49 protein-coding genes and 2 tRNA genes (2 of these 51 only partly in view) are annotated in these 57044 nt (G+C 70.7%); 15 read left to right on the forward strand and 36 right to left on the reverse strand.

Annotation, left to right across the window (positions count from 1 at the left end; all coding sequences use genetic code 11):
- Positions 1 to 2560 carry the 5' portion of a glycoside hydrolase family 2 TIM barrel-domain containing protein gene (locus tag ACGLYG10_RS01380; protein ID WP_170866425.1) on the reverse strand. Its footprint begins 914 nt before the window's first position, so only the first 2560 of its 3474 coding nucleotides appear in the window; its start codon is at positions 2558 to 2560; its stop codon lies beyond the left edge, outside the window.
- Between the two features lie 791 nt (positions 2561 to 3351).
- Here ACGLYG10_RS01380 and rsmD point away from each other — a divergent pair.
- A complete protein-coding gene (gene rsmD, locus ACGLYG10_RS01385; RefSeq protein WP_073327263.1) occupies positions 3352 to 3966 on the forward strand; it encodes a 16S rRNA (guanine(966)-N(2))-methyltransferase RsmD in 615 nt (204 codons plus the stop codon).
- 70 nt (positions 3967 to 4036) lie between these two features.
- Here the strand turns inward: rsmD and ACGLYG10_RS01390 are convergent, their stop codons facing one another.
- Positions 4037 to 6277, reverse strand: coding sequence for an ATP-dependent DNA helicase RecG (locus tag ACGLYG10_RS01390; protein ID WP_073327805.1), 2241 nt, complete (start codon positions 6275 to 6277; stop codon positions 4037 to 4039).
- Positions 6278 to 6343: 66 nt separating this feature from the next.
- Positions 6344 to 8215, reverse strand: coding sequence for a DAK2 domain-containing protein (locus tag ACGLYG10_RS01395; RefSeq protein ID WP_073327265.1), 1872 nt, complete (start codon positions 8213 to 8215; stop codon positions 6344 to 6346).
- 299 nt (positions 8216 to 8514) lie between these two features.
- On the opposite strand from ACGLYG10_RS01395, the gene rpmB reads away from it, so the two are divergent.
- Positions 8515 to 8706 carry a 50S ribosomal protein L28 gene (gene rpmB, locus ACGLYG10_RS01400; RefSeq protein ID WP_073327266.1) on the forward strand — a complete coding sequence of 64 codons (192 nt, stop codon included), beginning with the start codon at positions 8515 to 8517 and terminating at the stop codon, positions 8704 to 8706.
- A gap of 100 nt (positions 8707 to 8806) precedes the next feature.
- On the opposite strand, the gene ACGLYG10_RS01405 is transcribed toward rpmB, so the two are convergent.
- Both ACGLYG10_RS01405 and ACGLYG10_RS01410 read right to left on the reverse strand, forming a co-directional pair.
- Positions 8807 to 10024 carry a thiamine-phosphate kinase gene (locus ACGLYG10_RS01405; protein ID WP_073327268.1) on the reverse strand — a complete coding sequence of 406 codons (1218 nt, stop codon included), beginning with the start codon at positions 10022 to 10024 and terminating at the stop codon, positions 8807 to 8809.
- Positions 10011 to 11243 carry a D-alanine--D-alanine ligase family protein gene (locus ACGLYG10_RS01410; RefSeq protein ID WP_083565289.1) on the reverse strand — a complete coding sequence of 411 codons (1233 nt, stop codon included), beginning with the start codon at positions 11241 to 11243 and terminating at the stop codon, positions 10011 to 10013. The genes ACGLYG10_RS01405 and ACGLYG10_RS01410 overlap by 14 nt, the downstream gene beginning before the upstream one ends.
- Before the next feature lie 162 nt (positions 11244 to 11405).
- Here ACGLYG10_RS01410 and ACGLYG10_RS01415 point away from each other — a divergent pair, with 162 nt between their 5' ends.
- On the forward strand, positions 11406 to 12158 hold the full coding sequence (locus ACGLYG10_RS01415) for an AMIN-like domain-containing (lipo)protein (RefSeq protein WP_073327269.1): 753 nt from the start codon (positions 11406 to 11408) through the stop codon (positions 12156 to 12158).
- Positions 12159 to 12581: 423 nt separating this feature from the next.
- Here the strand turns inward: ACGLYG10_RS01415 and ACGLYG10_RS01420 are convergent, their stop codons facing one another.
- The 5 genes from ACGLYG10_RS01420 to leuC form a co-directional block, all read right to left on the reverse strand.
- Positions 12582 to 13613 (reverse strand): NAD(P)H-dependent glycerol-3-phosphate dehydrogenase, encoded by a 1032-nt coding sequence (locus ACGLYG10_RS01420; protein ID WP_073327271.1) that lies wholly within the window; start codon positions 13611 to 13613, stop codon positions 12582 to 12584.
- A complete protein-coding gene (locus ACGLYG10_RS01425; protein ID WP_073327273.1) occupies positions 13610 to 14440 on the reverse strand; it encodes a lysophospholipid acyltransferase family protein in 831 nt (276 codons plus the stop codon). The genes ACGLYG10_RS01420 and ACGLYG10_RS01425 overlap by 4 nt, the downstream gene beginning before the upstream one ends.
- A gap of 159 nt (positions 14441 to 14599) precedes the next feature.
- A complete protein-coding gene (gene murA, locus ACGLYG10_RS01430; protein ID WP_073327274.1) occupies positions 14600 to 15922 on the reverse strand; it encodes a UDP-N-acetylglucosamine 1-carboxyvinyltransferase in 1323 nt (440 codons plus the stop codon).
- A 292-nt stretch (positions 15923 to 16214) separates the two neighbouring features.
- Positions 16215 to 16868: a 3-isopropylmalate dehydratase small subunit gene (gene leuD, locus ACGLYG10_RS01435; protein WP_073327276.1), complete on the reverse strand. Its 654-nt coding sequence runs from the start codon at positions 16866 to 16868 to the stop codon at positions 16215 to 16217.
- A 43-nt stretch (positions 16869 to 16911) separates the two neighbouring features.
- Positions 16912 to 18327 carry a 3-isopropylmalate dehydratase large subunit gene (gene leuC / locus ACGLYG10_RS01440; RefSeq protein WP_073327277.1) on the reverse strand — a complete coding sequence of 472 codons (1416 nt, stop codon included), beginning with the start codon at positions 18325 to 18327 and terminating at the stop codon, positions 16912 to 16914.
- Between the two features lie 132 nt (positions 18328 to 18459).
- Here leuC and ACGLYG10_RS01445 point away from each other — a divergent pair, with 132 nt between their 5' ends.
- Together ACGLYG10_RS01445 and ACGLYG10_RS01450 are read left to right on the forward strand one after the other, a co-directional pair.
- Entirely contained in the window at positions 18460 to 19200 is a 741-nt protein-coding gene (locus tag ACGLYG10_RS01445; protein ID WP_073327279.1) for an IclR family transcriptional regulator, read from the forward strand.
- Between the two features lie 32 nt (positions 19201 to 19232).
- Positions 19233 to 20372, forward strand: coding sequence for a glycosyltransferase family 4 protein (locus ACGLYG10_RS01450; RefSeq protein ID WP_073327280.1), 1140 nt, complete (start codon positions 19233 to 19235; stop codon positions 20370 to 20372).
- Positions 20373 to 20383: 11 nt separating this feature from the next.
- On the opposite strand, the gene nrdR is transcribed toward ACGLYG10_RS01450, so the two are convergent.
- Complete coding sequence (nrdR, locus tag ACGLYG10_RS01455) at positions 20384 to 20875, reverse strand: transcriptional regulator NrdR (protein ID WP_073327807.1); 492 nt, start codon at positions 20873 to 20875, stop codon at positions 20384 to 20386.
- 113 nt (positions 20876 to 20988) lie between these two features.
- Positions 20989 to 21807 carry a LysM peptidoglycan-binding domain-containing protein gene (locus ACGLYG10_RS15495; RefSeq protein WP_083565290.1) on the reverse strand — a complete coding sequence of 273 codons (819 nt, stop codon included), beginning with the start codon at positions 21805 to 21807 and terminating at the stop codon, positions 20989 to 20991.
- Positions 21808 to 22027: 220 nt separating this feature from the next.
- Here ACGLYG10_RS15495 and lexA point away from each other — a divergent pair, with 220 nt between their 5' ends.
- Entirely contained in the window at positions 22028 to 22831 is an 804-nt protein-coding gene (lexA, locus tag ACGLYG10_RS01465) for a transcriptional repressor LexA (protein WP_073327282.1), read from the forward strand.
- 136 nt (positions 22832 to 22967) lie between these two features.
- On the opposite strand, the gene ACGLYG10_RS01470 is transcribed toward lexA, so the two are convergent.
- The 3 genes from ACGLYG10_RS01470 to hflX form a co-directional block, all read right to left on the reverse strand.
- Positions 22968 to 23957, reverse strand: a complete 990-nt coding sequence (locus ACGLYG10_RS01470; RefSeq protein ID WP_395994421.1) for an L-lactate dehydrogenase — start codon at positions 23955 to 23957, stop codon at positions 22968 to 22970.
- 125 nt (positions 23958 to 24082) lie between these two features.
- Complete coding sequence (locus ACGLYG10_RS01475; protein ID WP_244542545.1) at positions 24083 to 25999, reverse strand: ATP-dependent DNA helicase; 1917 nt, start codon at positions 25997 to 25999, stop codon at positions 24083 to 24085.
- A gap of 185 nt (positions 26000 to 26184) precedes the next feature.
- A complete protein-coding gene (gene hflX / locus ACGLYG10_RS01480; protein ID WP_073327285.1) occupies positions 26185 to 27834 on the reverse strand; it encodes a GTPase HflX in 1650 nt (549 codons plus the stop codon).
- Between the two features lie 106 nt (positions 27835 to 27940).
- Between hflX and ACGLYG10_RS01485 the strand changes: the two genes are divergently transcribed.
- The 4 genes from ACGLYG10_RS01485 (at position 27941) to ACGLYG10_RS01500 (ending at position 32073) form a co-directional block, all read left to right on the forward strand.
- Positions 27941 to 29434 carry an MFS transporter gene (locus ACGLYG10_RS01485; RefSeq protein ID WP_244542526.1) on the forward strand — a complete coding sequence of 498 codons (1494 nt, stop codon included), beginning with the start codon at positions 27941 to 27943 and terminating at the stop codon, positions 29432 to 29434.
- A gap of 48 nt (positions 29435 to 29482) precedes the next feature.
- Positions 29483 to 30094: a class I SAM-dependent methyltransferase gene (locus ACGLYG10_RS01490; protein ID WP_073327287.1), complete on the forward strand. Its 612-nt coding sequence runs from the start codon at positions 29483 to 29485 to the stop codon at positions 30092 to 30094.
- Between the two features lie 191 nt (positions 30095 to 30285).
- On the forward strand, positions 30286 to 30993 hold the full coding sequence (locus ACGLYG10_RS01495) for a hypothetical protein (RefSeq protein ID WP_073327288.1): 708 nt from the start codon (positions 30286 to 30288) through the stop codon (positions 30991 to 30993).
- A gap of 33 nt (positions 30994 to 31026) precedes the next feature.
- On the forward strand, positions 31027 to 32073 hold the full coding sequence (locus tag ACGLYG10_RS01500; RefSeq protein WP_073327290.1) for an XRE family transcriptional regulator: 1047 nt from the start codon (positions 31027 to 31029) through the stop codon (positions 32071 to 32073).
- A gap of 35 nt (positions 32074 to 32108) precedes the next feature.
- Here ACGLYG10_RS01500 and ACGLYG10_RS01505 read toward each other — a convergent pair whose 3' ends face one another.
- The 4 genes from ACGLYG10_RS01505 to ACGLYG10_RS01520 form a co-directional block, all read right to left on the reverse strand.
- The gene (locus ACGLYG10_RS01505; RefSeq protein WP_073327291.1) at positions 32109 to 32885 is read right to left on the reverse strand and encodes a PhzF family phenazine biosynthesis protein; all 777 of its coding nucleotides are present in this window, start codon (positions 32883 to 32885) and stop codon (positions 32109 to 32111) included.
- A 20-nt stretch (positions 32886 to 32905) separates the two neighbouring features.
- Positions 32906 to 33388: a 2-thiouracil desulfurase family protein gene (locus ACGLYG10_RS01510; protein WP_073327293.1), complete on the reverse strand. Its 483-nt coding sequence runs from the start codon at positions 33386 to 33388 to the stop codon at positions 32906 to 32908.
- 196 nt (positions 33389 to 33584) lie between these two features.
- Entirely contained in the window at positions 33585 to 34280 is a 696-nt protein-coding gene (locus ACGLYG10_RS01515) for an ATP-dependent Clp protease proteolytic subunit (protein ID WP_073327295.1), read from the reverse strand.
- Between the two features lies 1 nt (position 34281).
- Positions 34282 to 34890, reverse strand: a complete 609-nt coding sequence (locus tag ACGLYG10_RS01520; RefSeq protein ID WP_073327296.1) for a ClpP family protease — start codon at positions 34888 to 34890, stop codon at positions 34282 to 34284.
- A 312-nt stretch (positions 34891 to 35202) separates the two neighbouring features.
- On the opposite strand from ACGLYG10_RS01520, the gene ACGLYG10_RS01525 reads away from it, so the two are divergent.
- A complete protein-coding gene (locus tag ACGLYG10_RS01525; RefSeq protein WP_073327298.1) occupies positions 35203 to 35556 on the forward strand; it encodes a cupin domain-containing protein in 354 nt (117 codons plus the stop codon).
- A 122-nt stretch (positions 35557 to 35678) separates the two neighbouring features.
- Here the strand turns inward: ACGLYG10_RS01525 and ACGLYG10_RS15695 are convergent, their stop codons facing one another.
- The 8 genes from ACGLYG10_RS15695 to ACGLYG10_RS01565 form a co-directional block, all read right to left on the reverse strand.
- Positions 35679 to 35885 (reverse strand): hypothetical protein, encoded by a 207-nt coding sequence (locus ACGLYG10_RS15695; protein WP_139240691.1) that lies wholly within the window; start codon positions 35883 to 35885, stop codon positions 35679 to 35681.
- Positions 35886 to 36154: 269 nt separating this feature from the next.
- Positions 36155 to 36946 (reverse strand): hypothetical protein, encoded by a 792-nt coding sequence (locus ACGLYG10_RS01535; protein ID WP_139240693.1) that lies wholly within the window; start codon positions 36944 to 36946, stop codon positions 36155 to 36157.
- Positions 36943 to 37656 carry a fluoroquinolone export ABC transporter permease subunit gene (locus tag ACGLYG10_RS15700; RefSeq protein ID WP_073327302.1) on the reverse strand — a complete coding sequence of 238 codons (714 nt, stop codon included), beginning with the start codon at positions 37654 to 37656 and terminating at the stop codon, positions 36943 to 36945. Before ACGLYG10_RS15700 ends, ACGLYG10_RS01535 begins: the two co-directional genes overlap by 4 nt.
- Complete coding sequence (locus ACGLYG10_RS01545; protein ID WP_073327304.1) at positions 37653 to 38504, reverse strand: ABC transporter ATP-binding protein; 852 nt, start codon at positions 38502 to 38504, stop codon at positions 37653 to 37655. Before ACGLYG10_RS01545 ends, ACGLYG10_RS15700 begins: the two co-directional genes overlap by 4 nt.
- Positions 38497 to 39171, reverse strand: coding sequence for a TetR/AcrR family transcriptional regulator (locus tag ACGLYG10_RS01550; RefSeq protein ID WP_073327305.1), 675 nt, complete (start codon positions 39169 to 39171; stop codon positions 38497 to 38499). Before ACGLYG10_RS01550 ends, ACGLYG10_RS01545 begins: the two co-directional genes overlap by 8 nt.
- 605 nt (positions 39172 to 39776) lie before the next feature.
- Positions 39777 to 41213, reverse strand: a complete 1437-nt coding sequence (gene tig / locus ACGLYG10_RS01555; RefSeq protein WP_073327307.1) for a trigger factor — start codon at positions 41211 to 41213, stop codon at positions 39777 to 39779.
- A 299-nt stretch (positions 41214 to 41512) separates the two neighbouring features.
- Entirely contained in the window at positions 41513 to 41812 is a 300-nt protein-coding gene (locus ACGLYG10_RS01560) for an FMN-dependent dehydrogenase (protein ID WP_073327308.1), read from the reverse strand.
- Between the two features lie 45 nt (positions 41813 to 41857).
- Entirely contained in the window at positions 41858 to 43204 is a 1347-nt protein-coding gene (locus ACGLYG10_RS01565; protein ID WP_211482965.1) for an amino acid permease, read from the reverse strand.
- Positions 43205 to 43369: 165 nt separating this feature from the next.
- On the opposite strand from ACGLYG10_RS01565, the gene mmuM reads away from it, so the two are divergent.
- Positions 43370 to 44407, forward strand: coding sequence for a homocysteine S-methyltransferase (mmuM, locus tag ACGLYG10_RS01570; RefSeq protein WP_244542546.1), 1038 nt, complete (start codon positions 43370 to 43372; stop codon positions 44405 to 44407).
- A 188-nt stretch (positions 44408 to 44595) separates the two neighbouring features.
- Here mmuM and ACGLYG10_RS01575 read toward each other — a convergent pair whose 3' ends face one another.
- The 4 genes from ACGLYG10_RS01575 to rpmF form a co-directional block, all read right to left on the reverse strand.
- Entirely contained in the window at positions 44596 to 45348 is a 753-nt protein-coding gene (locus ACGLYG10_RS01575; RefSeq protein WP_139240697.1) for a hypothetical protein, read from the reverse strand.
- A 380-nt stretch (positions 45349 to 45728) separates the two neighbouring features.
- A tRNA-Pro gene (locus ACGLYG10_RS01580) sits at positions 45729 to 45802 on the reverse strand.
- A 51-nt stretch (positions 45803 to 45853) separates the two neighbouring features.
- Positions 45854 to 45924, reverse strand: a tRNA-Gly gene (locus ACGLYG10_RS01585).
- Positions 45925 to 45989: 65 nt separating this feature from the next.
- The gene (gene rpmF, locus ACGLYG10_RS01590) at positions 45990 to 46154 is read right to left on the reverse strand and encodes a 50S ribosomal protein L32 (RefSeq protein WP_073327314.1); all 165 of its coding nucleotides are present in this window, start codon (positions 46152 to 46154) and stop codon (positions 45990 to 45992) included.
- A gap of 197 nt (positions 46155 to 46351) precedes the next feature.
- Between rpmF and ACGLYG10_RS01595 the strand changes: the two genes are divergently transcribed.
- From ACGLYG10_RS01595 to epsC, 3 genes are all read left to right on the forward strand, one after another.
- The gene (locus ACGLYG10_RS01595) at positions 46352 to 47056 is read left to right on the forward strand and encodes an IMPACT family protein (RefSeq protein WP_170866426.1); all 705 of its coding nucleotides are present in this window, start codon (positions 46352 to 46354) and stop codon (positions 47054 to 47056) included.
- A 531-nt stretch (positions 47057 to 47587) separates the two neighbouring features.
- A complete protein-coding gene (gene cysK, locus ACGLYG10_RS01600; RefSeq protein WP_073327316.1) occupies positions 47588 to 48517 on the forward strand; it encodes a cysteine synthase A in 930 nt (309 codons plus the stop codon).
- Between the two features lie 254 nt (positions 48518 to 48771).
- Positions 48772 to 49347: a serine O-acetyltransferase EpsC gene (gene epsC, locus ACGLYG10_RS01605; RefSeq protein WP_073327318.1), complete on the forward strand. Its 576-nt coding sequence runs from the start codon at positions 48772 to 48774 to the stop codon at positions 49345 to 49347.
- 104 nt (positions 49348 to 49451) lie between these two features.
- Here epsC and ACGLYG10_RS01610 read toward each other — a convergent pair whose 3' ends face one another.
- The 5 genes from ACGLYG10_RS01610 to ACGLYG10_RS01630 all read right to left on the reverse strand — a co-directional run.
- Positions 49452 to 50036, reverse strand: coding sequence for a DJ-1 family glyoxalase III (locus tag ACGLYG10_RS01610; RefSeq protein ID WP_073327319.1), 585 nt, complete (start codon positions 50034 to 50036; stop codon positions 49452 to 49454).
- Positions 50037 to 50088: 52 nt separating this feature from the next.
- Positions 50089 to 51558 carry an alpha-amylase gene (locus ACGLYG10_RS01615; RefSeq protein ID WP_073327815.1) on the reverse strand — a complete coding sequence of 490 codons (1470 nt, stop codon included), beginning with the start codon at positions 51556 to 51558 and terminating at the stop codon, positions 50089 to 50091.
- A gap of 105 nt (positions 51559 to 51663) precedes the next feature.
- Positions 51664 to 55149, reverse strand: a complete 3486-nt coding sequence (locus ACGLYG10_RS01620) for an ABC transporter ATP-binding protein/permease (RefSeq protein WP_073327321.1) — start codon at positions 55147 to 55149, stop codon at positions 51664 to 51666.
- 135 nt (positions 55150 to 55284) lie between these two features.
- A complete protein-coding gene (locus ACGLYG10_RS01625; RefSeq protein ID WP_244542527.1) occupies positions 55285 to 56184 on the reverse strand; it encodes an SIR2 family NAD-dependent protein deacylase in 900 nt (299 codons plus the stop codon).
- A gap of 106 nt (positions 56185 to 56290) precedes the next feature.
- Positions 56291 to 57044 carry the 3' portion of an alpha/beta hydrolase family protein gene (locus ACGLYG10_RS01630; RefSeq protein WP_073327818.1) on the reverse strand. The gene runs 62 nt beyond the window's last position, so only the last 754 of its 816 coding nucleotides appear in the window; its start codon lies off the right edge, out of view; the stop codon is at positions 56291 to 56293.

The following is a 57044-nucleotide window of genomic DNA, read 5'->3' on the forward strand; positions in this document are numbered from 1 at the left end:
CCCGGCCCGGGGCGCTCGCGGCCTCGGCGTGGCCGCCCGCAGGCGCATTCCCGAGTGCCGGCCCGGTCGGAGTGGGCATAACCCATGGGGCCGCAGCCGCCACCTCCCGGGTGGACATGACCCGGCGCCCGGAGGCGTCGGCGCAGGCGACCTGGGGCAGCAGCGGGGCGCCGTCGGCCGGGTTGATCTGGCGGGGGCCGGCGTCGGCCAGTCCGGGGATGAGCGGGTCCAGCACGGCGGTGAGCACGTGGACGGCGCGGCCGGCGGCGCGGGCGCGGGCGACGGCGTCGGCCAGTCCAGGCACGTCGAGCAGGCTCTCCTCCCCCGCGGCGAGCTCGGGCAGCGGGTACTCGCCGGAGTCGGCGGCACCCAGGCGCGTGATCCCAGGCGAGGTAGCGGCGCCAGCGGCTGCGGCGGGGTCGGTCCCGGCGGTGGCCGTATCGCCGTCGGCGGTGGAGGCTTCCAGAGTCACCTGCCAGGCGAGCGTGAGTCCGGCGGTGGTGCGCGTGTGGAAGCGGTTGCGCACCCGCACCGTGCCGTTGCCCCGGCAGGGGCTCGCGGCGTCGCCGACCCAGGTGGCCAGGACCGGGGCGACCGCGTTGGCCCAGGCGGTGGTGCCGGCGCTGGGGGTGGTGTCGGCGGAGACGAGCCCGTCGCACACGAAGTTGCCGTCGTGAACGCTCTCGCCGAAGTCGCCGCCGTAGCGCAGGGCGCCGGCCGCCTCGGGGCGGGGGTCGACCAGGGCATGGTCGCGCCACTCCCAGACGAATCCGCCCAGGTGGCGGGGATCGGGCTCGACCTGCGCGGTGTAGTCCTCGATGCCGCCGGGGCCGGTGCCCATGGCGTGCAGGTACTCGCACATGATGAACGGCAGGGTGCGCACATGCGCGTTCTGGGCGGGGGTGAGCCGGGCGGCGGCGTGCCCGGCCACCGCCACCGGCGTGCTGACGGGAGTGGTAGCGGCAGCGCCGTCGACGGCGGTGGCTTCCGCGCCGCGCCCGACGACGGCCTCGACCTCCTCCAGGGTCGGGTACATGCGTGAGTGGACGTCGGTGTAGGCGCCGGCGAAGTCGGCCTCATAGTGGATCAGGCGGCCGGGGTCGCGGTGCTTGATCCACTGGCTCATGGCGGCCAGGTTGCGGCCGGTGCCGGACTCGTTGCCCAGGGACCAGAAGAGGATCGCCGGGTGGTTCTTGTCGCGCTCGACCATGCGGCGGGCACGATCCACCAGGGCGTCGCGCCAGGCGGGGTCCTCGGTGGGGTTGCCCCGCCAGCCGTGGGCCTCGAAGCCGTGGGTCTCCAGGTCGCACTCGTCCATGACCCACAGGCCGATCTCGTCGGCCAGGTCCAACAGGCGCGGGTGGGGTGGGTAGTGGGAGGTGCGGATGGCATTGACGTTGTGGGCCTTCATGGCGGCCAGGTCGGCGCGGGCCCAGTCCGCGTCGAATACGCGGCCGCGGTGGGCGTTGACCTCGTGACGGTTGACGCCGGCGATGATCAGGCGGGTGCCGTTGACGCGCACCTGACCGTCGACGACCTCCAGGCGGCGGAAGCCGGTGCGCAGGCGCACGGTCTCCTCCCTGGCGGTGACCACGAGTTCGTACAAGCGCGGCACCTCGGCACTCCAGGGCTCGACCGCGGGCGCGGCCAGGCGGGCCGTGCCGGGGCCGGCCAGCTCGGCGCTCAGGCCCAGTTCGGGCAGTTCGACCCGCACTGGGAAGGCGGCGGCCGGCGCGTCCAGGTCGACCTCGAGGGCGCCCGCGCCGGTGGCGGGGTCGTAGTCGGTGCGGGCGAACACGTCGTCGATCCGGCCGGCGGGCCGCTGCAGCAGGGTGATGTCACGGAAGATGCCGGGCAGCCACCACTGGTCCTGGTCCTCCACGTAGGTGCCGGGCGACCACTGGGACACGCGCACGGCCACGGTGTTCTCCCCCACTCGCAGCAGGCCGGTCACGTCCAACTCGGAGGGCAGGCGCGAGCCCTGGGTGGTGCCGATCCAGGTGCCGTTGACCCACACGGAGGCGAAGGACTCCACCCCGTCCAGGCGCAGCACCTGGCGGGCGCCGGCCTGGTCCAGCGGCCAGTCGGTCGGGAGGGTGAAGGTGCGCACGTGGTCCGCGGTGGGGTTCTCGTCGGGCACGTACGGCGGGTCTACGGGGATCGGGTACTGGACGTTGGTGTACCAGGGCAGGCCGCGCCGGCCGTCGCCGGTGAGCACCCAGTGGGCGGGCAGGTCGATCTCGCCCCAGGGGCCGAGGGAGGCGTCGGCGGTGTCGAAGACCGGGGCAATGGGTTCGCCGCACTCATCAAGCCCTTCTGGGTGCGCCTGCGGATGCAGGCGGAAGGCCCAGGTGCCGTTCAGGCTCAGGCTGGGGGCGCTGGTGTTTTCGGGGGCGACCCAGGCGCGCGGTGGCAGGTGGCGCCCACGGCCGGGTCCGGGCGCGGTGGGGAGCAGCCACTCGTAGGAGGGTTCGCGCGTACTGCTTGACTGCCGACTCTGCGCGGGGTTGGGGCCGGGCAGTGGGCCGCGAGGCGCTCCATCCGGCCGTGAGTCCGACACAGCATCTGATTGCGCTCCTGACGCCCCGGCAGTGGTCGCTGACGTATTCGGCATGTGTGTGTCCCTCCCGACCTCGGCTGGCGGCCGCGGTGCCGCGCCGCCGGTCACTCGTTGCTCCCTGGCGTAGCGCCAAGCCTACTGGCAGCGTCATGCAGTGGCGTAGCTGCCCGCCGCCCCTCGTCGAGGCGGGCACCAGTAACGCTTCGAGGTCGGTCGTCACCATTCAGACAGGGCCGATTCGACGCATGTCCGGAATCGGCACAAACGCCGGAGTCGGCGCTCCGGCCCGACAGCACAACCGCGTGATTCCAACGACTGTCGGGACTTGTCTTGGCACGGCAGGTCTGTTGGTGCTGATTCTGGATGCGGAGTCCCGCAACCTCAACCACATCAGATCGACGGAGTACCGATGGCCGCCAAGCCGGCTTCTACGCACTAACGCACGGACTGGAATCAGAAGAGTACCTGCCACTGCTGGAGGCAACATGCCACGACGTCCTTCAGGCCACCTACCGGCCGCCAACGAGGTCCAGTGCGGCCGGGGCACCCACCACTCACCTGAGGCCGCCCAGCAGTCCAGTTCCTCGGCCCAGGAGTGGAAGACCGTGTTCGCCAGCCAAATTTCAGCGGAGAAGTGTCCATCGGTGACCACTTTGACCTTCACCCGCGTATTGTCCGAATCGACGTTGGCGTAGTTGCAAGGGTTTGAGGAAGTTTCTTCTAGATACTAACCACTCCTTTCCGCCAAAGTGGTCACCGATGGACATTCCTCGCCCCTGTAGGCTCGTCCCATGACCAGGATCGTGGCCGGGAGCGCCGGCGGGCGCCGGATCGACGTGCCCGCGGCCGGCACCCGCCCCACCTCCGAGCGGGTGCGTGAAGCCCTGTTCGGCCGGCTCGAGCACTACGGCGTCATCGCCGACGCGCGCGTGCTGGACCTGTGCGCGGGCTCGGGCGCACTCGGTCTGGAGGCGGCCAGCCGCGGCGCCACCGACGTGACCCTGGTGGACGCCTCCCGCCGCGCCACCCGCGTGTGCGATGCCAACATTCGCGCCCTCGGTCTGCGCGGGGTGCGCAGCGCCACCGCGAAGGTGGAAGCCTTCCTGGCCGGGCCGGCGGGTGCGCCCGTGGACCTGGTCATGCTCGATCCGCCCTACGACGTCGACGAGACCACACTGGCGGCCATGCTGGCCCCGCTCCCCCGCCGCCAAGACCCGTGGATGGCGCCGGGCGCGGTGGTCGTGGTCGAGCGCTCTTCGCGCTCCCCCGAGCCGTCCTGGCCCGCGGGCCTGCGCCGGTTCTCCACGCGCAAGTACGGGGAGACCACGCTCTGGTTCGCCGAGCCCGACGACGGCGCGCCCTCCAACGACGGCGCTGCGGCCGACGCAGAACCCGCCGCGCACTGAATCGGCCCTCCCGAGCCGTGGGCCTGGCGGATCCGGCCCGCCCGACCCGCATCGGTGCGCGCCCGACGCGTCATGACCGCTCCAGGTAGGCGCCGGCCTCCTCATCCAGACGGTCGGCGATGGCGGCGGCCAGGTCCCGGTGCTCGGCCAGGGTCGGGTCGGCGGCAATGACCGTCTCCGCCTGCTTCCGCGCCCGGGCGATGAGCGCGCCGTCACGGCTCACGCGCAGCAGATCCAGGTCGCTGCGCCGACCCGACTGGGCGGCGCCGAGCACATTGCCCTCGCTGCGCAGTTCCAGGTCGGCCTCCGCCAGTTTAAAGCCGTCGCTGATATCCCCGAAGGCCTTGAGCCGGTGGTAGGCGGGCGACCCGACCTCCACGCCGGTCACCGCCACGCACACCGACTCCCGCTCACCGCGCCCGACGCGTCCGCGCAGCTGATGCAGCTGGGACAGGCCGAAGCGGTCGGCGTCCAGGATCACCATCATGGAGGCGGACGGCACGTCCACGCCCACCTCCACCACGGTGGTGCACACCAGCACGGGGGTGCGCCCGGAGATGAAGTCCACCATGGCGGCGTCCTTCTCCGCGGCGCTCATCCGGCCGGTCAGGGTGCCGACCCCCACGCCCGCGAGCGCCGGCTCGGCGGCCAGCTGCTGCGCCCAGTCGACGACGGCGGCCGGCGGCCGGGTCGGGGCCGCCTCCTGGGGCAGTTCCCCGCCCTCGTCGAGGAGCGCGCCCGGCAGCTCCGGCTCCTCCTGATCGGCTCCGGCGGCGTCATCGGCGTCAATGCGCGGGCATACCACGTACACGCGTCCGCCGGCGGCCACCTCCTCGGCGGCGCGCTTCCAGATGCGCTCCACCCAGGGCTCGCGCGCCCAGGGCACCAGGCTGGTGGCGACCGGGCGGCGACCGCCGGGCAGCTCGTCGAGCACGGCCGTGTCCAGGTCCCCGAAGATGGTCATGGCAATGGTGCGCGGGATGGGGGTGGCGGTCATGACCAGCAGGTGTGGGGTGCGCTGGGCGCCGGTGGCCGGGTCGGTGACGCCACCGCGCTCGCGCAGAGCGTCGCGCTGGGCGACGCCGAAGCGGTGTTGCTCGTCCACCACGACCAGCCCGAGGAAGGGGATCTGCACGGTCTGGGACAGCAGGGCGTGGGTGCCCACCACGATGGTCGGCTCCCCGGCGGCCAGGTCGGCCAGCAGTTGGCGGCGCTGCGCGGGCGGGGTGGAGCCGGTCAGCAGCCGCACGCGGGTGGCGCGCTGGGCGCCGCCGAGCATGCCCGCGTGCGCGAGCGGACCCAGCAGGGCCTCCAGTGAGGCGCGGTGCTGGGCCGCCAGGATCTCGGTGGGCGCGAGCAGGGCGGCCTGTCCACCGGCATCGACCACCTGCAGCATGGCGCGCAGGGCGACCAGGGTCTTGCCGGAGCCGACGTCGCCTTGGAGCAGCAGCTGCATGGGGACGGTGGAGTTCAGCGCGTCGGCGATCTGGCCGCCCACGCGCACCTGCCCGGCGGTGAGGGGGTACGGCAGGGCGGCGTCCAGGTCCGCCAGGAGGGACTCCTCGCCGGGGATGGGCCAGGCGACGGCGGTGTGCTCGGCGGCGTGCTGGACACGCCGCTGCACCAGGGCGGCCTGCAGCACGAAGGCCTCCTCGTGACGCAGGCGACGGCGGGCCTCACGCCACTGGGTGGCGTCCTCGGGGGTGTGTACCCACCGGTAGGCGGTGTAGGCGTCCACCAGGTGCTCGGTGGTGCGCACCGGCTCTGGCAGCGGCTCGGGGACGTCCGCGGGGCCGATCTGGTCCAGGATGGTGCGCACGGCTCGCCCCACCAGCCAGGAGGGCAGGGACTCGGTGCCCGGATAAATGGGCATGGGGCGGGCCAGCAGCGCCTCGCGCTCGGCGTCGTCGAGTTCGTCGAGGACCTGGAAGCGGGTGCTGGCCAGCTGCAGGCGGCCGTGGCGCAGCCCGACCTTGCCGTACAGCAGCACGGTGGTGCCGGGGGCAAGCTGTTCGGCGTGGTGGTGCATCTGGCCGGGATTGCCGAACATCACCAGGCCCATGGTGGTCACCCCGTCGGTGACGGTCGCCTCCATCAGGGCCGGTGGCCGGCCGGAGCGGGTACGGCGGGCGGCGGCGCGCACCACCTGCGCCTGGATGGTGGCCTGCTCACGATCCTTGAGGGTGCGCAGGTCGGTCAGGTCCCCCCAGGTGTCGTAGCGGCGCGGGAACAGGCGTAGCAGCCCGCGTGGGGTGGTGATGCCCTGCTTGGCGAGCTGGGTGGCGGTCGTCTTGCCGATCAGCCGGTCCAGGGGCCGGTCGAGTAGGGGCACGGCTCCGCGCGGGCGGCGGGCACTACTGGGGGTGGTCATGGGGGCTCACCCGATGGCGAGCAGGACGTCGGGGGTCGGCTGGGCGCCCGCGTGAATGACGACCTCGATGGCGTCGGGGCTGTCGAGTTGCTGCTCGGCGTAGCGGGCGACGGTGGCGGCCGCGACGGCGCCGACGTCGGGCAGGGCGTCGCGGCCGAGGATGACGGTGACGAGTTCGTCGTCGGGGCGCAGCGCGGCGGTCAGGGCGGCGGCGACGGCGTCGGTTTCGGCGTCCGGGCCGGTCAGCGCGGTGGTGCGCACGGCCGCGGCGACACTGCCCGCCCGGGTGGCCAGCTCGCCGAGTTCGGCGTGCTCGCCCTGCCCGGCCACGGCGACGGCGGCCGCCAGGACGCCGGCCTCGTCATCGGTGTCGCATACGAGCAGGCGTACCCCCTCGGGGATGGTGCGCGCGGCCTCGCCGGTCCCGGCGCCGCGCACGGAGGAGACGGCGGAACGGGCGGCGAGGAAGCGGGCGGCCGCGTGGGCGCTGGCGGCGGCCTGTGGGTCACAGGGCAGGACGACGGCCTGGGCGGCGCCGAGGTCGCCGGCGGCGCGGACGATGCCGTCGCGTTCGGGGTCCAGCACCACGACGGCGCCGGTGCGGGCGAACTGCTCGATCAGGCCGGGAGCGCGGGTGCAGGCGATGACGCCGACGCGGCGGGGGGCGGAGTTCGCGGCGGCGTGCGAGCCGTTGCCGGCGGCCGCGGGGGCGGCCTGCGAGTCGTGCTGGGCGCGGCGGGCGGCGAGGCGTTCAAAGGAGACGACGCGGCCGTCGGCGGGGGCGGAGGTGGGCAGCGGCGGCTCGTCGGCCTCCCATGCGGGGGCGAGCGCGAGCGCCGTCGGGTGCAGATGGTGGATGCATACCTGGCGGGCGCGGCCGCTGCGGGGCAGGGCGGCGCGCGGGGTGTCGGTGTGGACGTGGACCTGGAACATGCCCACGCCGAGCGCGTCGGGGGTGCCGACCACACCCACGGAGTCGCCGATCGCCTCCAGATCGCGGCGCAGGGCGGCGGCCTGGGCGGCGGTGGCCTCCAGCAGGTACATGACCTCGAACTCACCGGTGGAGAAGGGGCCGGCGTTCTCGCGCGCGCCGGCGCCGTGGGTGGCGGCGGCGACCAGATCGTCGAGCATCTGCCGCGCGACGTCCGTGCAGGGCAGGGTGGACGGCATCGACGTGGCGGTCACGCTCGGGGAGGCGGGCAGTGCCCCCGGGGCGGCGTCTGCATGACCGGCGTCGATGGTGTCGGACAGGCTGGTGTACATGAGCATGAGGGCGGCCCCGCCGGCGTCGACGGCGCCATGGCCCAGCCCCGCGGTCTCCACCACGGACTCCTGGGCGCCGAAGGCGGCGGAGGCGGCGACGGTGGAGACACTCGGCGGTGCGGAGGCGGTGGATTCCTCGAAGGCGGTGCGCGCGCCGGTGGCGGCGTCCTGGGCGACGGTGAGCAGGGTGCCCGCAACCGGCCGGGAGACGGCGGCCCAGGTGGTGGTGGCGATCCGCTCGTAGGCGTGGACCAGTTCGACCGGCCGCAGCGCCGTGGGGTCGGGAGCCTCGGCGCACACGTCCGCCAGGGCGGCCAACACCTGGGAGATGAGCAGTCCGGAGTTGCCGCGGGCGCCGCGGACGGCCCCGTCGGCGGCGGCACGGGCGGTCTGGGCGAGGTCCGCGCCGGGAGGGAGGAGAGCCAGGGCGTCGCAGGCGGAGCGGACGGTAAGCAGGACGTTGGTGCCGGTGTCGGCGTCGGGGACCGGGAAGACGTTGAGGAAGTTGACCAGCTCGCGGGTGGACTCGGCGACCGCCCGGGCCGCATTCAGCCAGGCGTGCAGCAGCGGGGCGGTGATGACGGGGACGCCGGGGGCGTCTGTGCGATCTGCCACGCCGCTCCCTTCCTGTGCTCGTTGCCTGTGCTCACGCGATGCCGAATCGCGTCGGCGGGCCGCCCGCCGGGGCTGGCGCACCGGCGACTGCGAACTTAACCTCAGACTAGTGGTTTACGGGGTTTTGTGCTGTCGCGGACGGTGCGGCGTGTGCGCGAGCCCATACCCGCTCCACTTGGGGTGGCGGGCCGTTTCCGATAAGGTGCTGGGGTTGCCCGCGACCCGTGTCGCCGGGCGGTAGACCCGGCGCCGGGCAAAAGGCCCGCGCGCTTACACCAAGAAGATTCAGGAGTGGAACCGTGGCTGCTGTGTGCGACGTCTGCGGCAAGGGCCCCGTCTTCGGCAAGAGCGTCTCGCACTCCCATGTGCGGACCAGCCGCCGGTGGAACCCGAACATTCAGCGTGTACGTGCTCTCGTGAACGGCACCCCCAAGCGCCTCAACGTGTGCACGTCCTGCCTCAAGGCCGGCAAGGTGACGCGCAACATCTGAGCGCGTCACGCCCGCCTGCAGGGCACTCAAGGCCGCCGTCCCGCACCCGCGGACGGCGGCCTTTCTCTTTCCCCGCCCTCCCCTCGCCGAGACCAGTCGTCTAGGCGTGGAAGTGGTCCCAGCCGAGACGCTCGGGTACGCGCCCGCCGATCAGTACGGCCGCCGGCTCGCCCACGCGCCTGGCGCGCACGGCTCCGATCACGCGGGACCCCTCCGGCAGCCGTTCGACCGCCGACGGCGGCAGCGTGGCCAGCAGGCCGTGGTCCTCTCCCCCGGTCAACACCCAGGCCCGCGCCAGGTCACGCGCGGCCACGGCGTCGGGGCGAAGCAAGCCGGCGACCGGCGCCAACGCGGCGAGGTCATGCGTCAGCCCGGCCTCCGGGTCGCCGTCCGGGTCGGCGATCTCGACGACGACGCCGCTGGCCCGGGCGATCCGGTCCGCGTCGCGCAGCAGCCCGTCGGAGACGTCCATCATGGCGGTGGCTCCGGCGTCGGCGAGCGCGGGTCCAGCCGCCAGGGGAGGCTCCGGCGCCCGGTAGATGCGCAGGCATTGCGCGGCGGCCGCGGCACCGTCGTTGTTGATCGTCACACCGTCTCCGCCCGCGTCGCCCCGCGCACCGGCGTGGGCGCCAGCGACGGCGTCATCCCACCCGTCCGAGCGGCCATCCAGACCGGCCTGCAGCAGTGCGAGCCCGGCCGCCGAGCGTCCCAGCGTGCCGCAGTGGACGACGATGTCGCCGGGACGCGCGCCCGAGCGCCGCACCGGGCGGCGGCCATCCAGGTCGCCGTGGACGGTGACGGCGATGACCACCCGGTCCCCGACACTCAGATCACCGCCGACCACGCCCGCGTCCGTGCCCGCACATGCGTCGGCGAAGCCGCGAGCCAGGTCCTGCACCCAGGCGACCGAGGTGGTGCGCGGCAGCACCAGGCTGACCACCAGCGCCGTCGGGCGCGCCCCCATGGCGGCGATGTCGGCGAGGTTCTGGGCGGCGGCGCGGGCCCCGACGTCGCGGGCGGTGGACCAGTCGGTGCGGAAGTGCTCGCCCTGGACGAGCACGTCGGTACTCACGCAGTAGCGCCCGTCCGGGGCGGCGACCACGGCGCTGTCGTCCCCACTGGGCACCAGCACGCGGGCCGCCTGCGGCAGCAGCGGGGTGAAGGCGGCCAGCAGCGCCTCCTCCCCCAGGTCGGCGACGGTGGTTGCGGGACCACCACCGGCAACGGAGTCGACGGCGGCAGCACCATAGGAATCGACGGTTTCGGCGCCGCGGCCCGCCGGGGGCGCCCCGGCGTCGTCGGCCTCAGCGGTTGACATCTCTGGGGCGCTCGAGCGCCAGCTCGATCAGCTCGGTGACCAGGTCGCGGTAGGCCAGCCCGGATACCTGCCACATGTAGGGGTACATGGAGAAGGGCGTGAAGCCGGGCATGGTGTTGACCTCGTTGACGATCGCCTCGCCGTCCGGGGTGAGGAAGAAGTCGACGCGGGTCAGGCCCTCCCCGCCGATGGCGATGAAGGCCTCTGCGGCCCGGCGCATGAGCAGTTCGCGTTCGGCCGGGGCGATGTGGGCGGGGCAGACCATGGCGACGGCGTCGTGGGCCAGGTACTTGGTCTCGTAGTCGTAGAACTCGCCGGCGCCGTTTGCGGCGTCCATGACGATCTCGCCGGGCTCGGCCACGCGGGGGGCGGCGTCGCCGTGTCCGGCGAGCACCGCCACCTCGATCTCGCGGCCGACGACGCCGGACTCGACCAGCACCTTCGGATCCACCTCGCGGGCAGCCTCAATGGCCGCGTCCAGGTCGGAAAGATCCTCGACCCGGCTGATGCCCAGGGAGGAGCCGGCGCGGGCGGGCTTGACGAACAGGGGGCGGGCCAGGTCGGCGCACTGGGCGAGGATGGCGGCCTTGTCACGGCGCCAACGGTGCGGCTCGACGAGCACATGCGGGGCGGTGGGAATGCCGGCGGCCTGCAGCAGCACCTTGGTGACCTGCTTGTCCATGCCGGCGGCGGAGGCGAGCACGCCGCAGCCTACGTAGGGCAGGCCCAGCATCTCCAGCATCCCTTGGATGGTGCCGTCCTCGCCGTAGGGCCCGTGCAGCAGCGGCAGAACCACGTCGACGGTGCCGAGAACCTCGGGGCCGGCGGGGGTGATCGCGGTCAGATTCCCGCCCCCCAACCGCATGGCCAGTTCGCCGCGACCGAGCCCGTCGGTGGTGATTTCCACCGGCGGGCGGGCGTCGTCCAGGCGCAGGGCGTCGGGATCGTCGTCCACGAGTACCCACTGGCCCTGGCGGGTGATGCCGATGGGCACGACGTCGTAGCGGTCCCGGTCAATGGCGTCCAACACGCCGGCGGCGGTGGCACAGGAAATGGTGTGCTCGCCGCTGCGGCCCCCGAAGACGACAGCGACCCTGGGCTTGTGCGGCCGCGTGGCGGCCGGGGCCTGCGTTGATGCGGCCGGGGCCGACGAGGCGAAGAGGCTGGAATCCGTGCTTGCGCCGGTGCTTACTGCGTTTGAGGCATGAGGGGCCGACATGGTGGCAACGCTACCGCTACCCGGGCGGATCGAGTATCAAGTCACCGCTCGGCGTCGGGCGCGCCGTCGGCCAGTACCGAAGTATCTGTTCCTATGCACCACCAGCCCCTCCCCCGTATGATTGACGTCACACGCGTGGTTCACTCAAGGTCAGGAGCCGTCATGACACGCCCAAGCCCACTCCCCCGCACACTCGTCCCCGCCCTGGCCCTGCTGCTGACCGGCACGCTCACACTGGGCGCCTGCGGCTCGGGCTCCGGCGGCGGCGCCGCATCCGAGGAGGCGTCTGCGCCGGCCACATCCGCCGAGTCGGCCGACAGCACTGCCTCCGCCGCGTCCACCGATGACGCCTCGGCACCGGAGTCTTCCGATGCCTCGCAGGCACCCACCAGTACCGGCTCGCTCACCCAGGAGGAGACCAACCCGTCCGGGGCGCCCGCCTGGGGCACCGGCGCCGACGGCCAGGCGGCGTCCGACGACTCGGCACTGGTCATCTCCGACGTGCGCATCGGCTCCCACGACGATGAGGACTACTCCCGCTTCGTGGTCGAGTTCTCCGGTGAAGGCACGCCGGGCTGGTCGGCACAGTGGACCGACCAGGCCCACACCCAGGGCAAGGGCGACCCCATCACCGTGGATGGCGACTTCACCCTGGTAGTCATCGGCACCGGCGTGACCATGCCGATCAGCGAGGAGCAGCAGGCCGTGGCCTACACCGAGCCAGTGCGCTTCGACTTCGATGCCGTCGGGCGCGACGACGACGGGGGCATTGAGGAGGCCTACCTGGATCTCGCCTTCGAGGCCCAGTTCCAGGTGGTGCTCGGCACTGACTCTCAGAAGTTCCGGATCTTCACGCTGACCAACCCCACCCGTCTGGTGATCGACGTCGCCGACGATGACGCCAACGACGACTGACGGCGGCTCCGTCGCGTCGCCGAGGTGCCGCAACAGCGAGGCCCGATCGGCCGGCTCGTGGTCGGCAATGAGGGCATATCGCACGAGCGTGTTCAGACGCCACTCCCCCGGTTCGCGGCGAACGACGGTTCGTGCGTTACGACGACGGTTCGTACCTTCGCATCAGGGTTCGTATGTTCTGGTCAGCGATTCGTACCTTCTTGTGACGGTTCGTACCCGTAGGTGCCGAACCGTCGTAAGGAGGTACGAACCGCCGACCGGAAAGTACGAACCGTCGGCGTTGGTGCCGAACCGTCAGGCATCGCATGCCACCTCAGGAGCCACAACCTCCCCTCAGGCACGTTGCTGACAAGGCTGCGCGGCACCTACCGGCCTGAGTGCGTCACTGGCGCCGGTCTCGGCGGAGGGGAGGGTGCGGGCGGCTCAGGTCAACGGCGCGGCGTTAACGCCCTCGGCCTTGCGGGGCCGGGACAGCAGGGCGTCGTTGATCTCCTCCACGGTGGCGGTCCCCTCGACGACGGCGACCACCCCCGCGGTGATGGGCATGTCCACTCCGTGCGCGGCGGCCAGGTCGAGCACGGCGCGCGCGGACTTGGCGCCCTCGGCGACACCACGCGAGGCGGCGGCGGCCTCCGCCACGCTCATGCCCTCACCCAGGCGCCGTCCGAAGGTCTGGTTGCGGGACAGTGGCGAGGAGCAGGTGGCCACCAGGTCACCCATGCCGGCCAGCCCGGCGAAGGTCTCGGGGTTCGCCCCAAGCGCCAGCCCCAGCCGGGTGATCTCCACCAGTCCGCGGGTGATGATGGTGGCCTTGGAGTTGTCCCCGAAGCCGCGTCCGGCGGTGATGCCGACCGCCAGGGCGATCACGTTCTTGACCGCGCCGCACAGCTCCACACCGAGCACATCGGTGTTGGTGTAGGGACGGAAGGTGCCGGTCGCGCACAGGGCGGCCACGCGCGCGGCCACCGCCTCGTCCTGCGCCGCCACTACGGTGGCGGTGGGCTGGCCGGCGGCGATCTCATCGGCCAGGTTCGGGCCGGAGACCACGGCGATGCGCCGGGCGGGCAGGTCGAGCGCCTCGGCGATGACCTGACTCATGCGCAAGCCCGTGCCGGCCTCCACCCCCTTCATCAGGGAGACGACGATGGCGTCGTCGTCGAGGGCGCCGCGCAGCGGGGCGAGCACGCCGCGTGCGGTCTGGGCGGGCACCACCACGACGACGAGCCCCGCCCCGGCGACGGCCTCCCGGATGTCCGTGGTGGCGGTGACGGTCTCGGGCAGGGTGATGCCGGGCAGGTAGCGGTTGTTGGTGCCGGCGTTGATCTCGGCGGCGATCTCCGGGCGGCGCGCCCAGATGACGGCGGGGGTGCCGGCCTGGGCGAGCAGGCGAGCGAAGGTGGTGCCCCAGGCACCGGCGCCGATGACGGCGGCCTTGCCGACGACTGCCGGGCTCATGACTGCTGCTCCGGGGCGGTTTCGGGCTCGTCGTCACCCGGGTTGTCGGGCGGCGTGCCCGGCCCGGAGGGGTGCTCGTACTCCGACGGCGCCGGCGGGTCGGGCCGACGCACGCCGATGTTGCCCTTGCCCGGATCGCCGTCGTACTTCATGTCGAAGGGGCGGGGCGCCTTCTCGCCGCGCAGTTGCTCCACCAGCTCCGTGATGTGCCGCATGATCTCGGCGGTGGCGGCGCGCACGACAGCGTGATCGGAGGTGTCCGTGCCGAATTCGGCCAGGTCGAAGGGCTTCCCGATCAGGACGTCCACGTCCTTGCGGGGGAAGGGGCGGAAACCGCTGCCGTAGGCGCCCAGCACGTTCTGGGCGCCCCACTGGCCGATGGGCAGCAGGGGCGCGCCGGTGCGCATGGCCAGGCGGGCGGCGCCGGTCTTGCCGGTCATGGGCCACTGCAGCGGGTCGCGGGACAGCGTGCCCTCGGGGAAGATCATGATCGGGTCGCCCGCGCGCAGACGCCGCTCGGCCTCCACCAGGGAATCGCCGGCGTGGGTGGAGCCGCGGTAGACGGGGATCTGACCACCGGCGCTGAAGACGTGGCCGAGGATGGGGATTTCGAACAGCTGGGACTTTGCCAGCGAGTAGATGGGCACGTCCGCATCCACGAGCGCGCGCATGGCGGTGAGCGGGTCCAGGTTGGACAGGTGGTTGGCGACGGCGATGAAGCCGCCCTCGCGGGGAATGTTCTCCACGCCGGTCACATGCTGCTTGGAGACCGCCTTGAGGAACGGAATGATCGCCCCCCTGGCCGCGAACCGGTAGAACGGGGTCATGCGTCGTGTGGTCGCCACATCGGCACTCTACCCACTGGCGTGCGCCGCGGGCGCGAAATGACCGCGGGCCGACCCGGGCGCGGGTCCGCGGGCGGCCCGCCGGGACGCTCCGGCGCCGCGGGGCGACCGGCGCCGCGGGGCGACCGGCGCCGGACCGGGTCAGGCCAGGCGGGTGACGTTGGCGTCGAGCGCGGTGAGCTTGCTCATGAAGTGCTCGTACCCGCGGTCGATGAGATTCACGCCCTCCACGCGGCTGGTGCCCTCCGCGGCGAGTGCGGCGATCAGGTGGGAGAAACCACCGCGCAGGTCGGGCACCACGATGTCGGCCCCGTGCAGGGGGGTGGGCCCGGAGATGACGGCGGAGTGGTAGAAGTTGCGCTGTCCGAAGCGGCAGGCGGTGCCGCCCAGGCACTCGCGGTACACCTGGATGGTGGCGCCCATCTTGCGCAGGGCGCCGGTGAAGCCGAAGCGGTTCTCGTACACGGTCTCGTGCACGATGGACAGCCCCTCCGCCTGGGTCAGGGCGACGACGAGCGGCTGCTGCCAGTCGGTCATGAAGCCGGGGTGAACGTTGGTCTCCACCACGATGCTCTTCAGGTCGCCGCCCGGGTGGTAGAAGCGGATGCCGTCGTCGCGCACGTCGAAGGCGCCACCGACCTTGCGGAAGATGTTCAGGAAGGTGGTCATGTCGCTCTGGCGGGCGCCGTGGACGAACACGTCGCCGTGGGTGGCCAGGGCGGCCGCAGCCCAGGAGGCGGTCTCGATGCGGTCGGGCAGGGCGCGGTGGTTGTAACCGACCAGCTCGTCCACGCCCTCGACGTGGATCGTGCGGTCGGTGTCCACGGAGATGATGGCGCCCATCTTCTGCAGCACGTCCACCAAGTCCATGATCTCCGGCTCGACGGCGGCGCCACGCAGCTCCGTCAGGCCCTCGGCGCGCACGGCCGTGAGCAGCGTCTGCTCGGTGGCGCCAACGGAGGGGTAGGGCAGCTCGATGACGGTGCCGTGCAGCCCATCGGGGGCGGTCAGACGGATGCCCTGGGGCTGCTTGTCCACGATCGCGCCGAAGCCGCGCAGGATGTCCAGGTGGAAGTCGATGGGGCGGTCACCGATGCGGCAGCCGCCCAGGTCGGGGATGAAGGCCTCACCGAGTCGGTGCAGCAGCGGCCCGCAGAACAGGATCGGGATGCGGGAGGAGCCGGCGTGGGCGTCGATGTCGGCCATGTGGGCGCTCTCGACGCTGGAGGGGTCCAGGCGCAGGATGCCCTCGGCCTGGTCGTAGTCGACGCTCACCCCGTGCAGGGACAGCAGCCCGGAGACGACGTCGACGTCGCGGATGAGCGGCACGTTGTGCAGCACCGACGGCGTGGTGCCCAGGAGGGCGGCGACCATCGCCTTGGGGACGAGGTTCTTGGCGCCCCGGACGGTGATTTCACCGCTGAGCGGGCGCCCGCCCTCGACCTGAAGCAGACCGTCGACCATGCGTACCTCCGAGTGTTCGCGTGAAGATCGGGCGCCGCGGGGATACGGCGTCACCCGCGCCGGACGCGGGTGACCTCAGCATAGGCGGACCCGGCAGGAACGGAAGATGCCGCGGCCCGCTCACAGCGAACGGTGACGTGTCCTTCAACTCACCGGTGTGGCGGACCGTATGCGGCCCGACGACGACGGGCGCGAGCCCGGCCGACGGCCCGGTTCCCAGCGGGCCGGGGCGGCGACGACGGGGCCGCTCCGCCGCGGGAGGCGGCAGGCGGGCCCAGCGTCGTCCGAGAAGTCAGGGGCGGGGCATGTCCGCGGAGTGGGCGGGCACGACCGTGGCGGGCGGCTCGTGGCGGGCGGGCAGGGTCCGCGGCTTGTAGGCGGGCCGGGCGTCCTCATAGGCGCTGATGGCGTCCTCGTGGGTGAGGGTCAGCGAGATGTCGTCCAGGCCTTCCATGAGAGTCCAGCGCACGTAGTCGTCGATCTGGAAGACGGTGCGGAAGGAGCCCGCCTCGACGGTGCGCTGCTCCAGGTCCACGGTGATCTCGGTGCCGGGCTCGGTCTCCAGGATCTTCCACAGCTGCTCGGCATCCTCCTGGCTGATGACACCGGCCACCAGCCCCTGCTTGCCGGCGTTGCCGCGGAAGATGTCGGCGAAGCGGGGGGCGAGCACCACCTTGAAGCCGTAGTCCTTCAGCGCCCACACCGCGTGCTCGCGGGAGGAGCCGGTGCCGAAGTCGGGGCCGGCCACCAGCACGCTGGCGTGCTTGTAGGCGTCCTGGTTGAGGATGAAGTCGGCCTCATTCGCCCGCCAGGAGGCGAACAGGGCGTCCTCGAAGCCGGTGCGGGTGATGCGCTTGAGGTAGACGGCGGGGATGATCTGGTCGGTGTCGACGGCGCTGCGGCGCAGCGGGGCGCCGATGCCGGTGTGGCGGATGAACTTCTCCATGGGTGGCTTCCTTCTCGGACTGGCGGCGGACGGCGCGGGCGACTCAGGCGGCGAGCACCGGCAGGTCCGCGGGGGTGGACAGGGTGCCGCGCACGGCGGTGGCGGCGGCGACGACGGGCGAGACCAGGTGGGTGCGCCCGCCCTTGCCCTGGCGGCCCTCGAAGTTGCGGTTGGAGGTGGAGGCGGAGCGCTCCCCGGGCGAGAGCTGGTCGGGGTTCATGCCCAGGCACATGGAGCAGCCGGCGTTGCGCCACTCGGCGCCGAAGTCCTTGAACACCTGATCCAGGCCCTCGGCCTCGGCCTGCAACCGAATACGGGCGGAGGCCGGCACCACCAGCATGCGCAGGCCGGGCGCCTTGGTGCGGCCCTTGATGACGGCGGCGGCGGCGCGCAGGTCCTCGATGCGACCGTTGGTGCACGAACCCAGGAAGACGGTGTCGACCTTGATGTCGCGCAGCGGGGTGCCGGGCTTGAGATCCATGTACTCCAGGGCGCGCTCGGCGGCGCGGCGGCCGGTCTCGTCCGCGATGTCCTCGGGGTTGGGGACGGCGCCGGAGATGGGCAGGCCCTGTCCCGGGTTGGTGCCCCAGGTGACGTAGGGCTCGATGTCGGCGGCCTGCAGGACGACCTCGGTGTCGAAGACGGCGTCGTCGTCGGTGCGCAGCGAGCGCCAGTAGGCGACGGCGTCATCCCAGTCCTCGCCCTGGGGGGCGTGCGGGCGACCCTCCAGGTAGGCGAAGGTGGTCTCGTCGGGGGCGATCATGCCGGCGCGGGCGCCGGCCTCGATGCTCATGTTGCAGATGGTCATGCGGGCCTCCATCGACAGCTGCTCGATGGCGCGGCCGCGGTACTCGATGACGTGCCCCTGGGCGCCATTGGTGCCGATCTTGGCGATGATGGCCAGGATGATGTCCTTGGCGCCGCTGCCTGCGGGCAGGTCGCCGTCGATGAGCACGCTCATGGTCTTGAAGGGGGCCACGGGCAGGGTCTGGGTGGCCAGCACGTGCTCGACCTGGCTGGTGCCGATGCCGAAGGCGAGCGCCCCGAAGGCGCCGTGGGTGGAGGTGTGGGAGTCGCCGCATACGACGGTCATGCCCGGCTGGGTCAGGCCCAGCTGCGGGCCGACGGCGTGGACGATGCCCTGGTCGGCATCGCCGAGGGAGTGCAGGCGCACCCCGAACTCGGCGCAGTTGGCGCGCAGGGTCTCGATCTGGGTGCGGGAGGTGACGTCCGCGATGGGCAGGTCGATGTCGAGGGTGGGGGTGTTGTGGTCCTCGGTGGCCAGGGTCAGGTCGGGGCGGCGGACCTTGCGGCCGGCCAGGCGCAGTCCCTCGAAGGCCTGCGGGCTGGTGACCTCGTGGACGAGGTGCAGGTCAATGTAGAGCAGATCCGGGGCTCCGTCGGTGCCGGGGGCGACGACGTGGTCGCGCCACACCTTCTGTGCCAGGGTCATTCCCATCGCTGCACTTCCTTTCCTAAAGGGGCCGTTCGGCCCGGAGCCGCCCGCATTTGCGGAACCGGCAAACTCCGGGCCGTTTTTCTGACTCCACGCTACTTGAAGTCTCACCACTCGGAATGGCAGTATCAGATTATGGACACTCTGGGTGACATCGAAAGCGGCAGCGGGGTTGGCGTCATCGACAAGGCCGCGCTGGTCATGAGCGCCCTCGAGGCGGGCCCGGCCACGCTGGCGCAGCTGGTCACCACCACCCACCTCGCCCGCCCGACGGCGCATCGCATCGCCGTGGCACTGGAGTTCCACCGCCTGCTGGCTCGCGACGCCCAGGGCCGGTTCATTCTGGGGCCGCGCCTGAACGAGCTCGCCTCCGCCGCCGGGGAGGACCACCTGCTGGCCGCCGCCGGCCCGGTGCTGGCGGCCCTGCGGGACAAGACGCACGAGTCCGCACAGCTGTACCGGCGCCAGGGGGACGTGCGCGTGTGCGTGGCCAACGCCGAGCGTCCCATCGGGCTGCGCGACTCGATTCCGGTGGGGGCAACCATGTCCATGCAGGGCGGCTCCGGCGCGCAGGTGCTGCTGGCCTGGGAGGAGCCCGACCGGCTGCACCGCGGCCTGGTGGGCGCCCGCTTCAACGCCACCATGCTGTCCGCGGTTAGGCGGCGCGGATGGGCCCAGTCCGTCGGCGAGCGCGAGCCGGGGGTGGCCAGTGTGTCGGCGCCGGTGCGCGGTGCCAGCGGCAAGGTGGTAGCGGCCGTATCCATCTCGGGGCCGATCGAACGCATGGGCCGTCAGCCCGGGCGCGTGCACGGCCCGGTGGTGGCCGCCGCCGCGCGCCGCCTGTCGGAGGTTCTGCGCAACAACGACGAGGGCTGAACCTCTCCCCCGCTCACCCGTACACTCGCCCCATGCGTCGGACCCTGCTCGTCACCAATGACTTCCCGCCCGTCGTCGGCGGCATCCAGTCCTACCTGGACGACTACACCCGGCGCCTGCCCGCCGCGGACCTGACCGTTCTGGCTTCCACCCCGCCCGAAGGCCCCGACGCCGCCGCGGCCTTCGACCACGAAGCCGCCTTCGACGTCGTGCGCATGCCCACCCACGTGCTGCTGCCGACTCCGGACGTGCGCCGGCGCATGCAACAGCTCATCCGTGAGCGCGACATCGAGACCGTCTGGTTCGGAGCCGCCGCCCCGCTCGGCCTGCTGGGCCGCGCCGCCAAGGAGGCCGGTGCCACCCGGGTCATCGCCACCACCCACGGGCACGAGGTCGGCTGGGGCATGGTGCTCGGGGCCCGCCAGGCCCTGCGCCGCATCTTCCGCGACGCCGACGTCATCACCTACATATCCGACTACACGCTCGGCGAGCTGCGACCGCATATGCCCGCGGATCAGGAGGTGCTGCGCCTGCCCAGCGGCATCGACGTCGACCGCTTCCACCCGGACCCCGAGGCGCGCGCCGCGCTGCGCGCCCGGTACCGGTTGGGCGAGGCACCCACCGCCGTGTGCGTTTCCCGACTGGTCGCCCGCAAGGGGCAGGACGCGTTGATCTCCGCCTGGCCGCGGGTGGTGGAGCAGGTTCCGGACGCCCGGCTCGTCGTCGTCGGTTGGGGGCCTTATGCGAAGAAACTGGCCCTGTTGCGTCGCTCCTCCTCCGTGCGCGAGTCGATCATCCTGACCGGCAAGGTCCCCTATGAGGAGCTGCCCGGACATGTGGCCATGGGCGATGTCTTTGCCATGCCCTGCCGCACACGCGGGGGCGGACTCGATGTCGAGGGGCTCGGAATCGTCTTTCTTGAGGCCTCGGCCGCCGGCCGGCCGGTGATCGCCGGGACCAGCGGCGGGGCGCCCGAGACGGTTGCGGAGGGCGTGACCGGCAACGTCGTCGACGGCCGGGATGAGGATGCGCTTGTGTCCGCCCTGGTGCGCCAGTTGACCGACCCCGAACTGCGCGCGCGCATGGGGGAAGCCGGACGCGCCCTCATGGTCGAGAAATGGACCTGGCCCGGATTGGTCGAGAGCCTCGTGCAGGCGATCGACGCCCGGTAGGGCGTTCGGCCTCAGTGGTTGTCAGGGCCGACCTCGGCGGCCGGGGCGGGAGTGGAGGCGTGGGAGGCGCGCAGGTCGGCGATCGCGGCCTCGAAGTCGTCTAGGGAGTTGAAGTCGGAGTAGACGGAGGCGAAGCGCAGGTAGGCGACCTCGTCGAGTTCACGCAGCGGCTCGAGGATCGCCAGCCCCACCTCGTGGGAGTCGACGATGGCGTGTCCCTTGCCGCGCACCGTCTCCTCAACCCTGTGGGCCAGCAACGCCAGCTGGTCGTCGGAAACCGGACGGCCCTGGCAGGCGCGGCGCACACCGTTGATCACCTTGTCACGCGAGAACGGCTCGGTGGCGCCGGAGCGCTTGCGCACCGACAGGCTGGCCGCCTCGATCGTGGTGAAGCGCCGCCCGCATTTGGTGCACTGGCGGCGACGGCGGATTGAAGTGCCGTCATCCGACGTGCGTGAGTCGACTACGCGCGACCCACTGTGCTGGCAGAAAGGACAGCGCACGCCGACCACCTCCGGTTCTCCGCAATGTGCGTACGGTTCGGAGGTTATGCTTCCGGCGCGCGGATCCGCAAGCGTTTTACCGGGCGCGAGCCCGTCGAACGTGCAGGAGCGGCTCAGCCGGCCGGGACGATGAGCGTCTGTCCGGGCTGCAGGGTGGAACTGGTCAGCCCGTTGAGATCGACGATCTGCGCCATGACCTCGTTGACGTCACCGGCGCCGGTGGCCACGGCGACATCCCACAGGGACTGGCCGGACTGGACGGTGGCGGTGGTGGTCTGCGCCGGGGCGGTGCTGAAGCCGGAGACGACGATGCCGCCGGCCACCACCAGGACCGCCGCCAGCACCAGGGCGCCGACGACGAGCAGGCGACGTACAGCCACGGGCAGGGCCGCGCGCTCGGCCGACCGCTTAGCGGCCACCTGCTGCGCGGGCCGGCGTTCCTCCCCGCGCTGTACCGCCGCAGTCGGCACTGCACGACGCCCGGCCGGAGCCGGTACCACCCGGGTCCGAGCCGGCACCTGCGCCGACGTCGCGCGAGACCGCGCAGCCGGTGCCGGAGCCTGCGACTGTAGGGCATCCGCCTGCGGAGCCGACGCCGCGCGCCCGAGCCGCGCACGGCTGCGCGAGCGCACGGCCGGGTGAGTGGGAGCCAGCTCCTCCAGGGACTGCCGCCGACGCCGCGGAGCAACCGGACGCCGCATCACCTCCGGCGGCGCAGCGACGCGAGGCGACCCCGACGTCGCCTCGGGGTCGGCCTCGACGCCGCCGGTGACCAGACGCAGCCGCGGACGGGGCGCGGGGACGCCTTCGGGTTCGGTGGAACGTGCGGCACTGTCGGTGGCAGCGCCGACCGCAAACAGCCTCGAGCCGTGGTGATCCTCGGCAGAAACCAGCCGGAGACGCGGCGGCACTGGGGCGGCGAGAGCACTCATGGAAGCCTCCTAGAACACACGTTCGACGAACGTCTGTTCGATAGATTACCGGTTCACGTCCGACACGTCCAGAGCGTTTTCGAACACATGTTTGATCGCCCGGACGATCGGCCGTAGTCTTGACGAGACAAGGCCATCACGGGCCACCGACATGAATTCGGGCTCCTTAACCGGCACCCGGCCCCGGGCCGCCGGCAGCCCGGGGAGTGAGGGACAGGCGATGAGCGCAACCACCCGCCGGACGGGCCGCCGCGGCACAGACACGGCCCCCGCCGCGGCGCCACCCGTTTGCGACGCCGATTCCGCGCTCTCCACCGCCGAGGCCCTGGAGTCCCTGGACGCGCGCGCCCGCGCCGTCTACGAGTCGGTATGCGAGGCGGTCGCCGCCCACGGCTACCCGCCCTCCATGCGAGAGATCGGCGCCCGAGTCGGCCTGACCAGTCCCTCCTCGGTCAAGCACCAGCTCGACAAGCTCGAGCGCCTCGGCCTGGTGCGGCGCGACCCCAACCGGCCGCGCGCTCTGGAGGTCGTGGCTCCCGCCGTCGAGCCGGGCTCCGACTCCGGCGCCTCCGCGCCTGCGCACGCCACCCCGGCCCTGGAGCCGTCACTGCCGGTGCTGCCCGGCGTAGCCGATGGGGAGGCCGTGGCCGTGCCGCTAGTGGGACGCATCGCGGCCGGCGCGCCGATCCTGGCCGAGCAGGAGGTCGAGGACGTGCTGGCCCTGCCCCGCCGCCTGACCGGCGACGGCGACCTGTTCATGCTGGAGGTCCACGGCGACTCCATGATCGACGCGGCCATCTGCGACGGCGACTGGGTGGTCGTGCGCGCCCAGCCGGATGCCGACAACGGCGACGTGGTGGCAGCGATGGTCGAGGACGTCGACGGCGCCTCCGCCACCGTGAAGGTGCTCTCCCGCAAGGACGGACACCAGTGGCTGCTTCCCCGCAACTCCGATTACGCCCCCATTCCGGGCGACGAGGCCACGATCATGGGCAAGGTCGTCACCGTCCTGCGGGCCCTCTGAGCGGAAACCCAGGCGGAAACGTGCGCGTGCACGTCGTTCTGATTTGATCCGCGTAAAGCCATGCAGAAGGGGCCGACCCCCGTGGGGCCGGCCCCTTCATGCTTGCAGACGACGCTACGGCCGCCGCGACGGGGACTCAGTAACCGAGCCCGCGAGCCACCTCGCGCAGGCGCTCGGCGGAGGCGGTCAGCCGATCGCGCTCGTCGAGGGTGAGCGGCAGCTCCAGGCGGCGCCCGGCACCCTCACGGCCGACGATGGTCGGCACCGCCATGCACACGTCGGAGATGCCGTGCCAGTTGTTCAGCAGCGGAGAGATGGTGAGCACGCGCTGCTCATCGTTGAGGATGGCCCCGATGATGCGGGAAACCGCCAGGCCGACGGCGTAGTTGGTCGCGCCCTTCCCCTCGATGATGCGGTAGGCGGAACGGACCACGTCGTGGGCGATGCGGTCGCGCTTCTCCTGATCGAACACCCCGCCGTCCAGGGTCTTGCCCCACTGGGTGATCGGCACGCCACCGATCTCGGTGGAGGACCACAGCGCCACCTCGGAGTCGCCGTGCTCGCCGGCGATGTAACCGTGGATGTTCTGGGTGGCGGTGCCGGTCTCAAGGGAGACCAGGTAGCGCATGCGCGCCGTGTCCAGCACGGTGCCGGAGCCGAAGATCTGGTTCTCGGGCAGCCCGGTGATCTTCTTGGAGCAGTAGGTGACAACGTCGACCGGGTTGGCCACCAGCAGGAAGATGGCATTGGGGGCAACCTCGACCAGCTTGGGCAGGATCTTCTCCATGATGCCGACGGTCGCGCCGGCGAGCTCGAGGCGGGACTGGCCGGGCTTCTGCTTAGCACCGGCGGTGATGGCCACGACGTCCGCGTCACGGCAGATCTCCGGGTCGTCCGAACCGGAGACGGCGCCGGCGGAGGTGAACTGAATGCCCTGGGCGATGTCGAGAGCCTCCGCCTCGACCTTCTCCTTGACGATGTCCTGCAGGACGATCTCGCGGGCGACGCCCTTGGTGACACAGGCGTAGGCGAGCGTGGAACCAACCGCGCCGGCACCAATGATGGCGACCTTGGAGGGACGACCGGAGCGGGCCGTCGGGTACGAACCTTGAGCGCTGTTGGTGATGGTGGTGTCTGACACTGTGTTCCTCCGAATCTGGACGGTTGTCAGGTTGGTGAGCTGGCCCACCCACGGCCTAGGGTACGCGGTCGATCTCGGCGCCGCACGGGTACCGGAAAAATCCCCCGGATTCACTTGCCGGCCGCCAGCCGCCCCAGCGCCCCCAGGACGACGTCGCGGTCCCGGGTGGGCCACAGCGGCGGCATGGAGCGGGCCAGGAACGCCCCGTAGCGGGCGGTGCGCAGCCGCGGGTCCAGCACGGCGACGACGCCACGGTCGTCGGCCCGGCGCACCAGCCGCCCCGCCCCCTGCGCCAGCAGCAGGGCGGCGTGGGTGGCCGAGACGGTCATGAAGCCATTGCCGCCGGCGGCGGTAACGGCCTCACTGCGCGCCTGGGCGACCGGGTCGTCGGGCCGGGGGAAGGGAATGCGGTCGATCACCACCAGCCGGCAGGTGCGCCCGGGCACATCCACGCCCTGCCACAGCGAGAGGGTCCCCACCAGGCAGGCGTCCTCATCGGCGGCGAAGGCCTCCACCAGGGTGGGCAGCCGGTCCTCCCCCTGCGCGTACACCGTCAGGTCGGTGCGCTCGCGCAGCAGCGCAGCGGCGTCGTCGGCGGCCCGCCGGGAGGAGAACAGGCCGAGCATGCCGCCGCGACTGGCCTCGGCGAGCGCCACCACCTCCTCCAGGGCCTCCGCGGAGATGCCCGTCCCGGGGCGCGGCAGGTGGGTGGGGGTGTACAGGATGCCCTGGCGCGCGTAGTCGAAGGGGGTGCCGACGTCGAGTCCCTCCCAGTCTGCGTCGGCGAGCGTGAGCCCGAGGGCCGCCGCCATGGGGTTGAAGCTGCCGCCCAGGGCCAGGGTGGCGGAGGTCAGCACGGCGGCGCGGTCGGCCAGCAGCGTGTCGGCCACCGATCCGGCCACGTCGATGGGTGCGAGGGTCAGGCGCGGCGGATCGGCGCCCATGCGCGGGCGTTCCACCCAGGCGACGTCGCGCCGCTGCGCCACCGAGTCGGAGGTCATGCGCTCGACCACCTCCGTCATGTCGGCAACCGCGGTGCGGGCCAGGGCCACTCCCCCGGCCTCGGCGCCCGCCTGCCCGCCGCCCTGGTTCGCCGCGCGGGCGGCCTCGCGCACGTCGGTGAGCACCTGCCGGCAGGCGGCCTCCAACAGGGTGAGGGCGTCCGCGAGCGCCGGCGGCAGCCCATCGGCCAGGCGCCCGTCGGGCAGTTCGGCCAGGGCCAGCTGCAGGGTCTGCCCGGCCTCCTCCAGTTCGTTGACCAGCACGCCGGCGTGGCGGCGGGCGGTCGCGGCCACGCGTGCCACCGCCGCCGCGGACAGGCTGGCGGTGCCCTGGGAGCGCACCCGGTCTGCCAGTTCATGGGCCTCATCGACCACCAGCACCTCGTGCTCGGGCAGCACACCGGGGTTGCCGGCCACGGCGATGCCGAGCATGGCGTGGTTGGTGACCACCACGTCCGCCTCCGCGGCTGCGGCGCGGGCGAGCACGGGGAAGCACTCGTCATGCAGGGGGCAGCTGCTGCCCAGGCACTCTGCGGCAGTCACGGACGCCTGCGCCCAGGCGCGGTCGGAGACGCCGGGCACCAGGTCGTCGCGGTCCCCGGTGTCGGTCTGTTCGGCCCAAAGGCGCAGGCGCACCACCTGCTCACCCAGGCTCTGCTCGGCGCCCTCGCCGATGCGGGCGCGGGGTGCGGCCGCGGCGGCGGAGAAGAGGGTGTCGGCGTCGTCGTCGGGGTAGCCACCGGCCAGGCGGTGGCGGCACAGGTAGTTCTGCCAGCCCTTTAGCAGGGCGACGCTGGGGCGGACGCCGGTGGTGCGCTCGACGGCGTCGGCGGCCAGCGGGGCGTCCTTGGTGAGCACCTGGCGCTGCAGGGCGAGGGTGGCGGTGGACACGACGGTGCGTTCGCCGGCGTCGACGGCGTGCACCATGGCGGGCACCAGGTAGGCCAGCGACTTGCCGGTGCCGGTGCCGGCCTGCACCAGCAGGTGACCGCCGGAGGTGATGGCCCGGGTCACGCGGCGGGCCATCTCGATCTGTCCCTCCCGCGGGCTGCCTCCGAGTGCGTTCACGGCGGCGTCCAGTGCGGCCCGGGTGCGCGCCTGCTCCGTCGTACCCGACGCGCCCGGGTCGGCCGGGGACGTGCCGGCCGGGGCGGCGGCGTCCTTTTCCGCCCGGTCCGCCGGGGCGGGCGCACTCATCTCGCGCACGGCTCTCACCCGGCGTCGACGGCGGTCAGTTCGGCCGCCAGGGCGGCGTCCACGCGAGCGACCACGTGTGTGCCGGCCTCCACGTATTCGACGGCGGTGATGTCGCCGTCGGCGTGTACGCGGGAGACCAGGTCGCCGCGCGAGTAGGGGACAACGACGTCCACGGCCACGTCCGGGCGCGGCAGCATGGCCTCGATGCGGCTGCGCAACTCCTCAAGCCCCTGGCCGGTGCGTGCGGAGACGACCACGGCGCCGGGCAGGCGGGTGCGCAGAGCGGCCAGGGTGACCGGGTCGGCGAGGTCGGCCTTGTTCAAGGCGATCAGTTCGGGCACGTCCAGGGCGCCGGGGATGTCGGCCAGGACGGCGTGGACGGCGGCGATCTGGCCGAGCGGGTCGGGGTGGGCGGCGTCAACGACGTGCAACAGGACGTCCGCCTCGGCGACCTCCTCCAGGGTGGAGCGGAAGGCCTCGATCAGTTCGTGCGGCAGGTTGCGCACGAAGCCGACCGTGTCGGTGAGGGTGTAGATGCGCCCATCGGCGGCCTCCGCCTTGCGGACGGTGGGGTCCAGGGTGGCGAACAGGGCGTTCTGCACCATGATGTCGGCGCCGGTGAGGCGGTTCATGAGGGAGGACTTGCCGGCGTTGGTGTAACCGGCGATGGCGACCGAGGGGATGGGGCCGCGGCGCCGGGAGCCGCGCTTGACCTCGCGGGAGGGGGCCATGGCGCGGATCTCGCGGCGCAGCTTGGCCATGCGCTGGCGAATGCGGCGGCGGTCCAGTTCGATCTTGGTCTCACCGGGGCCGCGCGAGCCGATGCCCTGACCGCCGGCGACGCGTCCGCCGGCCTGCCTGGACATGGACTCGCCCCAGCCGCGCAGGCGCGGCAGCAGGTACTCCAGCTGCGCCAGCTCCACCTGGGCCTTGCCCTCCCGGGACTTGGCGTGCTGGGCGAAGATGTCCAGGATCAGGGCGGTGCGGTCCACGACCTTGGCGTCCACCACGTCCTCCAGCGCGCGCCGCTGGGAGGGGGCGAGCTCACCGTCGATGATGACCGTGTCCGCGCCGGAGTCGGCGACCATCTGGGCCAACTCCTTGGCCTTGCCGGACCCGAGGTAGGTGGCCGGGTCGGGGTGGTCGCGGCGCTGAATGAGGGCGTCGAGCACCTCGCTTCCGGCGGTCTCGGCCAGGGCGGCGAGTTCACGCAGGGAGGTCTCGGCGTCCTGGGCGGCGGTGGTGTACGCGGCGCCGTTGGGGTGCGGGCCGGCCGGATGCGCGTTCGCCCCGGCGCGGCCGCCCGCCGCGCCGGGCTGGGGCAGTTCGAGGCCGACGAGGATGACGCGCTCGAGGCGAACCTGCCGGTACTCGACCTCGCTGATGTCCTCCTGATCGGTGGACAGTCCCACTACGCGGCGGGTGCCGGCGCGGGCCTCGCGTTCTAGGGCGCCGGCGTCGGGCTCGTGGTACTGCGGGCGGCCGGAGGTGGAGGCCAGGGCGGTGCCGGCGCGGGAGCGGACCCGGGAGGCGAGCGCCGCGGCGGGGTCGGTGTCGTTGGGAAGACCGGCATCGTTGTCGGCGGTGACGGCGCCGTCGGCGCTGTCGTTGACGGCAGGGTTGGCGTGGTCGGCGGAGTGGCTGTGGTGCTGCGTGTTTTCCATGCGGACTCAAATGCTACTGCCTGGCCACTTCCCTGCCGAGTGTCCGCGGGACCCCGTTCGCCGTAGGCGGTCGCGCCGACCGCAGCCGCGTCGATACGCTCGGGCGGTGAGTTCCCGCGAGTCCGACGTCCCGGAGACCGGTGGCCCCGCCGCAGCCGACGGCCTCGCCTCAGCCGACGGCCCCGCCGCGGCCGGCCCCAATCCGGGCGCCGCCGGCGCCGCTGTCCCGGGCGTGCCGTCGTCGTCCCCGCAGCCGTCGCTGCGTGCCCTGGTGACCACGCCGGTGGGACACCTGGCCACGGCGATGCTGGTGGTCGAACTGCTTGCGGGCATGCAGACCTACATCAACCAGACGGTGCTGCCGCTGGTGGCCACTGATCTGGGCGCCCGCGCCCACTACGGGCTGGTGACGGCCGCCGCCATGGTGCCGACCTTCCTGACCATGCCGCTGGGCGGCAGCATGCTGGCCCGTTGGCGGGCCGACCGGCTGATGACCGTGCTCACCGGCGTTCTCGTGGCCGGGGCCGTCACCGGGGCGCTGGCCCCAAGCGTGGGCGTGTACGTGGCCGGCGAGGTGCTGCGGGGGCTGGCCGCCGGGGCGTTGGCAACGGTGAGCATGGGCGTGCTGGTGGTGGGGCTGCCGGAGACGTGGCGGCGACTGTATCTGGCGGCGGGCTCGGCAACCTGGATCGTGTCCTCCATCCTCGGCCCGGGCTATGCGGCCGCGGTCTCGCAGACGTGGGGCTGGCGCTGGGCGCTGGTCGCCTACGTGCCGCTGCTGGTGGCGGCACGGCTGGTGATGGCCCGTGAGATCCGCGGGCTGCACGTCGAGGACGACGAGGCCCGCCCCCCGCTGGTGCCGGCGCTGGCGATGGCGGCCGGGGTGGCGGGCATCGGGGCGGTGCCGGCGGCGTCGGCCTGGTTCGCACCCGTCGGGGCGGCCGGGTTGGCGGCGGTGGTGTGGGCCTGCGCCCGGGTGTTCCCCACCGGGACCATGCGCCTGGCGCCGGGACGGCGGGCGGCCCTGGCCACGCTCGCCTGGCTGTGCGCCACCTACTTCACGCTCGACTACCTGGTCTCGCCCGCCGCCCACGACGTGCTGGGCCTGGGCCCGGCGGCGGTCGGCTGGGCGCTGACCTGCGCCGGGCTTACCTGGTCCTCGATCGCCATCTGGACGGCGGCGCATCCCGCCCGCGAGCCGCGCCGCTTCCAGGCACGCGTGGACGCGGGCGGGGCCTGCTTCGCCGTCGGCGGCGCACTCATGACGCTCACCTTCGCCGGAGTGACACCCTGGTGGTGCCTGCACATCGGCTTCGCCACGGCCGGAACCGGGATGGGCCTGACGCACCAGGACACGATGATTCGCTGCGTGACCGCTCCGGAGGACCTGGGCGGGACGCCCGACGATATCTCCCAGGCGCGTATCGCCACCTCCGTGACGGTGGCGAACGCAGCCGGCGCCGCCACCCTGGGAACGCTGACCACAACCTTCGTTGCCCCAACCGCGGCCGGCGTGCAGGCGGACCTGCTTGTTCCGACGACGGCGGTGCTCACCCTGGCACTTGCCCTCACCCCGCTGCTGGCCCGCCGAGCTGCCTGAGCGGGCCGATCATGACCGGCCGAGCGCGCGCCCGGTAGGGTCGGGCGCGTGAGCGAGCAGCACTACTTCACCGCCTCCCCCGACGCCCCCGCCGAGGAGCGGCGCCACCACTTCGTCATCCGCGGCACCGAGCACGACGTGACCACCGCGTCCGGCGTGTTCTCCGCCGACCGGCTGGACCTGGGCACGCGCGTGCTGCTGCGGCAAGCGCCCGAGCCGCCGCAGACGGGCACCTTCCTGGACCTGGGCTGCGGCTGGGGGCCGCTGACGCTGGCCCTGGCGGACGCCGCCCCACAGGCCACCGTGCTGGCGACGGACGTCAACGAACGCGCCGTCGAGCTGACCGGCCGTAACGCCGTCGAGGCCGGGCACACCCGCGTGCGCGCCGTGCTCGCCGACGCGCTGCTGGAGGAGCTGCGGGGCTCGGGCACCCAGCTGGACCTGATCTGGTCGAACCCGCCCATGCGGATCGGCAAGCCGGCGCTGCACGCGCTGCTGACGGATTGGCTGGGACTGCTCGCCGACGACGGCGAGGCCTGGCTCGTAGTGCAGAAGAACCTCGGCGCGGACTCGCTGGCCAAGTGGCTGGGCGCACAGGGCTGGTCGGCCGAGCGGGAGGCCTCTTCCAAGGGCTACCGCCTCCTGCGCGTCACCCACTGAAGTCCCCACCGAGATCGGTCGAAATGGCTCGCCGCGACCGGCGGTCACATGACGCCCCACCGCTCCCCCACTCCCACATTGCGCCAGCAAGAGCCGTGTTCGTGATCGGGGGACAGGGCTTACCGCACATCGTCTCGGGGGTATAGTAACTTCCGGTTTTGAACACTCATCGGAGAGGCTGAGGCGCGGACATGACCGAGTCATTCCCATTGCAACCGTCGCCCGGAGTGGTCCTCACGGGACAGGCGGCCGCACAACAGCTAACGGCCATGGGGCTCGATGCAGACCTCCTGGCCGAGGCGTGTCACGAGGGGCTTCAGGCCGCCATCAACCAACACACGCCATTCGATCCGGTTATTGCCTTCGGCTTTGAGCACTGGGCGAAGACCGTCAGCGCTGTACGTAAGTATCTGGACAGCCTCGGCTGGCGGGCCCACGACCGCGCCAATGCGCCCCGCTCGGTTAGCCCTAACGAGGAGCTGACCGCCATTGCCGCTATGGGAGGGAACGCCAACACCGGAAACCCGGACAAGCGGCCCGCCAACGCGAGAAGCAAGGGCCCTGTCTTCCGCGACGAAGTTGACGACAATGCCGACCTCTCGCGCATTCAGCTTGCCCACCAGACCGCCCTCGACTTATCCGAAGGCGCAACAACCGCTGATGCCGCCGTGGCCCGGGGTATTCCACTACACACCTGGATACTGTTGTATTTCTGGGATCGCATTGAGAACGTGCTTCGCTGCGAACTCTCGCTTCCCATCGCATGCGACGACGGCATCATCACGCAATGGCATACCCGCATCATTCTGCCGGAAGCACCACTGGAGCCCACTGGTCTCGAAGCCATCCCACAGCGAGGGCCCACCGACGACGTCGACTTCGACGTGGTGGCGCTATAACGCCCATCCCAGCGGCATCGACTCAATCACGACATGTCCATCCACCCCACACGTGTCACGATCGCCCGCGAACGCGGCGGATTGTCCCGGCTAGACCTGGCCACCGCCGTCGGCGTGACCACTCGTACTCTCACAAACTGGGAAGACAGCGGCGCACCCGACAACAGGGCCGAGGCGCTCTCCACCGCCACCGCACAACCCGTGGCATTCTTCCAAACTAATCCCGCCGCCACGTTGACCGATGAGCGGATATTCTTCAGAACGCGCCGCCGTACGAGCGCGGCTCTCCTACACCAGGCCACCGCCCTCGGGTCTCTGGGAATGGAGATGTTCAACGAAATGAGCCGGCGACTTGGCCTGCCTGCGCTCACACTGCCGGAGCTCGATCCGAGCCTGTCCCCCCAAGCGGCCGCTGAGGCGGTGCGCCTGCAATGGGGCTTAGGCGACTTCCCACTGCCGAACCTCGTACAGCTGGTTGAATCCCATGGCATTCGGGTGCTGGGGATCCCGGCAGCCGAACAGGACGTTGACGCCTTCAGTTTCTGGGGTCAGGACGCGCGCCCGTACGTGTTCCTCGCCCGCCGGAAGACGCCGGAGCGGTCCCGCTTTGATCTCGCCCACGAGCTCGGTCATCTCCTGATGCACTCCAGCACTAAGACTGACGACGACGCCACGGACCGGGAGTTGGAACGGGAGGCCAACGTCTTCGCAGCGGCGCTCTTGCTTCCGCCCGATTCCGTGCGCGCGGCGATGCCCTCCGCCCCACCGCTGGATGCAGTCATTGCGCTCGCCCGTCGTTTCGGCACCTCCGCCGTCGCTGCGGCACACTCTGTCCACGACGTCGGAAGGGCTTCTGACTGGGGACACCGCCAACTCATGGCCGAACTCACCCGCCGCGGCTTTGAAACCGGCGAGCCGGGCAGCTCACTCCCCTATGAGCGCTCGCGGATCCATGACGCCCTGGTGAAATACCTGCGCCAGTCTCGGATAACGACGACTGCCTGGGCACGCGCCATTGGCCAGCGCCCCGATGATGTGGCGGCCTTTACCCTCGGACAAGCGCTGTCGGTCGCGCCATAGGCCCTGATCTGCCCGCGCCTAGACGCCGAGCCCATCTACAGCCCCACGATCTCTCCGCGCAGGAAGGTGACCGCCGCGCCCGCCAACGCGCACCGCTCGCCGTCGACCGTGCAGCGCAACTCACCACCGCGCGCGGAGGCCTGCCAGGCGCGGATACGCGACTTGCCCAACTGCTCTGCCCAGTACGGGGCGATGTGGCAGTGCCCGGAGCCGCAGACCGGATCCTCCGCGATCCCTAGCGACGGGGCGAAACTGCGCGATACGCAGTCGAACTCGAGCCCCTGCGCGGTCGCGTGGCACAGCGGCCCCGGCAGCAACTCGACCCGCCCCAGGTCCGGCGTCAGGCCACGGACGGTCGCCTCGTCGTCGAACACGCACAACAGGTCGCGTCCCATCCACGCCTCAGAGGGACGCGCGCCGAGTGCCGTCTCCATCTGATCGGTGACTTCGATGCGGCGCAGCCGGTAGGCGGGGAAATCCATCTCGTACCGGCTCTCGCTTCGACGCACGGTCAGGCGGCCGCCGAGCGTTTCGAAGGAGACGACGTCGTCCCCGGCCCCGAGCTCGCCCAGCAGCACGTGCGCGGTCGCCAAGGTGGCGTGACCGCACAGGTCGATCTCGCCGCCCGGAGTGAACCAGCGCAGGCGCCACGCCGCCCTCTCACGCACGCAGAATGCGGTCTCAGAAAGATTGTTCTCCCGCGCAATCGCAAGCATGAGCTCGTCGGTGGGCCAGGCCTCGGGCAGACAGACGGCGGCAGGGTTGCCCGCGAAGGGACGGTCAGTGAAGGCGTCGACGACGAACTGGCGCATGCGCCAAATCCTAGCGTCGGCTACCGGCGGCGTTCCCGGGCGACTCCCGCGGTTACGACGGCGATCCCGCGACGGCGCAGTGCGGCTGCCAGTACGCCGCAGCCCTGCTTGAGTTTGCCGCTGTGAGTGCCGTCGTAGATGGTGCGCACGCCGCAGGACGGACTGCGCTCCTGCAGCACCGCGGCGGGACAGCCCATCTGCGCCGCCACAACGGCGGCCGCATTGGCGCCGCGAACAAAGGCATCGGTGACATCCTCGCCGTCACGAGTGATCACGCGCGCATGCCCGTCGAGCACGTCTTCGCCGTCGCCACCCACAATCTCGGCAGGCGGCCGCGGGACGGGCAGACCACCCATCAACTCGGCGCACAGGGGCAGGGCCAGCCCCTCGGCAGCCAGGCCGGCGACGTCGCGATCCGGCTTCGCACCGCCGTCGTACCGGCACTTGAAGCCCGCCAAGCATGCGCTGACAACCAGTGGACCGCCCTGGGAGGAAGAATTCACGCTGAACAGCCTAATAGGTCGGCCCGGGTCGGCATCCGATGCGACCATCCGGTCCACGACGGCCGGACAGTCGGAGCATCGTTGGCACCGACCTCGGCGAGAAAGAGGCGGGGCGACGGAACGGGGCGGCACCGGAGAACCGGCACCGCCCCGTCCTGTGGAATTCCGCCCGAGCCCGTGGGCCCGGGGCACGCGCTTACGCCGAGTGCGGCGAGGCGGGCGCCTTGCGGGATGTCAGCACCTGGTCGACGATGCCGTACTCCTTGGCGGCGGCGGCAGTCAGGATCGTGTCGCGCTCGAGGTCGACGTGCACCTTCTCCACCGGCTGACCGGTGTGGGAGGCCAGGGTCTCCTCCAGCCAGGTGCGCATGCGGTCGATCTCATTGGCGATGATCTCGATGTCACTGGCCTGGCCCTGCACGCCCTCCATGGCGGGCTGGTGGATAAGCACGCGAGCGTTCGGAAGCGCCAGGCGCTTGCCGGGCGATCCCGCCGCCAGCAGCACGGCGGCCGCGGATGCGGCCTGCCCCAGGCAGACGGTCTGCAGCTGCGGCTTGATGTACTGCATGGTGTCGTAGATGGCCGTCAGCGCCGTGAAGGAACCGCCGGGGCTGTTGATGTACATGGTGATCAGGCCGTCGGGGTCCTGAGACTCCAGCACCAGCAACTGAGCCATGATGTCGTCGGCGGAGGCGTCGTCGACCTGCACGCCCATGAAGACGATGCGGTCCTCGAACAGCTTGGCGTAGGGGTCCTGCCGCTTGAAGCCGTAAGCGGTGCGCTCCTCGAACTGGGGCAGCACGTAGCGGGCCTGCGGCAGCGACTGCGGGTTGATACCCGCGGCCTCGACCTGCCGGGCGACGGCGTCGAAGTAGGGGCGAGAGCTCGTCATGTCAGTTCTCTCCGTTCTGGGTGCCGATCTCGCGGCTGGAGCTCACGATGTGGTCGACGAATCCGTAATCCAGGGCCTCCTGCGCGGAGAACCAGTGGTCGCGGTCGGAGTCGCGGATGATCTCCTCGACCGTGTGTCCGGTGTTCTCGGCGATGATCTCGGACAGTTCCTGCTTCATCTTGATGATCAGGTCGGCGTTGATGCGGATGTCCGTGGCCGACCCGCCCGCACCGCCGGAGGGCTGGTGCATGAGCACGCGGGTGTGCGGCGTGATGTAGCGCTTGCCGCGGGCGCCGGAGGACAGCAGGAACTGTCCCATGGAGGCGGCCAGGCCGGTGGCTACGGTGACCACGTCGGGCTGGACGTACTGCATGGTGTCGTAGATCGCCATGCCGGCGGTCACGGAGCCGCCCGGGGAGTTGATGTAAAGGTAGATGTCCCGCTCGGGATCCTCGGCGGCCAGCAGCAGCATCTGCGCGCAGATCGCGTTGGCGTTGTCGTCGCGCACCTCGGAGCCGAGCCAGATGATGCGTTCCTTGAGCAGGCGGTTGTAGATGGAGTCGGTCAGGCCCAGGCCCGTCCCAGATCCGTCGGCGGCGGCCGGGGTCATGGCCGCCGGGGGCGTGTGGAGCTCGCTCACGTCAGTCCTTCCGTGTTCGGTGATGCCAACGCTAACCCGCCGGTCGCCCAGCCCATGCCCAGGAACGGGGGCTTTTCGCTCACGGCCCACACGATGGCGCAATCCGACCGAGGTGTGCCGGAGCCCACCGGCTCACCACCCCGCGACGCGGGTAACCTCGACACAGGATTTGAAACGGCTCGAGCGGGAACAAATGCTGCGACGTGCGCCGCACCCCGGCGCTCGCCCAGGGCCGTCTTCTAACGCCTAAACACCAGCACCCGTCGCGAGAGGAATCCGACCATGCCCACCACGCCCGTTTCCGAGTCCCTATTCCGCCTCGGCCTGAATGAGGCCCTGCCGGTCAGCGAGGAGGCCACCACCTCCCGCGTCGTGGTCAACAACGCCGTCCTGCGCACCGTCATCTTCACCTTCGACGCCGGCCAACTGCTCACCGAGCACGCCTCCACCAAGGCGGTGGTCGTCACCCTGCTGGAGGGCGAGATGGATTTCACCGTCTCCGGGCGCACCGAGCGCATGCGTGCGGGCGACGTCATCTACCTCGCCCCGAACGACCGCCACGCCCTGACCGCCGTGACCCCGTGCCGCATGCAGCTGGTCATGGTGGAGGTCGATGACCGGAACAGCAGGAACTGACTGTCTAAAATCCGTTCCTTCCCCGAATGCCTCGTTATTTCGGCACCCGCACGGCTCTGCACACGGAGTGCCACGACAAGCCAATCCGGGACGCACCTCGGGAACCGCTTCGAATCGAATGATCAACCGAGCGGCGCAGTGATTAGCGTCAGCACGAGCCAGACGCCAAATGAGACCACGGGCGCCGCGACCGAAACGATGATCGCGGCAATACCCCTGGAGCGATCCTGGCCACGCGCCACAGCAGTAATCCCCACGCCGAGACCAGCTACCCCAATGACTGTCCAGAGCAGGTTGGACAGTAGAAGCGCAAGATAGACGGTTTCCATCGTTGCGTCCCCGGGGAGTTCTTCCCCGACCGCGGCCCGAGCCTGAAGCGGCCCTAAGTTCAACCCGACAAGCACCGAACACAAGAGCGTCGCCGTAGCGGCAACTGTCGCCAATACAAGCGCGGCCAGGGCCAGTCGACTCTGCGGCACGAGCCCGACAGGGGGTGAGCCCGAGCGACTCTGTTTCTGCGCAATGAACCGCCCCTGGTAAACCATGAACCAACCATACTTACTCCTGCCTGCACTGTTAAGGGCCCCGACAAGACTCCTTAACCAGCGTCCGCGCACGCGGTGCGGCACAGGCAGGCCGCCGCTAGGGCGGCGCTGATCGCTACCGCTCCTGCCGCCCATGGCTGCCATATCTGCCCATCGAGTATCGCGGCGTGTGCCCGCAGCGGCCACCACGAGGGCACCACAGCCGTCAGGAGGCTCCACGGCCCACCTCGCCCCATTACGAAGGCCGGCAACACCAGCAGCACGAATCCCAGTTTGATCGCCGTCACCGCCTGGATCGTCGAATCCGTGAAGACAGCGATGGCCATAGCGGTTGCGCCTGCCAGGGGCGCCCCGGCCAGGGCCAGGCCTGCGCCCGCGCCCCAGCCCAGATCGTTCAATCCGCCTACACGTAGCCCCAGGAGCGCGAGCGGACCGGCGAGCCCCACAGCCAGACCGGCGCGCCAGACCAGATAGCCGCGCAATGACACCGGGGTCACCGCCACGGCCCGCCAGGTGCCGTCCTCCTTGTCCGCCAAAAGCATGAAACCGACTACGGTTCCAATCAGCACGGGAGTGATCACGGCGAATGCCACCGCACCCAACGGCTCCAGCCAGGAGCCCGCGTCCAGGCCAAGATGCGAGAGCGCGCCGACCAGCCCCGGAGCGGCCAGACGCAGCACCGGGGCGACAGCGAGCGGCAGCACCGCCATCCACGACAGCAGCTCATCGCGCGCCAGGCGGCGCAGGTCCAGTGGCGCCATGCGGGCCAGCGCCCGAATCGTCGCCGCGGTGCGGATGTTATTCGGAGCTCCCGACTCGGTGCCGGCCATACCCCTGCGCCTCATGGCTTGCCCCCAACCTTGATGCTGATCGCGTGCAGACGCCGTCGAGCCAATGCCATCCCCACCGCCGCCCAGAGTGCCCCGACGACGACGGCAGGCGCCGCCAGCGCGGTCGGAGCGCGGTCGAAGGCGACCTGTACGAGGACCACTGCGGGCTGTAGGGGATGGAGCCACAACCACCAGCCGCCACCCAGACCCACAAGGGGCAGCACCGGCACGATGAACACCACGGTCCACAATCCCGAGGGCAACAGGAAGGCCGCCACCGTGTCGTATCCGGACACGGCGATCACTCCATAGAGCACCTCGCAGGCGGCCAGCACCAACACGCCCGCGATCAGCGCGGGCCAGTGCCGCGGAAGGTCACCAGCCACCGCCACCAACACCGCCGACTCCACCACCGCCAACGCCCCAAGGGAGACAATCAGAGCGGTCAAGTACTCCTCCTCCCGCGCCGGCGTGAGCGCCCGAGCCGTCAGCACTCCCTCTCCGCGCTCGGCTAGGACCTGCACGGCAGCGAAGTAGAAGCACGTCACCGTCAACTCGCCAAGGAGAAGAATCGGCCACCAGCGGGTTGGCTCTATCCCCGACCCTCGTACCATGCCCGCCACCACCGCCCCGACCAGCACCGCCACCAACCAGTAACCGCCGACCGCTTGGCGCCGCAGATCCAGCAGGAGGGTCGCCGCCGTGCGCTCCACCGCATACCTCATGACAGCTCTCGCCCCGTCACCGCTCGGAACACCTGGGCCAGGTCCGCCTCCTGGCTGTGGAGGGTGTGCACCCGGCGCTCGCGCAGATCGCGGTGGAAGCCCGGGTCATCCGCCAGGCCGTCGAGGGGAAACACGGACCGGCCCCCGTCCCAGGTCAACACCACCTCACGCCTGCCGTGGCGCCGCCGCAACTCGTCAGGCGCCCCCATTTCGACGATGCTGCCGTCAACGACGAAGCCGACGCGGTCACACACCTCCTGGGCGAGGACCATGTCGTGGGTGGTGACGACCACGGTGCAGCCGCGCTCACGTTCACGAGTGATGAGATCAGCCATCTGGGAGGCGGTTACGGGATCCAGGCCCGAGCTCGGTTCGTCGAGGAAGAGCAGTTCAGGACGATGCAGCAGCGCCCGCGCGACGTTCAGGCGTATCCCCATGCCCTTGCTCATCGCCGAGGCGCGCAGGCCTGCGTCCTCGGCCAGGCCGAGTAGCTCCAGCAGTTCGTCCGGCGCGCGCGTGTCTGCCGGATACATGCGTGCGAAGTAGGCCAGATTCTCTCGCAGAGTGAGGCAGCCGACGGCCACCGGATGCTCGAAGCCGACCCCTATGCGCTCGTACAGTTCGCGCCCCCATGAGGACAGCTCCCGCCCGAGCACCCGGGCGTCCCCCGTCGCGCCGCGCAGCAGCCCGGTCAAGACCCGTTGCAGGGTGGACTTACCCGCGCCACTCGGCCCGAGCAGACCGATCACCTCTCCGACGTCGACCGTCAGATCGATGCCGTGCAGTGTGGGACCGGCAGCACCTCGGTAGGTGAAGCCGAGGGAGCGAGTGGCGATCGCCTCAGCCATGAGCCCGCCCGCCTGTGCGGTTCTGCGGCCGAGGCATCAACGCGGCTACGAGCATGACGACGACGTCGTCGGCCACCGCCGCGATCTCGGGGCGGTCGAAGGCACTGCCGTCCTTCGCAGCCTGCCGCGGGCTCACCCCGAACCGGGCGACAACGTACTCCGGAACACTCAGCAGTACCTTCTCCATCATCCAGGCGGCGGTTTCGGGGTCCACGTCCGCGCACAGCTCGCCGCTCTCCTGTCCGGCAGTGATCGCGGCAACCGCCCACCGATGTACGCCCGCATTGACGGTCTCGTCCGAGCCGAGCACGACGGGGGCGTCGGCCGATAGTGCACGCGCAAGCACCGCCCAGCCACGGGGATCGCGCCGGAAGAAGTCCCGGCTGCCCAGGACCATCGCGCGAAGGACCTCATCGAAGGGCACCTCGGGCACCGGCGCGTCCTGGACGTCGATACGCGCGTCCATGAGTTCGCGCACCAGGTGGGTGTAGGCATCGAGCTTGTCGTTGAAGTACTGGTAGAAGCTGCCCTTCGAGATGCCGGCGGAGGCCGTGACGCGGTCGACCGAGGCCTGCGTGTAGGGGTGTTCCGCGAACTCCGCCTTGAGCGCCTCCACGACGCGGGCACGCTTGTCCTGCGTGAGGTTGAAGAACGTGTCCTTGGGCATGAAAACTCCATTCAAACAATATGACTATCCAGTCATATGACTGCCGAGTCATACGGTACGCCGCAGACCCTCGGGCCGCAATGTGTACGCCGCCCATCGGCCGCAATGCGGCTCTTCGTGTTTGGGGTGTGCTCGGTGGGTAGGGCGGGTTCGGTGGGCGTGTATGGGTGAATGTTGGCGTTGGGCGGGGATGGTCGGCGGGTGGTTAGGGGCCGGTCGGGTGAGTGCTGCCGGGGGTGGCGCACGCTCGATCACCTTGCTGCTCCGGCCGGTCGGCGGGTTTTGCCTGGTATTTCAATGTTCTTGGTTTTGGGCCGGCGGAGGCCCATCGGCTCCCATGTGCGCCGCGGGGGTCGCCGCACATGGGAGCCGGCTGCACTGTTCACCGGTTGATGTGTTATCCGCGTAATTACGCCAAATCTCTAGAAACGCACCGCGAATGAGCGTGCCGCGCGTGCCCGCGCCGGGCCGCCCGGCGCACACACCCGGCACTCCAGACACGCGCACCAACCACCCCACCACACCCGTAAACACGGAGAAGCCGTAATGCGTGAGGGGCCCGCGCCTTCCGGCGCGGGCCCCTCACTGAGCGTTACGGGTGGACGTCACTCGGCGTCGTCGGCGCTGTCCGCGGAGGCGGAGGACGCCGAGGAACCGGAGTCGGCCGCCTCGTCGGCGTCGGCCGGGGAGACGACGACCTCGTCCTCAGCGGCCTGGGCCGCGGCGGCGGCACCGGCCTCGGCGGCCGCCTCGGCGTCGAGCTCGTCGGAGCCGATGAACTCGGTCAGGTCCACGGCCTCGCCGTTGGAGTCCTTGACCGTCACGTGGCGCAGGGCCATGGCCAGGGACTTGTTGCGGGCGATCTCGGAGACGAAGGCCGGAATCTGGCCGGCCTGCTGCGCGCCCTGCATGAACTGGGCGGGCTCCATGCCGTACTGCTGGGCGGTCTGCATGAGGAACTCCAGGAGCTCGTCCTGGGTGACGGACACATCCAGGGACTCGGCCAGCACGTCCAGGAGGATCTGGTCGCGCACGCCGGAGGTGACGTCGTCGCGGATCTCGTCGGCGTGCGGGTCGCCCTCGGGCTTGCCCTCGGCCTGCAGGTGCTGCTTGATCTCGTCCTCGACCACGGACTCGGGCACGTCGAAGGAGACCGCGTCGCGCAGCTGCTCCAGCAGGGCGTCGCGGGCGGCGATCGCCTGGTCTCCGGTCTTGCGCTCGGCGGCCTGTGCGCGCAGGTCCTCGCGCAACTCCTCGACCGTGTCGAACTCGGAGGCCATCTGGGCGAACTCGTCGTCCACCTCGGGCAGCTCACGCTCCTTGATGGCGGTGGCGGTGACGGTGACCTCGGCCTCCTCGCCCGCGTGCTCGCCGCCGGCAAGCTTGGTGGTGAAGGTGGTGGATCCGTCGGCCTTGAGACCGACCAGGGCGTCGTCCAGGCCCTCGAGCATGTTGCCCTTGCCGATCTCGTAAGACACGCCGGACACGGAGTCGACCTCCTCGCCGTCGATGACGGCCTTGAGGTCGATGGTCACGAAGTCGCCGGTCTTTGCGGCGCGCTTGACGGACTTCAGCGAGCCGAAGCGGGCGCGCAGGTTGTCCAGCTCGGTGTCGACGTCGGCGTCGGTGATCTCGACGGCGTCCACGGTCACGTCGATGCCGCCCAGCTCGGGCAGCTCGAACTCGGGGCGCACGGTGACCTCGGCGGTGAAGGCGAGCTGGCCGCCCTGCGGGCCGGTGACGTTAACCAGCTCGGTGACCTCGATGTCCGGCTGGCCCAGCGGCACGCGGCCGGAGTCGTTGAGGGCGTCGCGGTAGAAGTCGGGCAGCTTGTTGTTGACGGCCTCCTGGATGACGGAGGCACGGCCGACGCGCTGGTCGATGACACGGGGCGGGACGTGTCCGCGACGGAACCCGGGGATCTGAACCTGCGAGCCGATCTCCTTGTAGGCGGCGTCGAGGCTCGGCTCCAGCTCCTCGTAGGGGACCTCCACGGTCAGCTTGATACGCGCGGGGTCAAGGTTCTCGACGGTGCTCTTCACGGGGTTCTACTCCGAATGTGTAAATCGACTGGAAGGTGCGGGACCGGCAGGCCTCGCAGGCGCCCTGGTGTGGCGTCAATTCCGGGCCATCCTAGGGCACGGTCGCGGCCCGGTGACAAATGAGCCCGCCCATAGGCGGCGGGAACTGCTCACATTCCGCTCCCGGCCGACGCCGGCGGGCGCCCCGAATGCGGCGATGTCGACGCGCGCCCCCGAGAGGAGCGCCATCGCCTCCCCGAGCGGCCGGCCCTGCCATGCTGCCGCACGAGCGGCCGGCTCCGCCGCGCCGTCGGCCACACTCACGCCTCCAGGGCGATGGGCACGCTGCGCCCGCCCACCACCTTGGCAAGCACCTGCGCGGGCACGACCGCCGCCCGCCGCACCCCGGCCACGGTGCGGTGGTGGACGGCGCGAGCATCGGCGTCGTCGGCCCCGGTGAATCGGATCGTGACGCGCGGCTGGCCGCGCACGACGTCGACCTGGAAGGCCTCCAACGTCGTCGAGGCGGTCACGGCGGCACGGGCCGCAGCCTCCACGTCCTGCGGACCGTGGCCGGGCAGCAGGTTGGTGACCGTGAGAATGGTGCGATATGAGGGCATGAGGTCAGCCTAGGGCGCGGGCCGCCGCCGTCGCACGCGCCCGCGTCAGGCCTTCACCCAGCCGCGGCGCAGGGCCAGGGCGTGTCCGGCGTAGCACAGGGCCACGAAGGGCACGGTCCAGTACAGGGCGGAGCGCTGACCGGGATCGAAGACGATCAGGATGCAGGAGGCGGCCGAGCCGATGAAGGCCGCCAGCGGCACCCACGGGTAGCCGGGGGTGCGGTAGCCGAGTTCGGCGGGGATGTACCCGGCGTCGAGCCAGCGGCGGCGGAAGACGAACTGGCAGGCGGCGATCGCCATCCACACGATCACCACCGCCAGTCCGGAAATGGACACCAGCGCCAGGTAGACGGTGTCGGCGGCCACCACGGAGCTGAGCAGAGCCAGCAGTCCGCCCAACATGGACAGAGCCAGCGCCACCACGGGCACGCCCCGCATGGTGGTGTGGGCGACGATCTCCGGCACGGTCCCCTCGTTGGCCAGCGACCACAGCATGCGGGTGGAGGCGAACAGGCCGGAGTTGGCGGCCGAGAGGATGGCCGTCACGACCACGATGTTCATGAGGTCGCCCGCGTGGGGCACGCCGATCATGTCCAGCACGGTGACGAACGGGGAGGCGCTCACGCCGGCCTCCTGCCAGGGGATGAGCGCGGCCATGACCACGATCGAGCCGATGAAGAACACGGTCAGCCGTACCAGGGTGGTGCGGATGGCGCGCGGGATGTTGCGGCCGGGGTCGGAGGTCTCCCCCGCGGCCACGCCGATCAACTCGGTGCCGGAGAAGGCGAAATTCACGGTAAGCATGGTGGTCAAGACGGCCCCGAAGCCGTTGGGGAAGACGCCGTCGCGGATCAGGCCACCCAGGCCCGGCGCGGGCGAGCCGTCGGCCATGGGGATCACCCCGACGATCGCCAGGGTGCCGAGCACGATGAAGGCGATGATGGCGAAGACCTTCACTCCCGCCAGCCAGGACTCCGCCTCGGCAAACACCCGCACCGAGAACACGTTGGAGGCGAAGACCACCACGATGAAGATGGCGGCCCACATCCACACCGGCGTGGTGGGGAACCAGTGGCGCATGATGGCGCCGGCGGCGGTGAACTCCGAGCCGAGCGCGATGGTCCAGGTCAGCCAGTACAGCACCGCCACCACGAACCCGGTGCCGGGGCCGATCAGCTCCTTGGCGTAGACGTGGAAGGCGCCGGTCCAGGGCATGGCCACGCTCAGCTCCCCCAGGCACAGCATCACCAGGTAAACGAGCAGCGCGCCGATGGAGTAGGCGAGCACGGTGCCCAGTGGGCCGGCCTGGCTGATGGTGTAGCCCGAGGAGAGGAACAGGCCGGTGCCGATGACTCCGCCGAAGGAGATCATGGTCAGGTGGCGCGAGCTCATCTTGCGCTGCAGGCGGTCGTGTTTGCTGGCGGCGTCGGGTGTGGTGGCCATGGCGTTCCTGGGGTGAGCGATTCCGGGACGTTCCCGGCTAGGGTAGGTGGGCCGCCGAATGTAGGCGGGCGAGGAGTCGACAACAGGGTCGGGAGGCGACTCGGTTTGAGTGATGTGCTTACGAGGTTACTGGCACAGCGGGGGACGATCGTCCTCGACGGCGCAATGGCCACCGAATTGGAGAAGCGGGGCGTGGACACCTCCGGCCCGCTGTGGTCCGCGCTGGCCATGCGCGACGCGCCCGACGCGATCCTGGACGTGCACCGCGCCTACTTCGCCGCCGGCGCGGACGTGGCCACGACCAACACCTATCAGGCGAATCTGGACGCCTACCGGCGCGCGGGCCTGAGTCAGGCCGAGGCCGAGGACATGGTGCGGCAGGCGGTGCGGCTGGCACGCCGGGCCCGCGACGAACATGCGGCGACCACCGGGCGCCACGGCCTGGTGGCGGGTTCGGTCGGGCCCTACGGCGCCTACCTGGCCGACGGCAGCGAGTACACCGGCGCCTACACGCACACGGATGAGGAGTTCCGCGCCTTCCACCGCCCGCGGCTGCGGCTGTTGACCGAGGCGGGCGTGGACGTGCTGGCCCTGGAGACGATGCCGCAGGGACCGGAGATCCACGCGCTACTGGGGCTGCTGCCCGAAGTGGCGCCGGAGGTGCCCGCGTGGCTGTCGCTGTCGGTGCGCGACGACGCCACGGCGCTGCGCGATGGGACGCTGCTCGACGACGTCGTCGCCTGGGCGGAGGCCTGCCCGCAGGTGCGCCTGCTGGGAGTCAACTGCACCCGGGTGGAGTCGGCGACGACGGCGCTGAGCCTGCTCGCCGACCTCACCAGCCTGCCGCTGGTCGTCTACCCGAACTCGGGTGAGGAGTATGACGCCGAGGCCAAGACCTGGTCCACGGGCGGCAGCACGACCGGCGGTGGTGTCGGCACTGGTACGGGCAGCGCCGACAGCGATGCCGACGATGTCGGCTCTGGCAGCGGCACCGCCCCCGGCAGCGGCGGCGCAGGACCCGGAGACGATCTCCTGGCCGGCGCGCTGCCCGCCTGGGAGGCACTGGGAGCCCGCGCCGTCGGCGGCTGCTGCCGCACCACGCCGGCACAGATCCAGGCGCTGACGGCCGCGGTAGGCGAGCCGGCGGCGTAGGAGCCAGGTAACGGCGGAGGATCGCGCCCCGAGCCTTCACCCTGTTGCGACACTTTGCGCCCTGCTACGACGTTTTGCACCCTGGTGTGCGGCAAATACCCGTGCACCAGGGTGCAAAAGCTCGTACCAGGGAGCGAAAGCTCGTAGCAGACAGCCGAGGCGCCGCAACGCGAAGACCCGGGTTCCCGCTACCGAGTGAGCTGCCGCCAGACGATCACGTACACCGCGCACAGCACGATGATGCCGAGGTAGCCCAGGAAGGCCAGCACGTGCGCCTTGCGCAGATGGTGAATGTTGGACGTGGTCTGCCCTGGGGGCGGGAGCAGCCCGACCAGGAGCGTAAACATGGCGTAGGCAGCTCCAATGAAAAGTCCCACGGGAGGCAGCAGGGGGTCGAGTCCCATGGGCAGGACGAGCATGCAGCCAAGCGGGAGCAGGAGTGCACTCCACCCGATGCAGACGCGAGTATGCCCTTTGTCAAAGGCGTCGGCTGACAACAGCATGCAGGCAAACATCAGTGCGAGTGCCACGAGGCTGGCCGGCTTCGCGATGATGAACAGCGGCTCGCCCCGTTCGTCCCGCAATGCGTCGGCCGACGTTGCATAGGTCGTCACCACGATCGCGACGTAGATCAGCGCGACCCCAACGTAAATCAGCGCGACCCCGGCACTCGCCCGGCGAAGCCGGTACAGGCCCGTGCCGTGGCGGTTGTCGCCGCGCAGCACCCCCACTGCGAGTGCGTCGAAGCTGCTCAGGCTTCCGACTAGCAGGCCGATCGGCAGCGCGGCGGGGTTGTGCCGGTTCAGCAGCCCACAGATGAAGCCGGCAACCAGCGGCACGCCGGACAGCGCCACGCCCGCTGCGCGTCGTTTCCCCGGCAGCAGTGCTATGCATCCGATGGCAGCCGCGACGCCGGCAACAATCAATAGGCCCGACAACACAGTGACGACTGTAGGCGATCACCCGGCAGAGCAGAGCCCGGAGAACCCGCCTTAGTGTTGAGCAGCGAGCCCGCGCCCGCGGTGCCTGTTGCGACACTTTGCGCCCTGCTACGACGTTTTGCACCCTGGTGTGCGGCAAATACCCGTACACCAGGGTGCAAAAGCTCGTACCAGGGAGCGAAAGCTCGTATGGATGCGGAACTGCTTCGTCATGGCTGGGTGCTAAAGCTCGTACCAGGAGGCGAAAGTTCGCAGTAGACGCGAGGACACCTCACGAGCGAGCTCGTGGGTGTCCTCGTCGTCGGGGTATTCGACCTGACGGCCTTGTTACCCCTTCCTCCTCGGACACCTCACGAGCGAGCTCGTGGGTGTCCTCGTCGTCGGGGTGGCGGGATTTGAACCCACGATCTCCTGCACCCAAAGCAGGCGCGCTACCAAGCTGCGCCACACCCCGTGTAAACGCCCGCGACCGCCACCGGAGTCCGGGGCGGCCGCGCGTTCACCGAGCGGGTGACGGGAATCGAACCCGCGCCATCTGCTTGGAAGGCAGAGGCTCTACCATTGAGCTACACCCGCATTGGACGGGCCTGGGCCCGCCGTATTGCCGGTTCGTCGCCGGCGATGCCAGGACGGCGGCGATATCAGTACTCGATGAGGCCGGTCCGGTAGGCCTTGGACAGCCGACCGGGCACCGCCACCTTGCGCCCCGCAACGGTGACCGTCTGCAGCTCGGGCAGCTTGGCCTTCCACTGCGAACGGCGATTGCGGGTGTTGCTGCGGGACATCTTCCGCTTCGGCACTGCCATGAGCCCGCTCCTCTCAAAGTCGAAGGGCCGTCCGGTCACGGACAACCCGAAGGATAGTTGACCAGGGGTCACCCTAGCGGTTCGCCCGGATTCCGTTCCAGCCCGGGCGCCCTGCCGGACGTGTGAGATCAGTCCCGTCCCGCCCACAAGTACCGTCGCACCCACGCCGCCGCGCCCGAGCGGCTATACATGACGCCATGACCGCCGTGCCCGCTTCCAACGCCGACTACGCGACCGCCAACGCCGTGGTCACGCTGTCACGCGGCGAGCAGCCGGAGACCGACCTGGAGGTCAAGCGCTCCCACTTCCTGGGACGGGCCGCGCGCACCGACGACGAGGCAGCCGCCCGCGCCTTCATCGCCTCCGTCCGCTCCCGCTACCCCGACGCCCGCCACCACTGCAGCGCCTTCACCGTGTCGGTCCCCGGCGCCCAGCCCATCGAGCGTTCCAGTGACGATGGCGAACCCTCGGGCACCGCCGGCGGCCCCATGCTGGACGTCCTGCGCGGCACGGGTCTGGTCAACACCACGGTTGTGGTCACCCGCTACTTCGGCGGGACTCTGCTGGGCACCGGCGGCCTGGCCCGCGCCTACTCGCAGGCGGCCGCCGACGCGCTGAACGCCGCCTCCCGGGTGCGCCTGGCCACTCGCCACCTGTGGCAGGTGCGGGTGCCCGTCGCCGACGCCGGCCGTCTGGAGGCCCAACTGCGCGGGCAGGGCGGCCCGCAGGACATAGGGGTGGAGGACACGCAGTGGCAGGCCACCCACGCCGTCCTCACCCTGTCCACGCCCACCGCCGACGCCGAAGCGCTCGCCGAGCAGCTGGCCGCGCTGACCGGCGGAGCCGCCCATGCCGAGCCGGCCGGCAGCCGGGTGGTTGAGACTCCTCTACCCGCCGCCTGACCGGGGTCACGCAGCGACTCCAGCACCCGCCGCTGAGACGTCCTGTCCGCAGCGTGACTCCTACCGGCTCCGTCCGCCTCTGTACTGGCAGGGCGGGCCTACGGAGCGCGCTTTGATCAACGGGACCAACGGGTACGCGCTGTGTACACGGGCAGGCGCGATGAAGCGAAGTTCACCATGCGGATGATTTGACAGCCGCGCCGGCGCAGGCACTACTGTGGTTTCAGCGGATCACGGCGCCCGCTCGGCGCCGGTGAAGCTCCGCAGGTTTTGGCAGCACCAGGTAAGAGGAGGACCCCATGACGGTCGGTAACGTCATGTGCGCGATGTCCTTCTGCTGCTGCCAGTGTCGATAGAGCGCCTGGCCATGACACTGTGCGCGCGTTGCTGCGCGCATGCCCGGCGCTCGGGCGCGTGAAGCGCCCCTCCCCCACAAACGTTCAAACGCCCTCCAGGCTCTGGGTGTACCCGTATTCGCTAATCGCCCCTGCCGGAGCGGCGCCCCGCACTTTCAAGACTTAAGGAACAGCCATGACATACGCCAACAACATCACCGAGCTGGTCGGCTCCACTCCCCTGGTCCGCATCAACCGCGTCACCGACGGCGCCCCCGCAACCGTCCTGGCCAAGGTCGAGGCCTTTGAGCCCGCCAGCAGCGTCAAGGACCGCATCGCCCTGGCGATCGTCCGAGCTGCCGAGGCCTCCGGCGACCTCAAGCCCGGCGGCACCATCATCGAGGCCACCTCCGGCAACACCGGCGTCGGCCTGGCCATGGTCGGCGCCGCGCTCGGCTACCGGGTGATCATCACCATGCCGGAGACCATGTCCAAGGAGCGTCGCGCCATCATGCGCGCCTTCGGCGCCGAGCTGGTACTCACCACCGAGGGCGGTGTCGCCGGGGCCGTCAAGCGCGCCGAGGAGCTCCAGGCCGCCACCCCCAACTCCGTGCTCGCCTCCCAGTTCACCAACCCCGCCAACCCGCGCATTCACCGGGAGACCACCGCACAGGAGATTCTGGCGGCCACCGACTCCAAGGTCGACGCCTTCGTGGCCGGCATCGGCACCGGTGGCACCCTGACCGGCGTGGGTCAGGTCCTGCGGGAGCAGATCCCGGGTGTGAAGATCTTCGGTGTGGAGCCCGCCGAGTCCCCGCTGCTGAGCGAGGGCAAGGCCGCGCCGCACAAGATCCAGGGCATCGGCCCCAACGTGGTCCCCGAGGTGCTCGACCAGTCCATCTGGGATGAGCTGCTGCACATCGAGTCCGACACCGCGCTGGACTACGCCCGCCGTGCCGCCGCCGAGGAGGGACTGCTGGTGGGTATCTCCTCCGGTGCGGCCCTGGCCGCCGCCTCGCAGATCGCGCAGCGCCCGGAGTTCGAGGGCAAGACGATCGTCACCGTCCTGCCGGACACCGGTGAGCGTTACCTGTCGACGCCGTTGTACGCCGAGTACCTGAACTGAGTACCTGAGCCTGCAAGTCGGCGGGCGGCCACGACGTCAACGGCCGCCCGCCGACCCGCCTTCGGTCATGTCCGGCAGCGGATTCGGATACGGTCCGGCGTCGGTGGCGGTGCCCGGGAACAGGGATGCCGCCACCGACGTTGTCCGGACGGATCATCGCAGGTGAGACGTCCTTCGTGGCGCTGCCGAGGTCCTCCAGCCCCGATGTCCCTCTCTGTTGTCCAGCCTCATCAGGCCGTTGTCCAAGGAGCACCATGCAGAAGCCCAGCCGGTCGTTCATCGAGATCGCCAAGGAGGATCTGGCGACCGCACGACGCCGTGACCCCGCGGCACGCTCGAACCTCGAAGTGGCCCTGCTGTACCCGGGCGTGCACGCGCTGTGGGCACACCGCGCCGCCCACCGCCTGTGGCAGGGCGGCCACTACTTCGCGGCGCGTGCGCTGTCCCAGGCGGCCCGCGCCGCCACCGGAATCGAGATTCACCCGGCCGCCAAGATCGGTGAACGCTTCTTCATCGACCACGGCATGGGCGTGGTGATCGGAGAGACCGCTGAGGTCGGCGACGACGTGCTCATGTTCCACGGCGTCACGCTCGGTGGAGTATCCATGAACCCGGGTAAGCGCCACCCCACCATCGGTAACAACGTGCAGATCGGGGCGGGCGCCAAGGTGCTGGGGCCGGTGACCGTGGAGGACGGCGCGAAGATCGGCGCCAATGCCGTGCTGGTCAAGAACCTGCCCGCCGATCACGTCGGCGTGGGAGTGCCGGCGCGGGCCCGCGACCCGCGCACCGACCCCGAGCTGATGCTCGACCCGACCATCTACATCTGACCGCCGGACGACGGCCTGCCCGACGACGGCGGGGCGCCGGTCCGCTTTGATGCCACCCCGCGGCCGGCTGGCTTATGCCCGTCGGTTGCGGGGCGGAGTCGTCGTCAGTGCTGGTAGACGATGCCGCGCTTGACCGCCTCGACGGCGTCGTCGCCCAGGAAGTGGCGCACGATCTCCAGGCCGAGCTCGATGGCGGTGCCCATGCCGCGGCTGGTGATCAGTTCGCCGTCGACAACGACCGCGGCCTCGCTGGTGCGGGCGCCGTGCTCCGCCAGAACCTTCATGAAGTTCGGGTTGGAGGTGGCGTCACGCCCCTGAAGCAGCCCCAGTTCGGCCAGGATCGACGGGGCGGCGCAGATGGCGGCCACGGGCCCGCCGGAGCGCATACGGGCGGTGACCTCGGCGGTGACGGTCGGGTCGGCCTTGAGGTTGGGCGTGCCGGGGATGCCGCCGGGCAGGAACACCAGGTCGTAGTCCGCCAGGTCCACCTCCGCCAGCAGTGCGTCGCAGGTGAGCACCACCTGGTGGGAGGAGGTGACGGTGAGCGAGTCGCCGACGGCCACCAGGTCGGCGCGGATGCCCGCGCGGAACAGCACATCGACCACCGCGAGCGCCTCCACCTCCTCCAGGCCCGCGGCGATCAGGACGGCGACCTTCTTGTCGGTGGCAAGCTTGCCGGGTGTGGGCATGGTTCCTCCTTGAGTGCGGTTGAGCGCGATGCGGCGGCGTCGGGCCGCGTCTTCAGCGTACGCGGACCAGCCGGGTCATGCCGCGGTCGATGATCGGGCGGGCGGAGGCGGGCACGTACACCGACAGCCCCGTCTCACTGACGGAGAACTCGGCGCTGCCGTCGCCGCCGATGGTGACCGCCCCGTGGCCGCCGATCGCGCAGATCCACCGCTCCCCCGCGTGTCGGGCGCCGACGTACAGGCGCTTGCTGGCGGCCACACCGGTGGACAGGACGACGGCGAGCCCGGAGCCGGGGTGGGCGTCGTCGCCCTCGCGGGCGAAGCCGACCAGGTCGGCGGCGTTGAAGACGTCGTGCTGCGGGCCATAGGCGAGGCTGCGGCGCAGCCGCATGAGCAGGGGCAGTTCAAGGCAGGCGGACAGATCACCGGTTTCGGGGGTGCCGAACAGGTCGCCCCAGAACACGCAGGGGGTGCCGGCCTCCCGCAGCAGGATCAGCGCGTAGGCGGCGGGCTTGAAGCCGGGTTCGACGAATGACTGCAGGGACTGGCCGGGCTGGGTGTCGTGGTTCTCTACGAAGGTGATGGCGTGATCGGGGTCGGCCTCCACCAGGGTGCGTTCGAAGATCTTCGACAGGTCGAAGCGGTCCTTGAAGGAGGCGTGGTACAGCCGGTAGTGCAGCGGGGTGTCGAACATGCTCATGATCGGCTCCTCGCCCAGGTAGGCGCACAGCTCCTCGGCATCGCGGGACCAGAACTCGCCGACGGCGGGGACCTCCCGCCCGGTGGCCTCGCGCAGCGCGGGCAGCCAGCGGCGGTAGAACTCGCGGCTCATGTGCTTGAGCGCATCCAGCCGCACGCCGTCGACGCCGGTGGTCTCCAGGTACCAGCGCCCCCAGCTGATCAGTTCGTCGGATACGCGCGGGTTGTTGAGGTCGACGTCCGCACCCATGAGGTAGTCGAAGTTCCCCCGCTCATCGGTGACGTCCTCGTTCCACTCCTTGCCCTCGAACAGCCACACACTGTTGCGGCGGGTGCGCTCGTCCCAGTCGGTGCCCAGGAAGCAGGTGTGGTCCCAGGTGAAGTCGGAGTAGGTGCCGTGGCGACCGGGGAAGGTGAAGCGGGTCCAGGTGGTGATGGTGGTCGGGTCGGCGATGGGCTTGCGGCGGTCGGCGCCGTCGACCTCGGTGGCGCGAACCTCCTCGGTGCCGTCGGCGCCCATCCGGTGGTTCAGGACGATGTCCGCCAGCACGGTCATGCCGGCGGCCCGCAGGGCGGCGACGGCGGCGACGTACTCGTCCTTGGTGCCGTACTTGGTGGGGATGGTGCCCTTCTGGTCGAACTCGCCCAGGTCGTAGGTGTCGTAGACGCCATAACCGACGTCGTTGACGCCCTCCTGGCCCTTATAGGCGGGCGGCAGCCAGATGGCGGTGACGCCGGAGTCGGCGATGAGGGAGGCATTGTCCGCGAGGAAGCGCCAGTGGCTGGAGTCGGCGGCCATGTCCCAGGCGAATCCCTGCAGCATGATCGGGTTCTCGCGCCCGCCGAAGCCGATGGTCGTGCTGTCACTCACAGGGGCAGCCTACCGGAGGGCTGTACCGGTCATCGTCGGCGCTACGCGCAATGGACTTCACTCAGAGCGCAGCGCCTCCACCGGGTCCTCCCGGGCCGCCTTACCCGACGGGATCAGGCCGGCCAGCACCGTGAGCCCCACGGAGATGAGCACCAGGATGATGCCGGCGCGCACCGGCAGTTGGGCGATGGACTCCACCCCGAAGCGCCCGTATATGAAGGCGTTCAGCGGCAGGCTCACCAGCAGGGTGATGCCCACCCCCATGAGGCCGGCCATGAGCCCCTCGATGACGGTTTCGGCGTTGAACACGTGGCGGATGTCGGAGCGGGAGGCGCCCACGGCGCGCAGGATGCCGATCTCCTTGCGGCGCTCCAGCACGGAGATGTAGGTGATGATGGCGATCATGATGGAGGAGACCACCAGGGAGATGGCCACGAAGGCGATCAGCATCCAGGAGATGATGTTGACGATCCGGGTCACCGAGCTCATCAGCACGCCGACCACGTCGGTGTAGGTGATGACCTTGTCGTCATCGCCGGCGGCCACCTGCGTGGCGTTGTAGTCGTCCAGGATCTGCTTGACCGCATCCTTGGACTCGAAGTCCTTGGGGTAGATGTCGATCTCGCTGGGGTTTTCCAGGTCCGCCCAGCCCAGCGCGGTCAAGTTGGTCTCGTAGGTGGCGGGCTCGGTGGTCACCAGCGTGCTGAGCAGCTGGCTGAGCTCCTCCGGAGTCATGTCCAACTGGAACGCCTGGGCGAAGGCGTCCGGGTCCACGCTGACGGCGTCGGCCAGGTTGGTGGCCAACTGTGTGGTGGCGGCCTCGATCTGGGCGGTTATCTGCGTCTGGATGGCGGTCATCATCTGGCTCATGGCGGTGGCCATGGCCTGCTGCACGGCGCTGGACAGGGCACTGGTGATGGAGCTGGTGACGGCCCCGGCCACCTGGGAACCGATCTCCGCCACCAGCTGGTCGCGCACGGCGTCGGAGATATCGGCGACGGCGGGGTCGGATCCCAGGGCGGTGGTGAGGTTCTCGGTGAGCTTGGTCGAGTCGATGACGTCATCGGAGCCGAGGGTCTGCGCGATGGTGCGCTGCACGTCCTCCTGGGAGAGGTAGTCGGTCACGAGCGTGCCCAGGTCGGGGTCGTCGTCGGGGTCGTCGGGGTTCTCACCGGCCGCGTGTTCGCCGTAGTAGTCGGTGAATCCGGCGATCAGCCCGTTCATCATGGTGGCGACCTGCTCGTCCGCCCCCTCCTTGATGACGCCGTCGGACAGGGCCTGGGTAATCAGGGTCACGTAGTCGACGTCGGCGAGCTGGGGGAACTGCTGCTCCAGGTCGGTCAGGCTCAGTGACGACAGGTCCAGGGCCGACAGGTCCACGTCGGGCTGGGCATTGGCCAGACCGGACAGGTCCAGGCCGGAGAAGTCCATCTGAGTGGTGTCCAGGCCGGACAGGTCGATGCCCGACAGGTCCATGCCGGAGAGGTCCAGGGCACTGGAGTCGATCTGGAAGGCGGCCCGCAGCTGGGACTCGTCGATATCGAACAGGTTGGTGAAGTCGAATTCGGTGTCCCCGGTGGCGTCGGCCTCCTCGGCGAAGGTCTTGCCGGTGAACACGTCCACCTCCGGGTCGGCGAGCTGGGCCTTGACGATTTCGGAGTCGGCGGCCTGCTCCACCAGGTGCTCGGTCAGCGCGGGGGTGTAGTAGACCCCGGGGACGAGCGAAGCCTGGGTGCCTTCCGCGCGCGCAATCCCGACCACGGTCATCGTTTCGCCGTCGGCAACCAGATCGGACATGAAGGCGGCGTCGGTGGACTTGTCGGTCCACACCTGGTACTCGGCGTCGTAGGCGTAGTGCTCGTATGCGGGCACGAGGCTCAGGGTGCGGCCGATGAGGTCGTTGTACGCGTAGGTGCGCTCCGCATCGGGGTCGGCGGAGTCGCCTGCCCCCGCGGTAGCGGTGGAAGTCGCGCCGGCGGTGGCGGTCGGCCCCGCTGTCGCGTCTGCTGCCGCGCTCGCGGTGGAGTCGGCGGCGGTATCCGCGGCCATTGCGCCGCCGGTCGTGGTGGCGCCGGGCAGGCTGCCCGCCATCCCCGACACGTAGGTCTGCACCAGCTGCTCCAGCTCATTGTGCTCGCGCAGGCCGAGCGCGTACTCGGTCAGGTCGCTCATGCGGCCGTCCTCGGGCAGGACGATGACCAGTTCGTTGTACGCGGTGGGCCAGCGGCCGGCGGCGACCTCGTACTGGTCGGCGTACAGATCCGTGTCGGTGGCCAGCTGCTGGAAGGCGGTCATTTGCATGGTGGCCGTCATGGCTCCGAAGCTGGAGAAGGCCGTATCCGGGTTGACCTGGGTGGGCATCTGTCCGGCGGAGTCGGCGTCGACCGGCAGGTACAGCTGCGGGGTGACGTCGTAGAGGTACTCGATGGCGTTGGTGTAGGTGGAGACGTTGCCGCCGTCGGCGTCGAAGTAGGACTTGAGAGAGGCAAGGTCGTTGGTGTTGGCCGAACCGAGCATGTTGCTCAGGGCACGCCGCTCCCCCACCACGCCGTCGGGCAGGTCGTCCTGTGTGGTGGTCTCGGTGGCCTGGGCGATCAGGGAGGTGTAATCCATGCCCAGTCGCTCGATCTGCAGCGGGTAGGAAGAGAGGGTCTCCTCCTCAGTGCGGGCGATGTAGGCGTTCACCCCGTTGGCGAGCGCCAGGATCAGGGCAATACCGATGATGCCGATGGACCCCGCGAAGGAGGTCATCAGGGTGCGGCCCTTCTTGGTCATCAGGTTGCTGAAGGACAGCGACAGGGCGGTGAGCGGCCCCATGCGAGTGCGCCGCGGCGGCCGGGCCTCGCGGGCGTCGTCGGCCGCAGGCGTGTAGGGCGCGGTGTCTGAGGTGATGCGCCCGTCGGCGAGCTCGACGATGCGAGTGGCGTAGTCGTGGGCGAGCTCGGGGTTGTGAGTGACCATGATGACCAGCCGGTCGGAGGCGACCTCGCGCAGCAGGTCCATCACCTGGATGGAGGTGGTTGAGTCCAGGGCGCCGGTGGGCTCGTCGGCCAGCAGGATCTCCGGGTCGTTGATCAGGGCGCGGGCGATGGCGACGCGCTGCATCTGGCCGCCCGAGAGCTGGCTCGGTCGCTTGTGCACGTGCTCGGACAGCCCCACCTGATCCAGGGCCTCCAGGGCCCGACGGCGCCGCTCCCCGCGAGAGACGCCGGTCAGGGTCAGGGCTAGCTCCACGTTGGCCAGCACGCTCTGGTGCGGGATGAGGTTGTAGGACTGGAAGACGAAGCCGATGCGGTTGTTGCGGTAGGCGTCCCAGTCGCGACTGCGGTAGTCCTTGGTGGATACGCCGTCGATGACCAAATCCCCGGAGTCGAAGTGGTCCAGGCCGCCGATGATGTTGAGCATGGTGGTCTTGCCACTGCCGGACTGGCCGAGCACCGCGACGAACTCATTGTCCCGGAAGGACACGGTCACGCCGTCGAGGGCGGTCTGGTCGAGTGAGGCGGTGCGATAGGACTTGGTTATCTCGTGCAGCTCAAGCATGGGCACTCCGGAGCGGGGGTCGAGTCCCGAACCCTATGCCGTTTTCCTGAAAGAACCAACAAAGCCCGCCACCCCTCGCCGAGATCGGTAGAACTTACGTACCGAGATCGGTAGATATGACGTGCAGCCCCGGATTCAGCCCAGTCGCTCACGCAAGGCGGACAGGGCGGCACCGAGGTCGGCGTCGATGAGGATGGAGCGGTCGGCGATCTCGCGGGGCGTGCCCGGCTCCAGTGACAGCGCCGCATAGGTGGCCTCGGGGTTGGCGTGCACGCGTCGCCAGAAGGGGTACTTGATGATGCCGGGCGTGTTCATACCCACCCCGAGCTCGAGGTGGAGCACGCGCCCGGCCTGATGGGTGTCGGCCCAGGCGACGTAGCGCTCGGCGGCGGCATACCAGCCGGCGTCCTGAACGAAGGTGTCGTCCGAGCGCAGGTTGGTGGTCAAGGGTTCACCGCAGCGCGGGCAGGTGGGCAGCAGACGCGTGGGCACGCGCATCGGGGTACCGGCGGCGGCTCCGGCCCGCTCAGCGGCGTCCATGGCGACGACGGCGTCGTGGTTGTCATAGGTGTCCTGGCTGCAGGGCACGGAGCACTGGAACAGGCCGTAGTCGCCCTGGGTGTAGAACAGGCGGTCCTTGGGGAAGCCGGAGTTCTGAAAGCGGTGGTCGACGTTGGTGGTCAGCACGAAGAAGTCGCGCCCGTCCAGCAGGGCGTACAGGTCGCGGTAGACGGCGCCGGGCCCGGACTCGTAGCGCTGGAGGAGGATATTGCGCGCCCAGAAGGCCCACTTCTCCTCCGGCGTGGGGAAGGGGTAGAAGCCGCCGGAGTAGGCGTCGGTGATGCCGCGGGCGGCGTGGAAGTCGGCGAAGCGCGCCTCGAATGCGGGGCCGGCGTGCGCGTCGCCGTCGGCGACCGACAGCCCGGCGCCGGCACCGACTAGTACGGCGTCCGCGCCGGCCAGCGCCTCGGCGAGGCGGTCAATACGGGCCAGGTTGGCGGCGTCGAGCGGCGGAGTCGGCGGGGTGGTAGTCACCCGGGCGATTATGGCGATTCGAGGTATTTGGGGCAAGGGCACACCCCACAGCCGTGCATCGCCCTGGCCCACACCGCCCGGCCCGCACCGGCTGGCGACCGCGGCCTCAGTCGTCCAGGATGCCCGCCCAGGCCAGGAAGTCCACGGTCCACCCCACCGCCATCTCGTAGTTCGCGTCCCCGAAGCCGTGGCCCGCGCCCGGGATGCGCTCCAGGCGGGCGTCGGGAAGGGTGCGGGCGGCCGCCTGCGAGACGGCGAGCGGCACGTCGGCGTCCGCATCGCCGTGCACCAGCAGCACCGGGGAGCGGTAGCCGCGCATGGCCGCCTCCACGTCCCGGTCCCACAGGTCGTGGGCGAAGTCGCGCCCGAGGATGATGTCGCGACCGTCGACCCGGGAGGTGAAGGTCTCCGGCACCGCGGCGAGTCTCCCGAAGCGGCGCCGCACCGCACCCGGGGCCGCGAGCGCCGGGTACCACAGAGCCAGCGCGGCGATCTGCGCCGGATGGTTGGCGGCCGCGAGCATCGCCACCAGCCCGCCCTGGCTGCGGCCGAACAGGGCGGTGCGGGCGGCGTCGATGAAGGGCCAGGTGCGGGCCATGCCCAACACCGCCTCCAAGTCGGCGTGCTCGGTGCCGATGGTCATGGCGGTGGTGGGCCCCGCCGTCGGGGCCCCGCCCCCACGGAAGTGCGGGGCGATGGTGACGGCGCCCGCGGCGGCCAGGCGCTGGGCGACGGGCGCCACGCGCAGCCCGGACTCCCCCAGGCCGTGGCAGCACACCACCAGCGGGGCGCGCACCCGCCCGGCTGCGGCGGCGCGGGGCACGTATGCCAGGGCGTGGACGAGCCCGCCCGGGTCGGCG

Source organism: Actinomyces glycerinitolerans (genome assembly GCF_900098745.1).
Taxonomy (GTDB): Bacteria; Actinomycetota; Actinomycetes; order Actinomycetales; family Actinomycetaceae; genus Actinomyces; species Actinomyces glycerinitolerans.

Coding starts and splice junctions, on each gene's coding strand:
- rsmD (WP_073327263.1), top strand. CDS start 3,352: ATGACCAGGATCGTGGCCGGGAGCGCCGGCGGGCGCCGGATCGACGTG.
- ACGLYG10_RS01405 (WP_073327268.1), bottom strand. CDS start 10,024: ATGTCAACCGCTGAGGCCGACGACGCCGGGGCGCCCCCGGCGGGCCGC.
- ACGLYG10_RS01410 (WP_083565289.1), bottom strand. CDS start 11,243: ATGTCGGCCCCTCATGCCTCAAACGCAGTAAGCACCGGCGCAAGCACG.
- ACGLYG10_RS01415 (WP_073327269.1), top strand. CDS start 11,406: ATGACACGCCCAAGCCCACTCCCCCGCACACTCGTCCCCGCCCTGGCC.
- ACGLYG10_RS01420 (WP_073327271.1), bottom strand. CDS start 13,613: ATGAGCCCGGCAGTCGTCGGCAAGGCCGCCGTCATCGGCGCCGGTGCC.
- ACGLYG10_RS01425 (WP_073327273.1), bottom strand. CDS start 14,440: ATGACCCCGTTCTACCGGTTCGCGGCCAGGGGGGCGATCATTCCGTTC.
- murA (WP_073327274.1), bottom strand. CDS start 15,922: ATGGTCGACGGTCTGCTTCAGGTCGAGGGCGGGCGCCCGCTCAGCGGT.
- leuD (WP_073327276.1), bottom strand. CDS start 16,868: ATGGAGAAGTTCATCCGCCACACCGGCATCGGCGCCCCGCTGCGCCGC.
- leuC (WP_073327277.1), bottom strand. CDS start 18,327: ATGGGAATGACCCTGGCACAGAAGGTGTGGCGCGACCACGTCGTCGCC.
- ACGLYG10_RS01445 (WP_073327279.1), top strand. CDS start 18,460: ATGGACACTCTGGGTGACATCGAAAGCGGCAGCGGGGTTGGCGTCATC.
- ACGLYG10_RS01450 (WP_073327280.1), top strand. CDS start 19,233: ATGCGTCGGACCCTGCTCGTCACCAATGACTTCCCGCCCGTCGTCGGC.
- ACGLYG10_RS15495 (WP_083565290.1), bottom strand. CDS start 21,807: ATGAGTGCTCTCGCCGCCCCAGTGCCGCCGCGTCTCCGGCTGGTTTCT.
- lexA (WP_073327282.1), top strand. CDS start 22,028: ATGAGCGCAACCACCCGCCGGACGGGCCGCCGCGGCACAGACACGGCC.
- ACGLYG10_RS01475 (WP_244542545.1), bottom strand. CDS start 25,999: ATGGCCCGCCGCGTGACCCGGGCCATCACCTCCGGCGGTCACCTGCTG.
- hflX (WP_073327285.1), bottom strand. CDS start 27,834: ATGGAAAACACGCAGCACCACAGCCACTCCGCCGACCACGCCAACCCT.
- ACGLYG10_RS01495 (WP_073327288.1), top strand. CDS start 30,286: ATGACCGAGTCATTCCCATTGCAACCGTCGCCCGGAGTGGTCCTCACG.
- ACGLYG10_RS01500 (WP_073327290.1), top strand. CDS start 31,027: ATGTCCATCCACCCCACACGTGTCACGATCGCCCGCGAACGCGGCGGA.
- ACGLYG10_RS01505 (WP_073327291.1), bottom strand. CDS start 32,885: ATGCGCCAGTTCGTCGTCGACGCCTTCACTGACCGTCCCTTCGCGGGC.
- ACGLYG10_RS01515 (WP_073327295.1), bottom strand. CDS start 34,280: ATGACGAGCTCTCGCCCCTACTTCGACGCCGTCGCCCGGCAGGTCGAG.
- ACGLYG10_RS01520 (WP_073327296.1), bottom strand. CDS start 34,890: ATGACCCCGGCCGCCGCCGACGGATCTGGGACGGGCCTGGGCCTGACC.
- ACGLYG10_RS01525 (WP_073327298.1), top strand. CDS start 35,203: ATGCCCACCACGCCCGTTTCCGAGTCCCTATTCCGCCTCGGCCTGAAT.
- ACGLYG10_RS15695 (WP_139240691.1), bottom strand. CDS start 35,885: ATGGAAACCGTCTATCTTGCGCTTCTACTGTCCAACCTGCTCTGGACA.
- ACGLYG10_RS01535 (WP_139240693.1), bottom strand. CDS start 36,946: ATGAGGCGCAGGGGTATGGCCGGCACCGAGTCGGGAGCTCCGAATAAC.
- ACGLYG10_RS15700 (WP_073327302.1), bottom strand. CDS start 37,656: ATGAGGTATGCGGTGGAGCGCACGGCGGCGACCCTCCTGCTGGATCTG.
- ACGLYG10_RS01545 (WP_073327304.1), bottom strand. CDS start 38,504: ATGGCTGAGGCGATCGCCACTCGCTCCCTCGGCTTCACCTACCGAGGT.
- ACGLYG10_RS01550 (WP_073327305.1), bottom strand. CDS start 39,171: ATGCCCAAGGACACGTTCTTCAACCTCACGCAGGACAAGCGTGCCCGC.
- ACGLYG10_RS01560 (WP_073327308.1), bottom strand. CDS start 41,812: ATGCCCTCATATCGCACCATTCTCACGGTCACCAACCTGCTGCCCGGC.
- ACGLYG10_RS01565 (WP_211482965.1), bottom strand. CDS start 43,204: ATGAGCTCGCGCCACCTGACCATGATCTCCTTCGGCGGAGTCATCGGC.
- rpmF (WP_073327314.1), bottom strand. CDS start 46,154: ATGGCAGTGCCGAAGCGGAAGATGTCCCGCAGCAACACCCGCAATCGC.
- ACGLYG10_RS01595 (WP_170866426.1), top strand. CDS start 46,352: ATGACCGCCGTGCCCGCTTCCAACGCCGACTACGCGACCGCCAACGCC.
- cysK (WP_073327316.1), top strand. CDS start 47,588: ATGACATACGCCAACAACATCACCGAGCTGGTCGGCTCCACTCCCCTG.
- epsC (WP_073327318.1), top strand. CDS start 48,772: ATGCAGAAGCCCAGCCGGTCGTTCATCGAGATCGCCAAGGAGGATCTG.
- ACGLYG10_RS01610 (WP_073327319.1), bottom strand. CDS start 50,036: ATGCCCACACCCGGCAAGCTTGCCACCGACAAGAAGGTCGCCGTCCTG.
- ACGLYG10_RS01615 (WP_073327815.1), bottom strand. CDS start 51,558: ATGCTGCAGGGATTCGCCTGGGACATGGCCGCCGACTCCAGCCACTGG.
- ACGLYG10_RS01620 (WP_073327321.1), bottom strand. CDS start 55,149: ATGCTTGAGCTGCACGAGATAACCAAGTCCTATCGCACCGCCTCACTC.